The sequence below is a fragment of the Rufibacter immobilis genome, from assembly GCF_003721565.1.
GTDB lineage: Bacteria > Bacteroidota > Bacteroidia > Cytophagales > Hymenobacteraceae > Nibribacter > Nibribacter immobilis.
Window position 1 is genome coordinate 1 of the sequence record NZ_RJJE01000004.1, and the last position, 57,671, is coordinate 57,671.

The 57,671-nt window shown below is 47.3% G+C and carries 55 protein-coding genes and 1 pseudogene (1 of these 56 running past the window's edge); 42 read left to right on the forward strand and 14 right to left on the reverse strand.

From position 1 onward, the window contains the following. Positions 1-448: 448 nt before the first annotated feature. Positions 449-1,315, forward strand: coding sequence for a type IV toxin-antitoxin system AbiEi family antitoxin domain-containing protein (locus tag EFA69_RS06020; protein WP_123132208.1), 867 nt, complete (start codon positions 449-451; stop codon positions 1,313-1,315). On the opposite strand, the gene EFA69_RS06025 is transcribed toward EFA69_RS06020, so the two are convergent. Continuing rightward, on the reverse strand, positions 1,302-2,183 hold the full coding sequence (locus tag EFA69_RS06025; RefSeq protein WP_123132209.1) for a nucleotidyl transferase AbiEii/AbiGii toxin family protein: 882 nt from the start codon (positions 2,181-2,183) through the stop codon (positions 1,302-1,304). The genes EFA69_RS06020 and EFA69_RS06025 overlap by 14 nt on opposite strands. A 69-nt stretch (positions 2,184-2,252) precedes the next feature. Between EFA69_RS06025 and EFA69_RS20685 the strand changes: the two genes are divergently transcribed. Continuing rightward, positions 2,253-2,561, forward strand: coding sequence for a DUF6660 family protein (locus EFA69_RS20685; RefSeq protein ID WP_123132210.1), 309 nt, complete (start codon positions 2,253-2,255; stop codon positions 2,559-2,561). 141 nt (positions 2,562-2,702) lie between these two features. Then, positions 2,703-3,443 carry a cation transporter gene (locus EFA69_RS06035; protein WP_245964512.1) on the forward strand — a complete coding sequence of 247 codons (741 nt, stop codon included), beginning with the start codon at positions 2,703-2,705 and terminating at the stop codon, positions 3,441-3,443. A 72-nt stretch (positions 3,444-3,515) separates the two neighbouring features. On the opposite strand, the gene EFA69_RS06040 is transcribed toward EFA69_RS06035, so the two are convergent. The 6 genes from EFA69_RS06040 to EFA69_RS20690 all read right to left on the reverse strand — a co-directional run bounded on the left by EFA69_RS06040 (position 3,516) and on the right by EFA69_RS20690 (position 12,477). Next, complete coding sequence (locus EFA69_RS06040) at positions 3,516-5,531, reverse strand: heavy metal translocating P-type ATPase (protein WP_123132212.1); 2,016 nt, start codon at positions 5,529-5,531, stop codon at positions 3,516-3,518. A gap of 10 nt (positions 5,532-5,541) precedes the next feature. Continuing rightward, positions 5,542-5,916 carry a DUF3703 domain-containing protein gene (locus EFA69_RS06045; protein WP_123132273.1) on the reverse strand — a complete coding sequence of 125 codons (375 nt, stop codon included), beginning with the start codon at positions 5,914-5,916 and terminating at the stop codon, positions 5,542-5,544. Positions 5,917-5,974: 58 nt separating this feature from the next. Then, positions 5,975-6,391: a Fur family transcriptional regulator gene (locus EFA69_RS06050; RefSeq protein WP_123132213.1), complete on the reverse strand. Its 417-nt coding sequence runs from the start codon at positions 6,389-6,391 to the stop codon at positions 5,975-5,977. Between the two features lie 11 nt (positions 6,392-6,402). Beyond that, positions 6,403-7,605, reverse strand: coding sequence for an efflux RND transporter periplasmic adaptor subunit (locus EFA69_RS06055; RefSeq protein ID WP_183906704.1), 1,203 nt, complete (start codon positions 7,603-7,605; stop codon positions 6,403-6,405). A gap of 25 nt (positions 7,606-7,630) precedes the next feature. After that, on the reverse strand, positions 7,631-12,016 hold the full coding sequence (locus EFA69_RS06060) for a CusA/CzcA family heavy metal efflux RND transporter (protein WP_123132215.1): 4,386 nt from the start codon (positions 12,014-12,016) through the stop codon (positions 7,631-7,633). 146 nt (positions 12,017-12,162) lie between these two features. Further along, the gene (locus EFA69_RS20690; protein WP_394342819.1) at positions 12,163-12,477 is read right to left on the reverse strand and encodes a DUF6660 family protein; all 315 of its coding nucleotides are present in this window, start codon (positions 12,475-12,477) and stop codon (positions 12,163-12,165) included. Between the two features lie 268 nt (positions 12,478-12,745). Here EFA69_RS20690 and EFA69_RS06070 point away from each other — a divergent pair, with 268 nt between their 5' ends. From EFA69_RS06070 to EFA69_RS06120, 10 genes are all read left to right on the forward strand, one after another. Next, on the forward strand, positions 12,746-13,378 hold the full coding sequence (locus EFA69_RS06070; RefSeq protein WP_148041274.1) for a hypothetical protein: 633 nt from the start codon (positions 12,746-12,748) through the stop codon (positions 13,376-13,378). Positions 13,379-13,383: 5 nt separating this feature from the next. Next, positions 13,384-14,475, forward strand: coding sequence for a helix-turn-helix domain-containing protein (locus EFA69_RS06075; RefSeq protein WP_123132218.1), 1,092 nt, complete (start codon positions 13,384-13,386; stop codon positions 14,473-14,475). Between the two features lie 254 nt (positions 14,476-14,729). Then, positions 14,730-16,553, forward strand: coding sequence for a ThiF family adenylyltransferase (locus EFA69_RS06085; RefSeq protein WP_123132220.1), 1,824 nt, complete (start codon positions 14,730-14,732; stop codon positions 16,551-16,553). A gap of 4 nt (positions 16,554-16,557) precedes the next feature. Continuing rightward, a complete protein-coding gene (locus EFA69_RS06090; RefSeq protein ID WP_221175684.1) occupies positions 16,558-17,031 on the forward strand; it encodes a Mov34/MPN/PAD-1 family protein in 474 nt (157 codons plus the stop codon). A 152-nt stretch (positions 17,032-17,183) separates the two neighbouring features. Next, entirely contained in the window at positions 17,184-17,327 is a 144-nt protein-coding gene (locus tag EFA69_RS20235) for a hypothetical protein (protein ID WP_183906706.1), read from the forward strand. 125 nt (positions 17,328-17,452) lie between these two features. Further along, complete coding sequence (locus EFA69_RS20095; RefSeq protein WP_148041275.1) at positions 17,453-19,060, forward strand: coiled-coil domain-containing protein; 1,608 nt, start codon at positions 17,453-17,455, stop codon at positions 19,058-19,060. A 131-nt stretch (positions 19,061-19,191) separates the two neighbouring features. Beyond that, positions 19,192-19,683: a hypothetical protein gene (locus EFA69_RS06105; protein ID WP_123132224.1), complete on the forward strand. Its 492-nt coding sequence runs from the start codon at positions 19,192-19,194 to the stop codon at positions 19,681-19,683. A gap of 37 nt (positions 19,684-19,720) precedes the next feature. Continuing rightward, the gene (locus tag EFA69_RS06110; RefSeq protein WP_123132225.1) at positions 19,721-20,095 is read left to right on the forward strand and encodes a hypothetical protein; all 375 of its coding nucleotides are present in this window, start codon (positions 19,721-19,723) and stop codon (positions 20,093-20,095) included. A gap of 8 nt (positions 20,096-20,103) precedes the next feature. Beyond that, a complete protein-coding gene (locus EFA69_RS06115; protein WP_123132226.1) occupies positions 20,104-20,493 on the forward strand; it encodes a hypothetical protein in 390 nt (129 codons plus the stop codon). 220 nt (positions 20,494-20,713) lie between these two features. Then, positions 20,714-21,151, forward strand: a complete 438-nt coding sequence (locus EFA69_RS06120; protein WP_123132227.1) for a beta-barrel fold lipoprotein — start codon at positions 20,714-20,716, stop codon at positions 21,149-21,151. A 13-nt stretch (positions 21,152-21,164) separates the two neighbouring features. On the opposite strand, the gene EFA69_RS06125 is transcribed toward EFA69_RS06120, so the two are convergent. The 5 genes from EFA69_RS06125 to EFA69_RS06145 all read right to left on the reverse strand — a co-directional run bounded on the left by EFA69_RS06125 (position 21,165) and on the right by EFA69_RS06145 (position 26,979). Beyond that, positions 21,165-22,511 (reverse strand): Fic/DOC family protein, encoded by a 1,347-nt coding sequence (locus EFA69_RS06125; protein WP_123132228.1) that lies wholly within the window; start codon positions 22,509-22,511, stop codon positions 21,165-21,167. 17 nt (positions 22,512-22,528) lie between these two features. Next, positions 22,529-22,990, reverse strand: a complete 462-nt coding sequence (locus EFA69_RS06130; RefSeq protein WP_123132229.1) for a hypothetical protein — start codon at positions 22,988-22,990, stop codon at positions 22,529-22,531. An 82-nt stretch (positions 22,991-23,072) separates the two neighbouring features. Next, positions 23,073-25,253 carry a TraM recognition domain-containing protein gene (locus EFA69_RS06135; RefSeq protein WP_123132230.1) on the reverse strand — a complete coding sequence of 727 codons (2,181 nt, stop codon included), beginning with the start codon at positions 25,251-25,253 and terminating at the stop codon, positions 23,073-23,075. Positions 25,254-25,446: 193 nt separating this feature from the next. After that, the gene (locus EFA69_RS06140; protein ID WP_123132231.1) at positions 25,447-26,469 is read right to left on the reverse strand and encodes a DUF5712 family protein; all 1,023 of its coding nucleotides are present in this window, start codon (positions 26,467-26,469) and stop codon (positions 25,447-25,449) included. A 12-nt stretch (positions 26,470-26,481) separates the two neighbouring features. Next, on the reverse strand, positions 26,482-26,979 hold the full coding sequence (locus tag EFA69_RS06145; protein WP_123132232.1) for a BfmA/BtgA family mobilization protein: 498 nt from the start codon (positions 26,977-26,979) through the stop codon (positions 26,482-26,484). Between the two features lie 743 nt (positions 26,980-27,722). On the opposite strand from EFA69_RS06145, the gene EFA69_RS06150 reads away from it, so the two are divergent. The 4 genes from EFA69_RS06150 to EFA69_RS06165 all read left to right on the forward strand — a co-directional run bounded on the left by EFA69_RS06150 (position 27,723) and on the right by EFA69_RS06165 (position 31,889). After that, complete coding sequence (locus tag EFA69_RS06150) at positions 27,723-28,448, forward strand: ParA family protein (protein ID WP_123132233.1); 726 nt, start codon at positions 27,723-27,725, stop codon at positions 28,446-28,448. 4 nt (positions 28,449-28,452) lie between these two features. Continuing rightward, positions 28,453-29,016: a hypothetical protein gene (locus EFA69_RS06155; RefSeq protein WP_123132234.1), complete on the forward strand. Its 564-nt coding sequence runs from the start codon at positions 28,453-28,455 to the stop codon at positions 29,014-29,016. A gap of 616 nt (positions 29,017-29,632) precedes the next feature. Next, a complete protein-coding gene (locus EFA69_RS06160; protein ID WP_123132235.1) occupies positions 29,633-30,571 on the forward strand; it encodes a replication initiation protein in 939 nt (312 codons plus the stop codon). Positions 30,572-30,902: 331 nt separating this feature from the next. Then, the gene (locus EFA69_RS06165; protein WP_148041276.1) at positions 30,903-31,889 is read left to right on the forward strand and encodes a hypothetical protein; all 987 of its coding nucleotides are present in this window, start codon (positions 30,903-30,905) and stop codon (positions 31,887-31,889) included. 765 nt (positions 31,890-32,654) lie between these two features. On the opposite strand, the gene EFA69_RS06175 is transcribed toward EFA69_RS06165, so the two are convergent. Both EFA69_RS06175 and EFA69_RS06180 read right to left on the reverse strand, forming a co-directional pair. Then, on the reverse strand, positions 32,655-34,619 hold the full coding sequence (locus tag EFA69_RS06175) for a toprim domain-containing protein (protein ID WP_123132238.1): 1,965 nt from the start codon (positions 34,617-34,619) through the stop codon (positions 32,655-32,657). 85 nt (positions 34,620-34,704) lie between these two features. Further along, positions 34,705-35,082 (reverse strand): hypothetical protein, encoded by a 378-nt coding sequence (locus EFA69_RS06180; RefSeq protein ID WP_123132239.1) that lies wholly within the window; start codon positions 35,080-35,082, stop codon positions 34,705-34,707. A gap of 293 nt (positions 35,083-35,375) precedes the next feature. Between EFA69_RS06180 and EFA69_RS06185 the strand changes: the two genes are divergently transcribed. From EFA69_RS06185 to EFA69_RS06300, 25 genes and pseudogenes are all read left to right on the forward strand, one after another. Then, a complete protein-coding gene (locus EFA69_RS06185) occupies positions 35,376-36,062 on the forward strand; it encodes a hypothetical protein (protein ID WP_123132240.1) in 687 nt (228 codons plus the stop codon). Positions 36,063-36,221: 159 nt separating this feature from the next. After that, positions 36,222-36,626, forward strand: a complete 405-nt coding sequence (locus tag EFA69_RS06190; protein ID WP_123132241.1) for a hypothetical protein — start codon at positions 36,222-36,224, stop codon at positions 36,624-36,626. An 11-nt stretch (positions 36,627-36,637) separates the two neighbouring features. Continuing rightward, positions 36,638-36,967 carry a hypothetical protein gene (locus EFA69_RS06195; RefSeq protein WP_148041277.1) on the forward strand — a complete coding sequence of 110 codons (330 nt, stop codon included), beginning with the start codon at positions 36,638-36,640 and terminating at the stop codon, positions 36,965-36,967. Further along, positions 36,939-39,533, forward strand: a complete 2,595-nt coding sequence (locus EFA69_RS06200; protein ID WP_148041278.1) for a VirB4 family type IV secretion system protein — start codon at positions 36,939-36,941, stop codon at positions 39,531-39,533. Before EFA69_RS06195 ends, EFA69_RS06200 begins: the two co-directional genes overlap by 29 nt. A gap of 1 nt (position 39,534) precedes the next feature. Beyond that, positions 39,535-40,884 carry a hypothetical protein gene (locus EFA69_RS06205; RefSeq protein WP_123132244.1) on the forward strand — a complete coding sequence of 450 codons (1,350 nt, stop codon included), beginning with the start codon at positions 39,535-39,537 and terminating at the stop codon, positions 40,882-40,884. Between the two features lie 70 nt (positions 40,885-40,954). Then, positions 40,955-41,680 (forward strand): conjugal transfer protein TraK, encoded by a 726-nt coding sequence (locus EFA69_RS06210; RefSeq protein WP_148041279.1) that lies wholly within the window; start codon positions 40,955-40,957, stop codon positions 41,678-41,680. 21 nt (positions 41,681-41,701) lie between these two features. After that, positions 41,702-42,559 carry a DUF4138 domain-containing protein gene (locus EFA69_RS06215; RefSeq protein WP_123132246.1) on the forward strand — a complete coding sequence of 286 codons (858 nt, stop codon included), beginning with the start codon at positions 41,702-41,704 and terminating at the stop codon, positions 42,557-42,559. Between the two features lie 13 nt (positions 42,560-42,572). Then, complete coding sequence (gene traM / locus EFA69_RS06220) at positions 42,573-43,916, forward strand: conjugative transposon protein TraM (protein WP_123132247.1); 1,344 nt, start codon at positions 42,573-42,575, stop codon at positions 43,914-43,916. 30 nt (positions 43,917-43,946) lie between these two features. Continuing rightward, positions 43,947-44,831, forward strand: a complete 885-nt coding sequence (locus tag EFA69_RS06225; protein ID WP_123132248.1) for a hypothetical protein — start codon at positions 43,947-43,949, stop codon at positions 44,829-44,831. A gap of 3 nt (positions 44,832-44,834) precedes the next feature. Next, positions 44,835-45,371 (forward strand): hypothetical protein, encoded by a 537-nt coding sequence (locus EFA69_RS06230; protein WP_123132249.1) that lies wholly within the window; start codon positions 44,835-44,837, stop codon positions 45,369-45,371. Between the two features lie 216 nt (positions 45,372-45,587). Then, positions 45,588-45,809: a hypothetical protein gene (locus EFA69_RS06235; RefSeq protein WP_123132250.1), complete on the forward strand. Its 222-nt coding sequence runs from the start codon at positions 45,588-45,590 to the stop codon at positions 45,807-45,809. Between the two features lie 63 nt (positions 45,810-45,872). Continuing rightward, the gene (locus tag EFA69_RS06240; RefSeq protein ID WP_221175685.1) at positions 45,873-46,229 is read left to right on the forward strand and encodes a hypothetical protein; all 357 of its coding nucleotides are present in this window, start codon (positions 45,873-45,875) and stop codon (positions 46,227-46,229) included. Between the two features lie 14 nt (positions 46,230-46,243). Next, the gene (locus EFA69_RS06245) at positions 46,244-46,555 is read left to right on the forward strand and encodes a hypothetical protein (protein ID WP_123132252.1); all 312 of its coding nucleotides are present in this window, start codon (positions 46,244-46,246) and stop codon (positions 46,553-46,555) included. 4 nt (positions 46,556-46,559) lie between these two features. Next, positions 46,560-46,808, forward strand: coding sequence for a hypothetical protein (locus EFA69_RS06250; protein ID WP_123132253.1), 249 nt, complete (start codon positions 46,560-46,562; stop codon positions 46,806-46,808). Between the two features lie 348 nt (positions 46,809-47,156). Next, a complete protein-coding gene (locus EFA69_RS20100; protein ID WP_148041281.1) occupies positions 47,157-47,552 on the forward strand; it encodes a hypothetical protein in 396 nt (131 codons plus the stop codon). Between the two features lie 324 nt (positions 47,553-47,876). Further along, positions 47,877-48,155: a heavy metal-binding domain-containing protein gene (locus EFA69_RS06260; protein ID WP_190300525.1), complete on the forward strand. Its 279-nt coding sequence runs from the start codon at positions 47,877-47,879 to the stop codon at positions 48,153-48,155. Positions 48,156-48,268: 113 nt separating this feature from the next. Then, positions 48,269-49,546, forward strand: a complete 1,278-nt coding sequence (locus tag EFA69_RS20590) for an efflux RND transporter permease subunit (protein ID WP_123132255.1) — start codon at positions 48,269-48,271, stop codon at positions 49,544-49,546. Then, the gene (locus EFA69_RS20595; RefSeq protein WP_123132256.1) at positions 49,539-51,431 is read left to right on the forward strand and encodes an efflux RND transporter permease subunit; all 1,893 of its coding nucleotides are present in this window, start codon (positions 49,539-49,541) and stop codon (positions 51,429-51,431) included. Before EFA69_RS20590 ends, EFA69_RS20595 begins: the two co-directional genes overlap by 8 nt. Then, a complete protein-coding gene (locus tag EFA69_RS06275) occupies positions 51,415-52,680 on the forward strand; it encodes a TolC family protein (RefSeq protein ID WP_123132257.1) in 1,266 nt (421 codons plus the stop codon). Before EFA69_RS20595 ends, EFA69_RS06275 begins: the two co-directional genes overlap by 17 nt. Beyond that, a complete protein-coding gene (locus tag EFA69_RS06280; RefSeq protein ID WP_123132258.1) occupies positions 52,658-53,998 on the forward strand; it encodes an efflux RND transporter periplasmic adaptor subunit in 1,341 nt (446 codons plus the stop codon). The genes EFA69_RS06275 and EFA69_RS06280 overlap by 23 nt, the downstream gene beginning before the upstream one ends. 26 nt (positions 53,999-54,024) lie before the next feature. Then, a pseudogene (locus EFA69_RS20600) lies at positions 54,025-54,162 on the forward strand (heavy metal-binding domain-containing protein); the annotation flags it as partial. Positions 54,163-54,225: 63 nt separating this feature from the next. Then, positions 54,226-55,314 carry an efflux RND transporter periplasmic adaptor subunit gene (locus tag EFA69_RS06285; protein WP_183906708.1) on the forward strand — a complete coding sequence of 363 codons (1,089 nt, stop codon included), beginning with the start codon at positions 54,226-54,228 and terminating at the stop codon, positions 55,312-55,314. A 96-nt stretch (positions 55,315-55,410) separates the two neighbouring features. Then, positions 55,411-56,490 (forward strand): YncE family protein, encoded by a 1,080-nt coding sequence (locus EFA69_RS06290; RefSeq protein WP_123132260.1) that lies wholly within the window; start codon positions 55,411-55,413, stop codon positions 56,488-56,490. Positions 56,491-56,536: 46 nt separating this feature from the next. After that, complete coding sequence (locus tag EFA69_RS06295) at positions 56,537-57,226, forward strand: hypothetical protein (protein WP_148041282.1); 690 nt, start codon at positions 56,537-56,539, stop codon at positions 57,224-57,226. Positions 57,227-57,261: 35 nt separating this feature from the next. Continuing rightward, positions 57,262-57,671: the 5' portion of a DUF2911 domain-containing protein gene (locus tag EFA69_RS06300; protein WP_123132262.1), read on the forward strand. 220 nt of this gene lie beyond the right edge of the window; the window shows 410 of its 630 coding nt (coding positions 1-410); it begins with the start codon at positions 57,262-57,264; its stop codon lies beyond the right edge, outside the window.

The window sequence follows — 57,671 nt, forward strand, 5'->3', positions numbered from 1 at the left end:
AGTTCCCTCTTTCAATAATTGACAATCGGGATTATAGTATTCCAAGCTATTTTCTATCACCATGCCTTTTAATCATTATTGCTTTCCAAGCAAGAAGAGATTATCCCTACTGATTACCTATAGTATTTATGGTATCTTGACTTTACGGAATAACATCATTAACTTTGCGTAAAGTATATATACTTTACGCATGTGAGTATATATTGTTCCCTTTTTCCCCAACTGTCCATCCATTTTAGTTTATATCTCATATTTTTCACTTGCTTATATCAAATAAAACGTTTAACTTTGCGTATATAAAGTATATATACTTTATATACTCCGTGTCCTTATTGATTGCTTGTCCTTTCCTTCAACATTAGATGGGTACCTATTGCATGTATCCTTCTAAAGGATTAACTTTACGGAAAGTATATATACTTTCCGTCTGACAAACCTTAATCAAGCCATGCCAAGTAAGTCCCGCTTTGTTATTGCTGAAAGTAGTATCAAGTCTTTCTTCAAACAGAATCCACGCAAAGTCTTCTCCCGCGAGCAGCTCAGTGGAATCTTTGAGGAAAGGAAAGCGGCCTGGAACTTACCGGTGACCACCACTGACCTCAGGTTTATTGAGCAACTGCAGAAGAGGGGAATCCTAACCAAGATTGAAATCCTGTTTGACGGATACCTTAACAAGAAGGAGCGGTATATCACTGAGGATGCCAATGAGCTGGAGATAGCGGCCTCTTTGATTAATAGGTCATATCTATCCCATTACACGGCGATGTTTCTTAATGGGTTGACCACTCAGGTGCCTAAAATCATCTATGTTACTTTCGAGCAAAGCAAGAAGCCTGAGGGCAACCGTCAGCTGAAGCAGGAAGCCATTGATGCGGCATTCTCCAAGCCGCAACGCAAAGCGGTCACCGAAGCCGTGTACGGGGATTATTCTTTCCTCATTCTTAATGGCATGCACACCGGGAGAACCGGCATCCATACCGTAGGAAACGTACCAGTAACGAACTTAGAACGCACCCTGATTGACATCACCGTCCGTCCTGGCTACGCCGGAGGAGTTTATTCAGTACTCCAGGCCTACCAAAATGCCCTGTCCGAAATTTCCCTCAATAAGCTGGTTGCCACCTTAGATAACCTCGACTTTATTTATCCTTACCACCAAGCCGTTGGGTTTTACTTGGAACAGTCAGGTTATTCTGGGAAAAAGCTGGAGGAACTTCGTAGCCGGAAGAAAGAGTTCCGATTCTACCTTACCTACGAAATGGAGGAAAAGGATTTCTCGGAGGACTGGCAGCTGTATTACCCTAAGGGAATGTAATCCCTTGGAACGTGTTGACTACGTAGTCAAAGTAGAAATCGAAGCTCTCCAACTCCTCCGAACGGGCCACCGTATCTTTTACGCTTTCCCAGTTATCTTTATGGATGGCTTTGTGATTGGCTATCTCCTGTATAAAAGACAGAGGTACACGCTTGGCCTCGAAAATATTCGCAATCAGTTCTTTGTTTTCCTCGGTGGTCGCATCAATTTCATGCGATTCCATAATCAGGTGAATATCATAAAAGTCGCGTGCCCTGGCGCGGGCGGTACGCGATTTGATAATCTCAGAGTACTGCGGTAATTGCTGGCAAATGGCCCGTAGTTTCTCAAAGACAATCATTTCCGGCGTGTAGACATAAATCGTATAACCGTCCACCTTCGCCTGGGCTTTCTTCGCGACATACTCAAACTTACTGAATTCAAGCTCAAAAGTAGTGGAACGCCCCGCGTTCAAAGGAACAGCGATTCGACGCTGGTGCTCCAAATTGCCCTGGTGGGCGGCGTAGGTTTTCTGGTCCAGCACTTTAAAGGTAACCTGATAGCCTCCCCAGAAATCCGCTACTGCTTCCTTCACTACTTTAGGCCTGGGGAGAAAAGTATAGTCAAAGATGACCAATCCATTTTCTGCGAAGGTCTTCACCAGTGTCCTTTCTATCCGCCTGCTGATGGTTTCCTCCTCCTCTTCAAAATCACCGTGGTCAATGGAGAAGTCCAGGTCATAGGAAGTTCTGGAGATAGAACTGCTGTCATGATACACGATATCAATGGCATTACCGCCTTTTAGAACAATGCTTTCTATTAATTCATCGTCTGAAGCCAAGGCTATGATAGCCAAACGTTTGATTCTGTTGATTAACTCAATATTCATCAGCGAAATATATTTATGCCTAAAGTACGATATAATTACAAACTTTCTTTTAAGCCGTATATTTACATTATGAAATTCTCAGCAATCCTAATGACGATAATTGTTCTGCTGCTTACAGTTGCACCCTGCTGTATAGCTGACATTTTCGCTCAAAGGGAGACTGAAATCTTGTCAAGTAAAGACAAGGCTAAGGATATGGACAAAGAGATTTGTTCACCCTTCTTCAAATGTGCGAATTGTACCGGGTTTAGCATTCCCTCCTTATTGTTCTCATTTAAAATCATCAACAATCAAGCCCCAGGTAAATGCCATATCAAAAATCTTGATTTCTTACCTGACTTTCCAAATGCTATTTGGCAGCCTCCTAAATTAACCTAAGATACATATCACGTAAATTTTTCTGTGGGCCATGGCTATATCCGCTGCCGTGGTCTATACTTTACATGTATTTCTTATAGTCTTATGGTTAGAAAATCAGTATATCAAATAAAGAAAATGGACTGCCCCTCAGAGGAGCAAATGGTGCGCATGAAATTAGATGAGTTTGCTTCCATCCAACAATTGGATTTTGACCTCTCGAACCGGAAGTTAACCGTGTACCATACCGAAGAAACAAACTCCATAACCCAAGCAATCAACCAATTAAATTTAGATTCCAGGGAAGTTGAGACAGAAGAACTAAAGGAATTTACTTCTGAACAAAACGCCTCCCATGAAACTAAAATCCTATGGGCAGTACTGCTTATCAACCTTGTTCTTTTTGTAGTGGAAATGGTAACCGGCATCATTTCTAAATCAATGGGCCTAGTGGCGGATTCGCTTGATATGTTGGCTGATACCCTAGTATATGGTTTAAGTCTTTACGCTATCGGAAGGGCAGCCGCCAAGAAGAAAGCCGTTGCTAAGTTCAGTGGCTTTTTGCAATTGGGACTGGCTGTCTTAGGATTTATAGAGGTTATACGTCGGTTTATAGGAGGTGAAGCTTTGCCTGATTTTAAAATAATGATTGGAATCTCTTTGCTTGCTTTGCTAGGAAACACTGTATCCCTCTATCTATTAAACAAAACTAAAAGCCAAGAGGCACATATACAGGCAAGCTCCATTTTTACCTCCAATGATATTATTATTAATATTGGAGTTATCGCTGCTGCCCTTCTGGTGTATTTTACTGAATCCAGTAAACCTGATTTGATAATAGGGGCAATAGTTTTTGTTATTGTAACAAGGGGTGCTTTCCGAATATTAAAGCTCAGTAAGTAAAAGATTAAGCCTTATCAATTACATTATACAACAGCCTGACTTCCAATTGGGTTAGGCTGCTGTATAATCGGCTTAGAATTTCATCCGCTGAATCCGGATAGCGTTCAATATAGCTAGAAACGCTACCCCAACATCGGCAAATACAGCCTCCCACATGGAAGCTACTCCAAAGGCCCCAAATGCCAACACCAAAGCTTTCACCCCGAAAGCCAGTCCGATGTTCTGCCAGACAACCCGGTTTGTGCTCTTCCCAATATTAATAGCCGTAGCAATTTTAGAGGGTTGGTCGTTCTGAATTACTACATCTGCGGTTTCAATTGCTGCATCAGAACCAAGTCCCCCCATCGCCATACCCACATCGGCCAAAGCGATTACCGGCGCATCATTGATACCATCGCCCACGAAGGCTACATTTCTTCCTTCCTTCTTCAAGGACTCTACCTTGCTTACTTTATCTTCCGGTAACAGTCCCCCATAAGCCTGGTCAATGTTCAGGGCCAGGGCCACTTTCTGCACAATGGTATCCTTATCCCCGGAGAGCATCACTATGTTCCTGATGCCCAGCCCGTGCAGCTGCTCAATGGCCGCCTTGGCATCCTCTTTTATTTTATCCGCAATGGTGATGTAACCAGCATATCGGTTGTTGATAGCCACCAGCACGATACTCTCCACAATAGCATCAACTTCAGCAGGGTACCTTACGTTGAATTTCTTCAGCAACTTACCGTTCCCGACTAAGAGGGCTTTGCCGTCAACTGTCCCTTTTAGGCCGTGGCCGGAAATCTCTTCCACATCCGCTATACTTTTCTGCCGATAGCTGTTCCCGGCATGAGCCACGACGGCTAAAGCAATGGGGTGGGTAGATTTGCTTTCCAAAGCTGCTGTAAGGTCTAGGAACTCAGTTTTGTCCCATTCATTTACCTGTACCTCCTGCACCTGGAATACGCCTTCGGTCAGGGTGCCGGTCTTGTCCATCACCACCGTATCCACCTTGGTCATTAAATCAAGGTAATTGGAGCCTTTAAACAGAATACCGTTCTTGGAAGCAGCTCCGATACCTCCAAAATAACCCAGGGGAATAGAGATAACGAGCGCACATGGGCAGGAAATCACCAGAAAAATCAAAGCCCGGTAAAGCCAGTCATTGAACACGTAATCCGCCACAAAAAAGTACGGGACTATAGTAAGAGCAACAGCCATGAAAACCACCACCGGCGTATAGACTTTGGCAAAGCGGGTAATGAATTGCTGGGTTTTGGCTTTGCGACTACTGGCCTGTTCCACCAATTGCAAAATCTTGGAAAGAGCACTATTCTCGAAGGTAGAAGTCACCTTTAATTGGACAACCTGGTCCAGGTTAATCATGCCGGCCAGCACTTTCTCCCCTTTAGATTTGGTATCCGGTTTGGATTCCCCGGTAAGCGCTGCCGTGTTGAAAGTAGAGCGCTCGGTGAGCAATTCGCCATCCAAGGCTACTTTCTCGCCGGGTTTTATCTCTATGACATCACCGATTTTAACCTGCTGCGGATTAATGGGAGTAACCTGGCCCTGCTGCACCAAGCCAACTATTTCCGGCCGGTTATCTATTAGAGCCTTGATGGATTTACGGGACCTGGCCACGGCTGCTTCCTGGAAATGCTCCCCGATGACATAGAACAGCATCACCGCCACACCCTCGGCATATTCGCCGATATAAAACGCCCCCAGCGTAGCGATTCCCATCAGAAAGAACTCATTGAAAACTTCGCCTCTCCCGATGTTTCTGGCAGCATGTACAAGAACTTTGCCCCCTACCAATAAATACGCGATGCCATAGACTCCTATCCGGATATATTCGGTAAACCAAGCTACTTTGAAATAGTCCAAAGCTATTCCGGTTAAAAGCAGCACCAGACTGATAATGGTAGGGGCATAAGAAGCACCTTCGTGCTCTTCGTGCCCTCCCTGCTCACTGGCTTTGCCGGATGGTACCTCACAGCAGCCTTTCTCATCGGTTTTAGTAGGCCCCGGCTGTTCAGCGGTCCGGGGAGAGGTAATCTCCATTGGCTTTAATGGAGCGCTTAGGGTATTGTCTTCATTTTCTTCCATATCTCTGAGTTTAAAAGTTAGAGTTTGCCTGCCGTATGATAGCCTGCAAATCACTAGGCATGTGCATTGGTTTCAAGGCAGGCACATTAGCCCCTCCGGTGTTTCCGAGAGGCACTTTCCCAGTCCATGACTTTACGCCCCCAACCAGGAGCCGGGGAATCTGCCCTATTATCTCCTTCACATTCCGCGTTTGCATCCCAAACTGGAGCATTTTAAAATGCACAGCAGTATGCTCAGCGGGATAGGGCTGCCCCAGAATATGGGCACGTTCCAAGTGAGACCAGGCTTTTTGGAAGTCCCCCTTTCGCAAGTACCCTTGGTAGGCGTTTAACTCTTGCCGGTAAAAAGGTCGTAGCTTATCCGGCATGTTCCAGTTGAATTTCATAGTAACCTCCTGATTTATAACAAAGGTAAAGCCGAATGCCCTGCAACTGCATTGCACTTTAGCCGCGGCATGTATTGCAGGTTCCTTTCATGACCAGGTTGACTTCCCCGGCGCTGAATCCTTCCGGCAATGCGATGTCAGGAATACGGGACTTCGGCAGGCAGAACGTCTCGCGGCAGCGGGTACAGAAAAAATGTACGTGTAGGTCATGGTGTTCCTGCGGGGAGCAGCCGTCCGGGCAGAGGGCATACTTCACCGCTCCGCTGCCATCGTCTATGCTGTGCACTAGACCTTTCTCCTCAAACGTTTTCAGGGAGCGGTAAAGGGTTATCCGGTCTGCCCGGTGAAAATAAGTTTCCAGGTCGCTCAGGCTGACCGCAGCCGATTGTTTTAAAAGGTAGTCCAGCACCAGTAGCCGCATCGCGGTCGGGCGGATTCCCTTTTGATGCAAAGTTTTATCTAAGTCCTGTAGCATTTATCAAGAGATTAATGGCCTTCCTCTTCCTCGGAGTTCCGCATCTTGGCCAGCAGGGAATAGGCTCCTTTGGTCACAAAGTTTGCATTAGTGGTATCTATACCGGCAGGAAGTGCCACCTGCACGAAGTTCTCTGCCTCAGCGCCCTTTTCAACCGGAACCATGCGGAACTTCTTCATCACCGCTTCGCCTTCCTTCTCCTGACCGGTATAAAGGAAAATGAAGTTCTGCCCGTTATCCTGCACCACGGCTTCGCCCGGAAGCGACAGCACCTTTTGCCCATCCAGCGCTAACTGGGCTTGCACGTACATTCCGGGTACCAGGTCTTTGTCCTCCTCGTCCATGTGGGCATGTACCCGGACTGTTCGCTCCGGGCTAATTTCCTTTCCAATCAGGTAGATGGTGGCCTCGTGTTGCGCTACCGTCTCATTGGGAAGGGAATAACGTACCTTCTGCCCTTTTTTAAGGGAGGCTACATTCTTTTCAAATACCGTCAATTCCACATGCAGATGGTCGGTGTCCGCTATCCGAAACAGCACATCCGTAGGGTTCACGAACTGGCCTACATTGGCATTGATGTAGGTGACATACCCGTCTATGGGAGCATAAATGGGGAGAATGCGCCTGATTTTACCCTCCCGCAGGGAAGACGGGGCAATGCCTATAATCCTGAGCCGCTCGCCCAACGCCTCCACCTGGGACCTGGCGGCTCTGTACTCAGCCGAGGCTTTTTGGTAGGCTTTGGCGGAGGTAACCTGCTCCTGGGACAGTTCCTTCTGCCTTTGGTAGTCCTGCTCCAAAAAGGTGAGGCTGCTCTTTGCCTCCAGGTATTCCTGCTGCAACGTCACGAACTCCGGGTTTTCGATACTGGCGATTTGCTGCCCTTTCCGGACACGCATCCCCTCCAACAGCTCCGTGCTTTTCACATAACCGCCCAGAGGGGCACTCACGGAGGCCATGTTCTGCGGGGGCAGGTCAAGCTTTCCGGTTAAAGTCAGAATATTGCTCAGGTTGCGCATTTGGGGCTTTCCCAAGACGATACCCGCGACACGGTATTGTTCCTGGGTCAGCTCTGCTGCCTGCGGGTCCTCTCCGTGCTGTTCTTCGGCCTGTGCCTCCCCGGTTTTCTGTGCCGGTTCGGATTCGTTCCCGCAAGAGGAGAAAAGCAAAAGACCTAAGAGGGAAAGCAGGTATATACGGTTTATCCTTTTCATGGAATTTCGGTTAAGCCTAAAAAGGCTACTGTTTGTTTTCTGTGATGAATTGTAGTTGAATGACTGCCTGGTCATAGTTATAGAGCGTCTCCAGGTAATTAGTCCGGATACCCAAGGCTCGGTCCAGGTTTAGGAGGTAGTCCCGGTAGTTTATCTCACCGGCCCGGTAAGCCTTGGTGGCTTGGGCAATAATGAGTCGGGCTTGGGGCAGGGCAGTTTGCTCAAAATACCTGACGCTGGCCTGGAATTTAAGGGCCTGCTGTTGGGCTTCCTCCACTTGGGCCTCCAATTCGTTCCGGAGGTGTTGCAGGTTCTGTTGAGCAATCTGGGTCTGTACTTTTGCCGCCTCGATACGTTTTCTCTGCGGCTTTGCCCACAGCGGAATACTCACCCCCACCATCACTTCATGGGGCGCTTCCATGTCCGCTACAATCCCGTCCCCATGGTTGCCGCCTAAAGTTCGGTTGGTATAACCCAGCCTCAGGTCCGGCAGTAGTTTTGCCCGTTCCAGACCGGTCTCTGCCTCCCGCACCGCTACCTGTTGCCGGGCCAGCTGTAACGCTGGATTCTGTTCCACTAGCTGGAGGGTGGCATCTGGTAAAGGCAGCCGGTGAAGTGTTGTGTCAGCCGGGGCCACTAAGCTGTCTGTTACCAGCAAAGCCTGTAGCCGGGCCTGAAATACCGACTGGTCAGCTTTTGCCTGAAACACATTATTCCCTACTTCCGCCAGCTGGGTTTCGGCGGTCACTTTTTCCAGCAGGTTGGTTTCCCCGGTTCTGAGCCGTACCTGGGCGGCGCGGAGAAACTGGGAATACAGGCTATCCTGGTAGGCGAGCAATTGCAACTGGGAAAGCGTGTACACCAACCCGTAGTAATTTAACCTTACCTCGCGAACGATTTCCCGCTGGCGTTGGGACAGGTTTATCTTGCTTACCTCTACCAGTTCTTCCGCCAGTTTCGCCTGCTTGGTAAAAACAGTCGGGAAAGGCAGGGACTGCGTCACGGATACCTCATGGTCATACTGCCCGGATTCCAGCTTCCCGGTGGAAAATTGCAACTGGGTTTTCTCCACCTCATAAGCGGAGCCTTGGAGGCTCTGGCTGCGTCTGATACCCAGCCTCACCGCCTCCACCGATGGGTTCTTTTCCAGTGCCCGGCTCACCGCCTCCTCCAGGGAATAAACTTTAGCTGGCTGCTGCTGGGCCTGTGCGGGGGAGGTACCCACCGCACAGGCAGCTATGCTAAGGATAAATACGGTCAGGGCTGCCGATAGCCCACCACCTTCACGGCTATTCTCCTTCTTTTTCATGATGTAACTTTCAATCAGAATATAAAGGACGGGCAATACCACTAAAGTGAGTAGAGTGGAGGTCACCAGCCCGCCAATCACAACCGTAGCCAATGGCTTCTGGACCTCGGCCCCTGCTGAATTGGAGAGGGCCATGGGAAGAAACCCTAGGGAGGCTACGGTGGCCGTCATCAGCACCGGACGCAAACGCACGGCGGTGCCGTTCAGAACTACCTGTTTCAGGTCCTGTATTCCCTCTTCCTTCCGTTGCCGGTTGAACTCGGCAATCAGCACGATGCCGTTCAGCACGGCTACGCCGAACAGGGCGATAAACCCGACCCCGGCTGAGATGCTGAAGGGCATTCCCCTAAGCCACAACGCGAGCACTCCGCCGATGGCAGACAGCGGGATGGCCGTGAAGATGAGCATTGAATGCCTGACGGAGCCGAAAGTGAAATAGAGCAACAGAAAAATAAGGGCCAGGGCAGCCGGAACGGCCACTGAGAGCCGTTTGTTGGCTTCCTGCAGGTTCTCAAACTGTCCCCCGTAGGTCATGAAATAGCCGGTGGGAAGCTGTACCTGTCGGTCTATTTTCTGCTGTACTTCCTTTACCACGCTGGCAATGTCCCGGCCCCGCACGTTAAAACCCACGATAATGCGCCGTTGGGCGTCTTCGCGCTGAATCTGGTTTGGGCCTTGCCTGTACTCTATGTCGGCGAGCTGCTCCAGCGGGACCTGCACGCCGTTGGGGGCCGTGACATACAGCTGCCGAACGCTGGAAATGTCTTTTCTTTGCTCTTGAGCCAAACGCACCACCAACTCAAAGCGGCGGTCTCCCTCATACACCATCCCCGCACTTTGCCCCGCGAACGCGGCGTTGAGGGCTTGGTTCACCGTCTCCACGTCCAGCCCGAACTTGGCAATCTGGCTGCGGTTAATATCCACCACAATCTGCGGCAGGCCGGAAACTTGCTCCAGGTACAGGTCCTCGGCCCCCTCCACGGTAGCCACTACCATGCCCACCTCCTTTGAAAGCCGCGTCAGCTGCTCCAGGTCCTCCCCGAATATCTTGATGCCCACATCCTGGCGTACCCCGGAGATTAATTCATTGGACCGAAGCTGGATGGGCTGCGAAACCCCGAAGGTAACCCCGGGGATAGTTTCCAGGGCTTCCGTCATTTTTTCGGCCAACTCCTCCCGCGTGTCGGCACTGGTCCATTCGCCTTTGTCCTTTAGGAGAATGGTGACATCGGCGGATTCCATGGGCATCGGGTCGGTGGGAATCTCGGCTGCCCCGATTTTGCTGATGACCTCCTCCACCTCCGGAAACCGCTCCTGGAGAATCTTTGAGGCGAGGGACACTTTCTCTATGGTTTCCGAAAGGGAGCTACCGGTCAGAAGCCTGGTCTCCAGGGCAAAATCGCCCTCTTCCAGGGTGGGGATGAACTCACTGCCCATGCGGGAGAAAATCACCAGGCTAAGACTGAAAAACACCACGGCAGCGATGATAACCACCGCTTTCAGCCTCAAAGCGCCCTTTATGAGCGGGCTGTACATCCGCTGGAAGAAGTCCATCATCCGGTCAGAGATATTCCGTCTGTGGACCGTGTTCTTGCTCAGCAGCAGGGCGGACATCATTGGTACGTAGGTGAGCGAGAGCAGGAAAGCACCCAGGATGGCGAAAGAAACGGTCAAGGCCATCGGGCGGAACATCTTGCCCTCTATGCCCACCAAAACGAGAATGGGCAGGTACACAATCAAGATGATGATTTCCCCGAAGGCGGCGGAGGTCCTGATTTTGCGGGCTGAGTCGTACACCTCTTCGTTCATCTGCGCTTGGGTCAGGCGGCCACCGCCCCGCAATACCAGATGGTGCATGGTCGCCTCCACTATGATGACCGCTCCGTCCACGATAAGGCCGAAGTCGATGGCCCCCAGACTCATCAGGTTGCCGGACACGCCAAAGAGGTTCATCATGATGATGGCGAAGAGCATGGCCAGCGGAATGACGGAGGCCACCACCAACCCTGCCCGGAGATTGCCCAGGAAAAGCACCAGCACGAAAATGACAATCAGCGCACCTTCTATCAGGTTGGTAGTGACGGTGTCCATGGCCCGGCCTATCAAATCGCTCCGGTCCAGGAAAACTTCTATTTCCACGCCCTCAGGCAGCGATTGCCGTATTTGGTCCATTCGCGATTTCACCCGCTCCACTACCTGGTTGGTGTTCTCTCCTTTGAGCAGCATCACGATACCGCCTACCGCTTCCCCTTTTATGTTGGTGAGCGCACCGTAACGGTTAGCGCTCCCGAACCGGACCTCGGCAATATCGTCGATGAGCACCGGCGTGCCGTTGGAGGTGCTGCTGACCACTACTTTCTTTATCTCATCCAGGCTTTCAATCAGGCCCTCGCTCCGGACAAAGTAGGCATTCGGCTTTTTATCGATGTAAGCCCCCCCGGTGTTTCCGTTGTTTCGCTCCAGGGCTTCCAGCACATCCGTAATGCTCAGGCTGTGGGCTTTCAACCTGTCCGGGTCAAGGGCCACCTCGTACTGCTTCAAAAACCCGCCGAAGCTGTTCACCTCCGCCACGCCGGGCGTACCGAGCAGTTGCCGCCGCACTATCCAATCCTGAATGGAGCGCAGCTCCATGGCGGAATATTTTTTCTCGTAGCCAGGCTTCGGGTGCACCACGTACTGGTAGATTTCCCCCAGTCCGGTGGAGATGGGGGACATTTCGGGCCGCCCCACCCCTGGCGGGATTTGGCTGCTGGCCTCCGCCAGCCGCTCGCTTACCTGCTGGCGCGCCCAGTAGATATCAACATTCTCTTTGAAAACGATAGTCACCACCGAGAGACCGAAACGGGAGATGGAGCGGACCTCATCTACTTCGGAAATGGTGGCCATGGTCTGTTCCACTGGGTAACTGATAAGCCGCTCTACCTCCTGGGCCGCAAGTGAGGGGCTGGTGGTGATAACCTGTACTTGGTTATTGGTAATGTCAGGCACGGCATCAATAGGAAGCCGCGTAAGGGAATAGACACCCCAGATAACAAGCCCTAAGGTGAAAATTCCAATAATTAGCTTGTTGTAAATTGAAAAATGGATAATGCGGTCAAGCATAATGATATTCTTTAATCAAAATTTTGGAATTCTCCTGCCAACCGGAACTGATACCCATAAACAGGCATTAAGCTGAATATCGGCATAGACAAAGCCGTAAAGCTTCCTTAGCGGAACTTCACAGGGCAGGCAAAAACAAATTTGATTTAAAGCTTTGGCGGTTGCCAAATAGAAAAAGAAAGGGTGGGAACAACAGCTACCCGATAAACTGGTACCGGGATGTTTACCTTAACGGCTAAGGGGCTTGCTTTCTGTGTGACAGCCTGCAACGCGAAACCGGCACAGCAACTGCAGATACACAGCGGGGAACATAAATCCGCAGCCGGGGAGTGGTCTTCCGAATCAGTGTCTTGGTTGATGCTGGTTTGCGCAGGCGTATCTCCCCTTGGTGCTGCATCGGCACAGGGGATACATGACATTACTGTCATGAATACGCTCAGAAGTATAGCAAACCATTTCATCCGCCACAAAATTAATAAAAAATGAATGCAATTAGATTGCAAATTTTAATTATGAACGGATTAAATCCTATTTTAAGGTATATAGAAGAAGATGGAAAATGTTCTGGTAGTTAGATGAGGGCAGTTGGGAAAAAAAGTACTTTTTCATTTCACTCCCTATAGCATTGCATTTTTAAAAGGAATATTTTTAACAAACAATAAAAAATTCTGGAATATTTTTATTTGTTTTTACAAAAAGTCTTTATCTTTGTTTCAAAGATTGAAGACTATGAAGAAACTTTTACCCCAGGAAGAAGCAACTGAGTACCTGTTACCCTACTTTCAGCAATTTGTTTCCATTATAGAAAATGCGATGGCTGATGTGAAACGGTTGGAGGCAACTCACTCAGAGATTCGGGAAAAATACACAAGGTGGTCACCATTGGCTAAATCAGTAATGGCCAACAATTTTATGTGTATCTATGCTGAGGAAGCATTTTCGGGTAACCCGGAAGTAATCATCAATCCTTTGCGCAATGACCCTTTCGGCATTTTGCTAAAGGGTAAACTGTTCATCCGGTTCAACAAGCTTAACGCGGATTTATCACCCAGTACCAATAATGCGACAAAGCGGACAGAAGACTTGAATTACCAGAACAGTTTTGAGGGATTTGAGAATATTCCCTGCATTTATGCGGGGTACACCTCAAATAGGGAAGCCATCGACAGTATTGGTACCATCAATCTGGTTTACCGGCCCTTCAATACCGTTATATGGAAAATTGATTTACGGACACGGTTAGGACAGGAGCAACCGGAAATCCCATTCTATACCGAGACCGGCGCAACAGTAGTCCCTATTGCAGAAAGAAGGGTGACCATAAAGAATAAACCACAGGCAGATAAGACAATAGAAGGATAGTTTAAATGATGGAAACGAATATGCTTTTCCTTGGTAAGGTGAACCCCAACATGGTCATTTTAGCTCGTGAATCGCGTGGGGTCACCCAAAAGGAGCTGGCTGAGAAAATGTGCATCAAACAGGGAACCCTGTCTAAGATTGAAAATGGGCTTCAAAATGTATCAGAAGAACTTCTGGATATATTAAGTGCTGAATTGGCTTATCCGGTGAGTTTCTTCTTCCAGCAGAACCAGCTGTATAACCCGAACCTGGTACATTATCGGAAACGAACAGTATTTACAAAGAAGGACCTGGCCAAGGCTGATGCCACTATGAATATCAGCAAAATCAACCTGGAGAAATTACTGAACTCAGTTGATATACCTGATTTGCAATTGCCAAAGTGGGAAGTAGATGAGCATGGCTCTCCGGAAAAGTGCGCCGCTTACTTACGAGAATACTGGCGTTTACCAAAAGGGAGGATAGAGAATATAACGAAGCTGGTGGAAGATAAAGGAATTCTGGTGGTACCAATCGATTTTGATTCACCAAAGATGGACGGGCTGAACATCTTTACCGACACTAACCACCCTATCATATTTTACAATCGCAATATACCTACTGACCGGCAGCGCTTGACTATTGCCCATGAATTAGGCCATATTCTACTGCACTTAGGGCAACCCATTGCGGAAAACCGAGACGTGGAAGCAGAAGCATATGCTTTTGCGGCTGAATTCCTGATGCCGGCAGCGGAAATCAAATCACATTTGGGAAAGGTGGATATTGCCAGGTTGGCAGATTTGAAAAGATACTGGAAAGTATCTATGGCAGCACTGATTATCCGGGCGAAAACACTGCGCCTGATTACTGATAATCAGTACCGATATCTTTGGCAGCAAATGAGTGCCTTGGGGTATCGGACAAAAGAACCCAAAGAACTGGATGCCGCACCGGAGCCACCTATCCTGTTGAAAGAATTGGTTGATGCCCATTTAAATGACTTAGGGTATTCAGAAGAAGAGCTGGCGCAGCTACTGTCATTACAATTGGAAGATTTTAAGAGCCGGTACCAAGATAACGAAGTGGTAAGACCAAAGCTGAAAATAACTCGCTAATACGAATAGTGTATTGAACCTAGGATTTTTTCCTTTTTACTAATTATAACAATTTAATTTAGATTTTATGGCACAACAAGACAACCCTGGGAAAGGCCCGGGAACACCAGGCAATCCAAACCCACCGGGAAACCCAACTCCCCCTGGAAATCCCACAGGACCGGGAAGACCTCCAGGCAAACCGGACCCAGGCCCGAAAAACCCACCTAAACCCCCTGGGGACAGACCTGTAGGATAACCTTTTAGTTCTTGCAATGAATCATTTGCCTTGGTATAAAGCCAATCCCTATTTTCTCCAAAGAGAAATAGATGCCCTGACTGCTGCAGGCGTTGCCTTTGAGATAGATGCAACCGCAGACAGTCAGGGTATTATGAAGATTAACCTAGTCATTGAAAACACCAATTCTAATTTTGACTTGGCAGGCATGCCTGGGCCAATAAGTTTGGAAGCCAACTTCCCAGATAATTATCCCTATTTCAGGCCTGAGGTCCATGCCCTCAATATCAATCTGCCCCGGCATTTTAACCCGTTTGGCAAGAACTTATGCTTAATACCACGCCCCACAGAGAACTGGGACCTGGACTGGACTTTGGTGTCCTTTCTGCAATCGCAACTCCCAAAGGTATTAGTGAAAGGGGCTATTACAGACCCTGAGCTAATTTTGGCGGACCCAGACGAGCAGGCTGAACCGGTAAGTGAATATTACAACGCGTTGAATAACCCTGTCATTTTTGACGGGACAGCCTTTGATGCAATACCCACTATGGAGGCGGGAATTGCCCAGATTGGGAAAATACGCGTAGGACTCCCGGAAAAAGCAACTTTGCCAACCAGAATGGCTGTGTTGGAAGCCTTTGCGATGGATGGGCAGTCTATAAGTCAGTTGCCAGGTTCATTCAACAAACTGTTCCCAGCAAAGTTTGAGGGGGTCTTAGTGCGTTTATCAGAACGCCCACCCCATGGCAACGGACCGGATGATTTAAAATGGCTCAATAGCTTGATAGCCAAACAAACCAACATTGCTACTTTAAACCGTAAGCCCTTGCTTCTGAAGGACGGAACCAAGATTACAGGAATAATAGGCCTTAACTTCCCAGAGGAGGTAGGGCCTGGGGTAATGGGTTTGGGCTGGTTGTTTCTGGTTACAGGAACCGTTAACGAACAAGTTGCAATTGGGAAAAAGAAGCCGCAAACGGTAACTAAGAATTTCGCCTATTATGCGAAGGCCATACGGGTTGGGGAATCCGATTTGCAAATCAGGGCCCCAAAGTTAGTAGGGCTGAAGCAACACAAAATTGCAGTTGTGGGACTTGGAGCGTTAGGGGGACCAGCTGCCATAGAATTTGCCCGTAACCAGATGGGGGAACTAAGGCTCATGGATTATGATATAGTAGAGCCTGCTCCCACTGTGCGGTGGCCATTAGGACTAGCTTCAGCGGGACTATTGAAAACCGAGGCATTAGAGACATTTATTGCCGAAAACTACCCCCAGACCAAGGTAAAAGCATTTCACCATCGCGTTGGTGGTGTTCGGCCTTTTGCACCAAATATCAAGGAAGGATTACCAACAGAGCAACAGACCATGGAAGAGCTGTTGGGTGGGGTTTCCCTTTTATTTGACGCATCCGCAGAATCTGGGGTTAGCCATTTCCTTTCTGAAGAAGCAAAAAGAAGGAAAATACCTTATATCTGTATCCACGCAACACCTGGCGCATGGGGCGGTCTGGTGATGCGGGTAGTGCCTGGCAAGACTGAAGGCTGCTGGATGTGTTTCAAACACGCCCAGAATACTGGCCTTATACCAGTTCCTGTAAAGGATGATGCAGGTGAGATACAGGCCGCTGGCTGCGGCAACCAAACCTTCACGGGGGCGAGCTTTGATTTGCAGAATGTGACTTTGGCTGGTGTTAGGCTGGCCATATCAACCATTCTTTCTGACACACCTGGAGGCTACCCGGACTTTAGCTGGGATGTGGGTGTCGTCAAGCTTATGGATGACCAAAACCCTATTGCCCCTATTTGGGAAACCTTTCCTTTGAAACGTCACCCCGAATGCCCTTATTGCTCCGGTGAATAGCCCCTTGCAAACAGTTTGGCTAAAGGAGTCAGCGTATAATGCTATCCTGATTGAAACCATTAAGAAAATGCCTTTAGAAACAGGGGGCATATTAATGGGCTATTGGGGAAATAATAATGAAGCCGTAGTAACTGCCGTTATAGGGCCTGGCTCCAAGGCGATTCATTTGAAGCGGTCGTTTATTCCGGACAATGAATACCACCTTGAAGAAATCAGTTCGCACTATGCTGATTCAGGACAAACCGAAACCTATCTGGGGGATTGGCATACTCACCCGAAAGCAAATGCATACTTAAGCGGCCGGGACGAGGAGACGCTGATTGCAATTGCTAATCACAAGGAGGCCCGGCTCCCAAACCCCTTGATGATGATTTTAGGGACCAAGCCGTTTGGTCTAAAAGTGTGGACCCATTCCTATGTAAAGCATTTTTTCTATACTAAACGAGTGATTTCTGAATGTAAAATAAAATTATATTAATAGGAATTCTGTAGAGTAACAGGACAGCAATTCATCTGCCAAGACCTCAAAGGCTTATATCTATTTTTAGTCTGTTTTCTGGAAAACAGACTAAAAATAGATATAATAACTGCACCAATGCATTTATTTTAAATTCAAGTGCATTGAAAGAAATGAAAAATAATTTAATAATAGAAGAACATCCTTTTGGTTATTACCTTCCTCAAAACGCCGAAAAATTGTTAATCGGAAGCTTTCCTTGCTACAACGGTGAAGACTATGGAGATTGGTTTTATAGCGGAAGCGGCAAAAGCTAGCGTAACAGATTTAGGGAAATTATCAAACCGCCTCTCTACTAAAATTTACATCCTGCCAAGACAACTTATAAAAATATTTTCATTTTGTACTTTTTAGCTAAGCTGGAAAAGTAGTATCTTTTAGCATGGAAGTGGAAAAAGACGAAGGTAACGTTTATGCCTACAATGTTGAGGATAAGATTATCCATATCTCCGAGGCACGCAGCGGTAAGAAAGGATATTTCTGCCTGGGCTGCAGAAGGGAAATGCAAGCCGTTAAATTCAAGATTGAGAATTATCAGTCTTACTTCCGGCATGACCCCAAAGGGGTAGAGCCAAACAGAAAGTGTACTTACTCAGATGAAACCCACCGGCATAAACTAGCCAAAGATATTCTCCAGCAAATCAAGAGGATTAAAGTACCGCCGGTTTACAAATACCCCCCAAAGGGGCATGACGGACTAGCTAACTTACTACAGGAGGACCAATTCATTGAAGCACACACGGTAGAGAATGAAACCTGCTTCTATGAAAATGAAAACGGAGAGATTAAGTGGGGAAAGAAAAAGGACGTAGATGAGCGCTTTCTACTTATTCAACCGGACGTTACTTTTTTCAATAAAGACTACCAACCTATTCTTTTCATTGAATTAGTGGCCACCCACAGCTTGACGTTGGAGAAAAGGGTAAAAATAAGGCGGCTAGGGATTGATACTGTGCTAGTCCGCATACCCAAAGACTCTCCACAGGAAATAGAGGACACCTTTTACAAATCAGAAAAAACAAAGTGGGTATATAACCATGAGCAAGAACGCGCTGACTACATACCAGTTCCCAACCCAGATGCAGTGGGAGTACCACCAGTTGATGAACTCCAAAGAAAGCTTTTTGAAGAATCTTTCGAGTGCCGAGCAGCGCAAATTAGAAGCTTTGTACGTGGAATTAACAAATGCCTGGCAGCGAAACCATACCGAGACATTGAATCAAGCTTTAGAGACGAAATATCAAGAGTTGAGGGAAATACAGCAGATAATCAAGAGCGACTGCGCAGACTTCAGGAAAAGCACCGAGGAGAGCTTGTCGGCAAATATTCAGAAGAAGAAGCAAAAATTGAATACCAACATGAGCAGCTTAGCCGAGAGGAAGAAGAATTTCGAGCAATCGCAGCTGCAGCGGAATCTGATTTTAAGCGAAAAGCAGCAGACCTTGACGCAGAAACGGCAGACCTTAGCAGAAAATCAGGACTTCTTGAACTTAGAATCTCAGAGGAAATCACAAGCCTTGGACGAAGTAGAGGAGAAATTGAACGAGAAGAAGCAGCTATTGACCGAGACCTTAGAGCTGAAGAACGAAGAATTGAGCAAATTCATAAAGATACAAACGACTTACCAAGCCGATTTGCAGGACTTGAAGCAGCAGCTAAACGCCAGTTTGCAGCTGCTTCAGACCGAGAAAGAGCAGAAATTAGCGGAGTACAAGAATCTGGAAAGCAACTACCAGCAAGATTTGAAAAAGATAGAACAAAACTTGAAAGCGGATTTGTCGAATTACGAGGAGAAGTTACTGCAAAAATTGAAACAAGAGATACTACAGGAGATTCAGAACTGTCCCGAAGAGTTAAAAGAATACTTCTTGCGGGAGGAACACTCGCAAATTTCCATGAAGGAATCCTTGCTTTCAAAAGAAACAAAAGAGCGCTGGAATGCCTTAACTCGGGGGCTTTCAAGAATTGGATTAGACAAGAAGGGAGTTGACCCGGCAAAATTCATTGAGTTAATGGAGCAGCACACGCTTTTAAACTCAAACTAATCACTTAATACCCTTACAATTGTAAAAAATCACCCTATCTACTAAAACTGGTTGAAGTGGATGTTATAAATGAATTATGAGGATAAACCTGTCAGAAGACGAAAGAAGCTTTTTAGCATTACTAAAACACTTCAAAGTAACGGCTTCCACTCCTGTAATGGAACCTAGTATCATCCACACGAAAGATAGGTTCCTTTCACCACTGGCAAGCAGCAATGTATATAGTATTATTGAGTCCCTGATAGATAAAGATATTATTAGGATTCAAAATAACGGGAAGTTTAATTCCTATTACCTTACTGAAGAGGGAGCCAGCCAGGTCTATGGCACATTTGATTTAGAGCAGGGGGTGTCACAATTCATGCAAATATTCCAACATTTTAGAGTGCAAAGTGGACATGTTTTAGTGCTTGGGAGCATTATGGCCACTCGTGACCAGTTTCTCTCTCCAGTTTACAATGAACGCATAGAGGAAATCATTGAAAAGGCTGTAGGTGACGATTTAATAAAGATGGAAGATAATTTTTATCGACTAACCGCCAAGGGGGAAAAATACCTATATCGCTAATGCCTTATCTCAGAACTTCAACCTGATTTACATTTAAATGATTAAAATAAAACACCCGGACAAGGATTGCAATAGTAGCCAAGAAGCACTTTTAGCTAGCTGTCCCGCTGACCAGCGCCGATTCAATGAACTGCTTTTCACAATAGGAAACATTACTTACCGGTACCATCAGGCCGCCAAAGACTTCTCCCCCAGTCTCCAGGACTATCATGAATGGTTGGAAGGATTACCCGAAACCGTCAGAAAAGGAATGCAGGAGAAAGGCTTTGAAAGGTGCAAAAGTGTTCTCTCTTTTACACGGTATGTGAATGAAAAAAACGATATAGGGTTAGAAGAATATATTCGGCAACAGATGGATGCGGAGGATTTAGCAGAATATCAAGGGTTCTTAACAATTGGAAAAGAACAGTAACCAATAGTATGCAGGAGCTCCAGGACACCCCAAATTTAAGCTTATTAAAAGCACTCCAACAGATAATATCTGGCCTAGCTGACCCCACAAAGCACTATATGGTCAATGCTAATTATTACGAACACCTCCCTTCAGGAGCGGCGACTTCTGAACGATGGTATATTGCATGTATCTATTTCCATCAGGAAGCAGCTTGGAATGTCGAATTAACAGTTGATGGGCTAGCGTGTGATGTACTCCTGAACCGAAATCAGCCCGAAGAGAAATTCCGCATTAAAATTCCCTACGAGGAAATTTGGGAGGTTCTGGAAAGAAATGACAGTAGCCACGTCTTCACAACTGAAGGGCGTATTTTCTACAACGCCCAGGCAATGAAAAGGCTGTCTCCTTCCATCTAGATAATATCTAGACTCCTTCTTGTATAACATATAGCTCCTTCTCTGCTCCCCTATCAATTGACACAACTTCGGTTATCAAAAAAGGAGGAAAAGAATAGCAGCATCTTTAACAACTGAATAGCAAGTTTTCCTAAACTTGCTGCCAATTCTTTATCCGCATAAAGGCATTAGACGTATAAGTTCTAAATAACTTTTGTCTAACTTTATAAAGCGCTATGTGATGAGGAAGTATTATTACCTCCTGGTGCTTATCCTCTTATTTTCCTGTAGTGAGGATAAAGACATAAACCCAGACGGCGACACCTATAAAGTGGTGATTGAGCAGGCTGGGGATTATACTAATTACAATAAATCATTAATAGCCGTTACTCCTGATGTGGATGGCCAGACGTTGAAATTCAACAGCGTTGAGAAAAATCAAACAACGGATAACTATTTAGATAATAGTGATTTATCAAGCCCCATAATCACATTGGTTTCTCAGAACCTCTCCAGAGAAATAGAATTCAATTTTATCATTAGCCCTATCCCAGTGGCTACTGCTGGGCCGATGACAGTCAAATTTACTTTTTATAAAGACGGGAAATCAATCGGTGAAAAATCATTTTCCTACCTTGATGATTTTGATGTGAAACAGGAAAACCTAAAATTTAAATAACCTACCCGACCATTTATCGCTCCACCCCTCCCTTATCCTGGTGTAGCTCTTTGGTAGCAGTGCCGTGCCTCTGGGCCCTCTCGGGCTTTTCCAAGATACTGATGGCATTTTTTATATCACTTACAGCGCCTCCTTCTGTTAAGCCTGGAATTGTAGCCGAAGCGCCAAGCGCGTTATGGACGTGAGATTTGTTCACCCCTCCGACATAAGGTACTTTGGAAACGAATTTCGCCACGTCTTGCAACCTCTCCCCTTCCGTCTCTTTCCCATGGGCTTTCAACTCCAAGCTTATGATGGCCGAAGCTTTAATAAAAAGCTCTTTTGCTTCCGTGTGGTTCTTTGGCTGGCCACTCTGGAGTTGTTGCGCTGACGAAGGTGCCTTTAAAACAGGAATCTCCTTTCCAGCGGATACATATTTCACTTGGTCGATTGCTTTTGTAAATCGCTCGGCATCCTGATAGAGGTAATGCTCAGGTTTCGCCCCTCCCTCTAAAATAGACTTGCCAATAGTACGTAAACCCTTCTCATAGTTTTTCAGGCTCTTAGGTTCTTCCACAATGCTTTTTACTTGCTGCTTCACCACGATATCCCACCGGTCAGCTATCCGGTTGCCGGTCACCTCAAGCTCCCGCAATGCTTCGATACGCTTCATGGCTGCCGAGGACTCCGGAGTTCTTGCAGCTCCTTCTGTCCTGGCTTTCTCGGCTTCAATACCAGGCAACGGGGTGGTGATTTCTTGTAGAAACTCTTTTAGCGGAGCTAAGTTTTTATGTGCTTCCTGAAGAGCGTAAGGTTTGACAATTGCAAACTTTCTGGCTTCATTATACTTAGCGGGCTCTGCCCGGTTAAAGTCAATGTCATATCCGGCTTCTTTTCCTAACTGAGTAAGAGCGGCTTGCAGGGTTCTACCGTTACCCTCCCGAAAGGGATGAACGTGATTGTACTGGTCTAAATAATAGGAAGCACGCTCTATGAATTTTTCTTGGCCTAACCCTTTCAAGTTATTTTCCTGCTGGAGTTGCTGGCTGATGGCTTCCAAACGCTGTTCTATCTCCTTGAAAGGGGCATACCTCATTTCCTGAGGCACTAGGTTGACCACAGTATCCTTTATGCCTTGGAAGCCTCCCCTGTTCGCTCTGGTCTCACCGGCCCATGGATAGACCTTTTGAAAAAGCTCCTTATGGATTTTTTGCAAATGCTCCTGGTCGAACTTACCGGGAATGCCTCCCTCCTCTTTCAGGATGGCCGCACCGAAACCGGCAAACTTATTCTCCAGACGCGCCAGGGCTTCCCTGTTCCGAATACCCTTATGGTTAAGTAGAACCCCGTTCTCGTCGCTGAATCCGTCATGCTTCGCCATGGTTGCAATTGTAAAAGTTAACCATTCTTCTCCCCTTCTGCCCTATCATTGAAAAGGTCGGGTAAGGTTGCCATGGAATTCTCTTTGAATGATTCCTTCCTATTGAAAGTCTGGTCAACAGACATTTTTGCGTTCCAATACTCTTCGTCGGAATCAGGCAAATCTGAAACAGAATTGGCCGCTTCCTCGGGAACGGCCAATGTCATGCTTGCTGGTTCTGGTTCCGGGCTTGGCGAATCCAGTCCGTGGTACTTCGTCAACTCATCCAATGCTTGTCGCAGGGTCCACTCTCCGTCTACATACTTCTGCATAAATTCCAAGGCTTCCCCATCGGGCATCGGCCCATTGCTCATAACAAGAGCAAAGCCATGATTTGCGATGCTTTCACGTTCCGCTCTCTTTGCCAGTTCCTCAATGCTCAACCCTGCGGGGGCAGGCTTGAAAAAAGTGCCTCCAGGTTTCCAATTGCTATTTTCCATACTTTGTTTTTCACCCAATCTTCTATACAATATACGCAAAAATGGCCGAAAAAGCCAGTATAAACAGAGCGTAGTAGCGCTGCTACTCCTCTCCGGGAGCCAGCGTGTTAGGATACATTTCCACTGTTTCTTTTACCTCGTCGCGCACTTTTTGGTAGTTCGCCTGGACTATTATTCTTTGCGCTTCCTGAGAATCGGTTTCACCCTCGTCTGTAAAAAACGCAAATGGTTCGAGTTCATGTATTTCCGTTGGTGCATCGCTGCGGTCTATCCGCCCTTGGAAAAAGGTAGATTCTGTTTCAACAGTCTGACCGATGAATTCTCCCTGCTCTAACCCAACGGCATCTTGAATACGGACCAAACTCCGTTCCTGAAGGCTTACGCTTTGGTTCTGGCTCCGGTTCCGGTGTCCGGCACCGCCGGTGCTGCTGCCACTGCTCGTTGATACCATTGACTTATCTTCCCGGCCAACGATTTTAGAAATGAGTTCAGCAGTCTCCATGTTGTTCACTTTCCCGATAAACCAATTATTGAGGTTACTAATCATTACCTGCATTTTATCCCGTCCGTAGGAATCAACCATCTGGCTCACATCCTGACTCATGTAAATAGTAGCTATTTTATTACTTCTGGCTGTCGCGGGGATTACCTCCAGGCCAGGCACATAGATAGTCGCTGCCTCATCTAGGAAAACATAGCTTGGGTGCTTCCGCTGCTGATTCATCAGTTTGAGCGCCACGGTCATGATACAGCTGATAACCGGTGAAAAGGTATCTTTCAGGGTGGGGTCATTGCCGATACACAATAACTTTGGACAGTTAGGGTCATTCAGGTTTAACGAGAACCCCTCTCCCCTACTTTCATCTGGGGTAAGCACCCAAACGATTTCCGGGCTGTTTATGCGGCTCAGGATAATCTGTAAGGTGGCCACGACCCCGGCAATTTGTTTCTCGGCCTTCTGTTCTACTGCGGTGATGAGGCTTCGGACCATATCTCCGCACTCTATGTCTGTATCCAGCATTGATAAAACGTGCCTGAAATCCTTATACAGGGCCGTTGCAACTACATGGGGGATGGTGCAGTATGCTGGGAAGTTCTTGCGGTAAAACCAAATGATGCCCGTTAAATAAGCAATCGCGGACGTACTGAAAAACTCCCCTGAATTCTTAATGGTATTTGTATTCAGGTTATTGATGATTGCCCGGCTGTATTCTTCGGCAAAGGCAACTACGGGCATTTCCTCGGGCCTTAAGGGGTTAAGTCGCTCCGTGCGGGATAAATCCCGGAAATTGATGACATGAAATTGTACACTGGGCTCAGGCTCGCCTTTGGCTTCCGCTTGTTCGGCAGCAAGGGTTAAGGCACGCTGTGCGACTTCAGTTAGTACAGGGAATTTAAAATCGTAAATCAAACCTGCCCAGTTTTTACTGGCAAATTGCTCTATCACCGGTTCCCCAATACTGTAGGACTTGCCAGCCCCCGCACCTCCTAACACCAGATTCCCCCGAAAAGCGTTTGGAACGTTTATAAAACCTCCGTCCTGGGTGGGCAAGCTGAAACCATTTTCTGAATTAAGCTTTTTACGTTCAGTGGTTAGTCCGAATTCTGGCCGTTTGCTGCGGGCAATAACCAAACCGGCGACGAAGGTGCTGAGAATTCCTAACAAGCTGGCCATGGGGTAGCCGTACAGAATAAAATCCGAGGGAAACTTCGCAATTGTTAAAAGCACATAGCCACTTATCAGGAAAAATCCACCGCAAAGCAGGAAAATAACCTTTCTGCTTTTTCCAGGTATCGGTTTAAGTTTGGGCTGCCCTAATTTCCTTTCCGGGGCCTTCTGAATGAAGAGAAATGCAAGCGAAGCAACCAGTAGGGAAAGTCGGAAGTAAACACCGGCCTTTTTGTATATGCTGTCTGCTTTCAAGAGAGACTTTTGCTTAATGCCACTTCCGGCACTCCCCAATCCATCCGCTGCCCCCTCTACGGCCCTGATGCTGTCCCTACTCGCCACCCCATTGACTGATTCAGTATTTTTACTTACCCCTGTCCTCATACGGTCGGCTTGCTGCCGCCTCAGCTCAATCTGCCGGGCAATTCTCTTTTGCTGTGGCGTAAGCTCGGGATTTGCTTTCATCCAGGCACGTGCCTGGCGTATTTCTGCTTGATGGAGTAATACATAATAATCCCCAAAAGCTATTGCTAAAAGTACTAATCCAATAACCAAAGCTAGGTTTTGATTCTTACCCGGTGTAGGTACCTGCATAATTATCTCTTCTTAAAATAAAATATGGCTCCCATTGCCTTACCAAGGAAGTCTAGCACAAAGCTGCGCCTGCTCCGGAAATGTATCTTTTAAAATGGCCTCACAATTTACTTGGCATCCCCTACCCCTTGTCCCGGTAGACTTGAGTGCTTAAATATTTTCACAATTGCAAAATGAAAAAGACATAGCGGCCCTAGTCAATTTCCATTTCTCCATTCCTACGGCTTTTCCGCTCTCCTATTTCTTCTGTTTTAATATCCTTTCCTGTACCTGAGTTTACCGCGCGCTGGAAGGCGTGCAGCAAATTTCTGACCGGTGCCTTGCTTGGTATGGGTTGCTCCCTTCCCGTCTGCAGTAGATAGTACGCATTATCAATCGGCTTTCCCTGTTGCGCCTTCGTTTCAATCCGTTTTAAGGAGCGGTAAAAAGTCTTGTCAAAATTTCTGCTAACGGCGATTTCCTTTACGCGTTCGCCATCAAGCCTCTGGCTTTTGGGCACATTTCTATTAACATCTTCTACCCGCTCCCCTATACGTATGGACCTGGTTGCATCCCGGCTTGCATCGCGTTGCTTGACCTTTATTTTCTCCTTCTCTTTTGCGGTATATCTGAATTGATGCTCAAACTGCTGCCCTGACTTCCGCTGCCAGTCTATCAGGTCAAACCTGCTCTTGCGTCCATTGGGGTTCAAGGTTATCTTTTGGTTCCTGTCCCGCGCACTGACAATTATATGCACATGCGTCTGCAAGCCTGGACGCTTATCGCCCACCTTTGCCTCTCCAGCTAATACCTCATTATCTGTTCCCCGGTAGCTCCGGTCTTGGTGGATAGTAGCAGCCCATACCAGGTCTTTGGAGGCAAGGCGCTGGTCCCCTTTTAGGTTAAAATTTTGGGCGTATAGTTCCATGACCTGTCGGGTATAGGCTTTCAATAGTTGTTCATCATTTTTGATGTGCGCGAGCTCATCTGCACTGGGACTTATGATAAGGGAATAGAATTTAGAATCTTTCGCAGTAAGTCCTTTCACATTGGAGTCAATATCCTGTTGTACCCGCTCAGGCTTTAAACCATCGCTGTCCTGATTAAAAAAAACCCCTAAATCCTCTCCCTCCCTCTTTGCCTCATGAACCAAATAGTTGAGCGTTTGCAGACTGCTGCCATTATTGTCATAGGCTGCTAGACCGTGTGATTTTGGGTTTATCAGTTTTATATACATGCCATTCTCCTCTTAGGCATCTGCTTTCGGATGCTCCAGTTTCTTCTTTTTACCAGGCGCAATCTCTTTCGCTGAATCAAATATTAGCTTAAGTTGATTGGTGATAGCACCTTCGTTCTGTTCTCTCAAGGCTTTGAGTTTACTTTTTCCGTTTCTCAACTCCTCGTCTTTACACGTACTCAACACAATTTCTTCCATGCGTAACACACGGTCAATCGTCACCCTTGAACGTATCAACTCTTCCAACATCACTGATAGTAATCCTCGTTCTTGCTCTTGCATATAACCAAATATCCGGTCGCCTAAACGTTTAATATCCTGCATTATCAAAGCACCTTCTCTTGCCTCAATTTCAACTGGATTCAATCCTCTTGTACCGAAATAGTTTACGGCCGCATCTAGGTAATCAATCGCAGACAAGCCCAGGCGTTTAGCTTCTTTGGCTAATAAATGATGTGTCACTGCATTAAGGCGTGCACTGGTAGTGCTTGTTTTTTCGAGTTTGCTCATACTATTTAAAATCCCAATTTCTCTACTATATATCTACAAAATATTACTGACTATTAAGTACTTAAGTTACATTATCTACATTTTTAGCTATGCTTAAAACTAAGTCTTTATAAATCAATGCCTTAGTATTGCATTTATAATGCTCTTCTTGCTAAAACTAAAAGAAAAAAACTACCACGCATTAAACTTAGGTTCTTAATGTATAGTTGTTTAGTGAGGTAAACTTGGAAGTGATGGTTCCCAAAGATTAATGTATTGCAGGTCTTACCACTACTCAATAAAATAATTTTATAATGTTATAAGGTTATATAAATATAAACTCTATGAAATCAACAATCTTTAGTGAATACGTTATAACAATATAAGTTTATATTGTTATAACGTATTCACTAAAGATTGACTACACATTACTATTGTTATAATATTATCGTATTATTATATTATACAACTATATTATTATAAAGGTATAGTCGTATAGTAATTCAAACCTATATAATTATAATATTATAAAATTATTGTTGTATGCTCCAATATTATTATAAATTTATAGTCATACCGTTTTACACTTTTATAATAATATACTTTTATAGTATTCTAAATTTATTCTCTTATAAGGCTATAGAAAACCAAATCAATAATATTATAAATCTATTTAAATATAAAATTGCGCAATGATAAAGTTATAAACCTATATTATTATAACTTTGTAAAAAGAAGCTAAGTGATTTAGAAAAAAGTTAGTTATGAAAATTATAAGTTTTGCGACCCAAAAAGGAGGGTCAGGTAAATCCACGTTGACCCTTGTCCTGGCAGCAGCGTTGGCAATAGACTACAAACTTAAAGTGGCGGTTCTGGACTGTGACTACCAGCAAAGCATCGTGAAAACCCGTGTCCAGATAGATGAGGAAAGTTTGCAATTGCTAAAAGAGTCTAACCCGGATGCTACATATCCCTTCGATATTTTCTCAATTGACTTAAATGGAATTTTTGATTTTGTGGATAACCCGGAAAATGATTACGATTTAGTATTCATTGATGTGCCAGGCCGGGCCGATGGCGATGATGTTTTTAATGCGCTTACTGCCTGTGATGCGGTCATAGTTCCACTAGTTGCTGATTATCTGGATAGAGCAAGTACGGCTGAATTCATGCATATCCTGCAAACGATTAAAACAGAGGCGGATAAGGCAGAAATACCCTTTGAGTATTTCGGTATTTCCACTAAGCGCTCAAACAATAAGGAGGAACAGGAAATGGATGATTATGTGGATGCCCTGGGATTAGCTCGTTTTAAATCCTCTCTTAGCTACCGGGCAGCTTACAAACGCGCATCCACTCTGTATAGCCTGACAACACCCGCTTATTTGCGCTATGTAGGTGGAGATAAAAATGTCTCAGAAGAAATACATGCTGTCTGCAATGAATTAATTGAACGGATGGAATTACCCATAAAATCTGTAACAGAATAGGAAAATGGCTGAACAAGAAAATAACGGCAATAGCCAAAGCGAGAAAAAAGAGATTAAAAAGCAAGGTGCGCCAAAATTCGGGAAAGCACGTATCGTGGTTCCCCAAGCTTCACGTGAAGCAGCCCGTTCAAACATGGCTGGTGAAGCGATGGTAAAAAGCATAAAGACGGAAACGGCTCCAGTTGCTAAACCGGATACACCAGCATCGGAAATTACCCCATTAGTTGATATGGGTTCCAAGGGTGAGAGTAGGGGGGAAGAGCGGGCTGAGAATAATTTAGCCCATGAGCCAGTGGATGCCGGGAAGTCTGCCTCTCCCGCTCCGGAAGGAAAGAAAGCTCGTGCCGCTGCAAGGAAAACGGCCCCAAGTGCTGATAATCAGCCGGAGGAAACCAAGAATGTCAGGCTGTTGAGTTCTCTTTGGTTAGATGCAAAATTCAACCTGGTTCAGTTAAATGGAAGTGGTGGCCCATCAAATCTGACAGATTATGCTGAAGAAGCATTCAGATTGTATGAAAAGCACCTTCTTAAAACAGGTAAGATTAACAGAACTCGGACGGATAAGTAGTTTTGCGATTGTAAACACTTGCAAAATCTTTACTTTTATCCAATTTATACACTAATTTTATAACTTAATTAAGTTAAAGCTAGGTTTCATCAGTCAAAAGCTAGGTTCTATCAGTAAAACCTGGTTTATCACTGCCTAATACTATTCATTTTAGCATGTAGTATTAAAAAGGACTCGCCTACTGATGAAACCTAGCTTTTAATAATCTTATTTATATTTATTATTGATAAAATGCAACTCGCGCGCGCAAAGCTCCTACTTTTTTGGATTTTTTTGTTGTTTTTTCTTTCATTTTTTCCCGTCTGCCCCAAAACCAAACCTCTAAAAGCCTAACTTTTTAACTACAAGTTTGTAGTATTTATATTATTTGTTTAGTATTTGCAGGAGTCATAAGATATTGGCTTACTGGCTATTAAGCGCTCTTTAAGCTAGGTTTTATCCGTTTAAAGCAAGGTTTCATCAGTCAAAAGCTAGGTTTAATACGTGAAAAGCTAGGTTTGATATGTGGAAAAGCAAGGTTTCATCAGTCAAAAGCTAGTAAAGTTTTTGGTACTTGTTTTTTCTTTTAAATTTTCTATATTTGGCAGAAAGTTGTGCAATTACTAGTTGGTGGACAATGGCAAAAGGGATAACGGCAAAAGAACCGCATAAATTAGAAATAAGGCAGCATAACGCCATTACAACGGCACGTTATGAGATGTCAGCTATTGAGATGGATATTTCGTTTTTCCTTCTTTCCAAACTGCGTGCCGATGATAAACCTGGTACAAAATACCAAATTTCTGTGAGGGAATTGCAGGAAGTGACTGGAAGGCAATGGCACCATGGCCAATTTTTGGAGGCGACTTCTGCGCTCAGGAGCCGGGAATATGTCTTTGAGGATAATAAGACTGTTTTACAGGTGGGGTTACTGGCTTCTGCCTTACACAGAAAAGGGGAGGGATTGATTGAACTTGAAATTTCTGAGAACATAAGGCCATACCTCATAGATTTAAAGAACAACTTCACCAGCTTTCAGCTCCAGGCGGCCTTTATGCTGCCCAGTAAGTGGGCTAAACGCATCTATCAGATTGCAAGCCAATGGAAAGACATCGGAGAAACGAAGATATACTCTATTGATGATTTAAAGGTAATCCTGCATCTAAAAGACCCTAAGAATAAGGAAAAGGAGCAATATTCATCCATCTCCTTATTCAAAAAGAACGTTCTGGATATTGCTGTGGAACAAATCAATAAATTCACCGACCTTAGAATAAGCTATGTATTGACTAAAAGAGGCCGGGTTTTCACACACATCCGTTTCTACGTAAACAAACAAACGATTCAGCAATTACCGTTAGCTTTCGAGTTGCCAACCGATGATGTAAGAAAGCAGAACGCCCGGACTATCCTGGACGATTTAAATATCATCGAAGAGAAGCTGGTTAATAGAATCTTGTACGACGAGAATTTATTGAACAAGCTTTTCCAGTTCAACTATAAATTGAAAACTGACAAAATTAAAGCCACTTCCAATCCAGGAGGACTATTCCTTAAAATTGCCGGTCTGGTCTAAAAGCTAGGTTTCATCAGTCAAAAAAAATACGGATTGGTAAATTAGCAATAGCCAGGGAGGAGGATTTACGAAGTCATAGAAATTACAATGTTGAACATCCCGCCCTCCGGGCGGTCAATTTCAGTTGCTTTTTGCAATTGCAAACTGCAAGGGTCAAAAATGAGGAATCTTTCCTCACAAAATAAACATAGGAGTTATTAAATATAAAAAGTAGGCCAAAAGAGGTGTGATTTTTTATTATTTTATGTATCTATTAATATACATTAACGTATAATATAATATACATACAATAACAATTGCAAATAATCATTAACCTTTAACCCTAGGAACCATGTCAACTCAAAGCACAAACCTCGATAAAGCCACTGCATGGGACAATATCTGTTTTCCGGTAAAAGAAGAAAAATTGCAAAGCCTTTTGCCTGACAACTACAATCTGCTGCCGTCTGACAGGCAACGAGCTATCGTCGGTACCATGCCGGACGGTACACAGCATATCTTTGCCCTGCAAAGCGATGAATACACGTTGATTCCTAATCAGCTACTGCGCTCGGTGGTGGACAGCGTGGCAAAAGATTACACGATTGATGCCCGTTATTCAACCCGTGGGGATTTCAGCATTAATGTTATCCTTCCCGATAGCTTGAAGGTGGGCAACGAGCGGATATATAAAAACCTGATTATAAACAATTCATATACTGGCAAAAGCCCCTTCAATATCCAAGGTTCGTCCATTGAATCAACAAACGAAGAAAAAGTAAAGGTTTCCTATTATCGCCAAATCTGTTCCAACGGCCTGATGGGCTGGGCAGATGAATTTATGTCCTATGAAGAATATTTTAACTGGCTGGCCAATGGTCAACCTAAGAAATACCTGGATGCTTTAAAGGAAAAGGTAGAGCACGTAAACATTGAGAGGATTAAAAAAGAGGAAAGAATCCTGGCGGAAACATTCCACCACAAAGGGCTGAACCTGGAAATATTCAGGGAACATTTAACTAAAATTCTCCGGAACTTCATTGCGCAGAAAGATTCAGTTACCGGCACGGTATACAATAAACTGGTAGGGGTGGCCATGCCTTCCGATGCCGACGTTCAAAAAGTTATTACGGAAGCCGGTTTACCAAAGAAGCTGGCCGCCCTGGCCGTGGAGCGGTTAAGGTTTGAGGAAAAAGAATTGGAAACCGAAGCCAATCTGTGGTTGGTTTATAATGCTGCGAACTTTGCCCTTTTTAACGGAAAATCTGCCTTGACCATTAACGAACGCTTCAAAGCTGACCAGAAGGCGTTTAATAACATTGCGGCAATGGCTATGTAACTAAGAATTTTTTCGCAGAAATAGGTGAGGCTAAGAAATCCTCACCTATTTTTTTGCCTAATTGGAAAGGGCGCTTTTGCATTCGCAAATTTTTTCAAACCTTTTTCCCCCGACCGCCCAATTCTTTGCAAATGGTGGGTTCGCTTTTTCTGCGAACGCTCCATTTGCTTTTTTCTTCCTTTCCCGAAGTGGGGGAGGGGCGCGTGGTATGCGGCGGGATGCGGGTCCATGGAGTAAAACGGAATGGTTCCGCATTCCGCCGCATACGGCGTACCCGGCTTCCTAAATAGCCCCCTTCCGGCCTTAGCCGGTGTACCATCCGTATGGTGGGTTCGCCTTTTTTGCGAACCGGCCATACTCCATTTCCGAGGCTCCTGAATATAGGGTAGGGGAGTATGGTATAAGTTAGGGCTGGAGGTGAAGGGCAACTGAGCCAGCAGCCCTAACTTATACCATACTCCCCGGTTCTCCAGAAAAACCCGCGTTAGGGATACCGGCCACTTGTCCGCATAAAACTGGATTTTCAGCCAGTTTTATAGGTGGCCGCCGTAGGGGAGTAGCCCGGCCGCCAGGCAACGCCCAAGCTATTGATTAATCTTTTACTCATGCTGCCACGACTGGCAAATTTTTTAAAGGGCGGTAGGGGAAAAGGTAATTATGGAATTTTATCCTCTATCTTGATAAACCTAAATAAAAAGCCACTTTTAATTTGAATAACATGGTCTTGCCTTATTTGATACGGCTTAATAAATCTAACCAGGTTTACTACCTCGTTATTTCTTGCTGAGAGAGCCTATGGTTCTCAACTTTTCCCGCTATCTCCCGTCTTTCGGCACGGTCTGAATGATGCTCAACCACATCATTCCCTTTTTGGTTACCTATTGCGTCCAGAGTCTTGGATATCCTGCCTATTTCCGGGTCATCCGTCCGGTAGGCAACTTTCATTTCTGAGTGCCTTAAACCGTTAGTGGATGTACTTTGAATATCGCCCACTTTTGCTCCACTCCGTTCCACCGTATCTTTCACAGCTTCTGCCTGGCCTCTCGCACCCGTCCCCTTATATCTTTCCTCCACTTTAATAATTAACTCCTTTTCAGAACCCTGCCCATCCAGTTGCTCCGTGGCCGGTTGCCGCTGGCCAGCATCATTTTTGGCAGAGACCGCACTTGATGTTGCCAGAGTTGCTTTATCCTGATGGCCTTCTTTATGCTGCCGTCTCTCCACGGTGTCGTTAGGATGCTGCACTTGCAAGAGGTGCTGGGCTTGTTCCAGGCGTTGGGCTTCCGCTCGGAGCTGTTCTTTCTGTAGCCGCTGCGCTTCACGCTCCCGCTCATCTTGCGTGGCCTGTGCCTGGATTTGTGAAGTGCTTAATCCCTGGCTGACTAACTCCAAATCACGGCTATAATCTTTTGCGATTGGATATTCCACCCGGATGAAATTTACCGGGTGCCGTTCCTGCTCAGGGCGCAACTGCTCCCGTTGCCGGTAGAGTTCCTGGCTGATTACTTCCAATTGGGCGGTATCGGCCTTGGCTACGCTAAGTTTTATAACCGTGTCCTTGTCGGTAGAGCGTTGCACCTTCATTTCAATACTCGGCTCTTCCTGTACCGAATTGATACGCTCCACCTGACCAGTTAAATATTTTACGCGCTCGGCCCCCTCCTGGCTGTTTTCATGATGGTACTCCACCCGCAAATTGGCATGGTACCTCCCGGCGGTTGCGTGCCATTGCACCGGGCGGCTGGCCTCACTGTAAGCCTCCTGGTTGGCCAATTCCTTAAATGGCCGGGCAGGCTGTAAATCATTCAGGTAATTAATATTGAACCTTCTTCCTCCCGCATCCCTATCATCGGCCAGTATTAACTCCTGGGGGTTTTGCTTATCTATGACCCGTTGGATTAATGCCGTCTGCCTTTCGGTTACAGTTCCAGCAGTGGCAATGTACATGGTGTTCTTACCGTCATTCTTTAGTTGGTGATAACTCATGGAATCAATGGCGCTTTCATTCAAAACCAGCCTTTCAATAGAAGTTCCTTTGCCTTGGGTGGGGTGGGAAACCCAAATACCGTCCTTGGGCAGCTCCAGTAGATTTTTATAGCCGGTGTTCTTCTGCTCCACACTGGCCAGTCCATGCTCATTGTAAAGGGGAAAGGCAGTATTCCGGAACCCATGTTCGTTTTTCTCAGTGGTGAATATACGCCCTTGAAAGGCTGGGCTGTCAATAGTTTCATCTGAGAGAGAGCGGCTATAGAGGTAAGCCCGGTCAGTTAACTCTCTTTTTACGCCTAATACCTCCGAAATCAGTCTGGTTCTTTTTTCTTCTTCTGTTTCCGTTTCAGTGGCTGTTTCACCATGCTCTTTAGGTTTCCCTACCGGCAATCCGTCCAGTCGAGCTGGGGCCTCCGCAAAGGTTCTTTGTGGCTCTGGGTACTCATTCAGGTACTCGCGTAGGTGTTGCCGTACTTCCCCCAGGTTTTTATTCTCCCTGGTTTTTACGAAATCAATGATGGTCCCTTTATCGCGGTCATCACCTGGATTGAAATATACCTGCTTTTCGTCCTTCCTGGTAACGATAATATGCTCCCCGCCGTTTTCCAAGTGCTGCCAATCCTCGCGTTTTCCCTGCGCCGTTATCTGATAGCCTTGCTTTTGGGCATATTCCACTAAGTCTATCCTTTCCTTAAACCGTTCTAGTTCCTGCGGGTCATTCTCCACAAATTTTCGTTCCATGCTTGTTTGAGCTTTTGATAATCCATAAAATACAAATAGCGGGTAAACCCGCTACATTTTCCAATATGAATACCCTTCCCAGGCTTTAGTGGGGTGGGGACTTAGCCAAGCTATCAATATAGGCAAGCTGCTCTTTAAACTTCCCTAGTTCCTCCTTGCCTGGAAAGAGAAAAAGATAACGGTCTTCTTCACCGGTGGATAATGGGTTCCGGGAAGCAGTAGTTTCAAATGACAGAGCGGCCAAAATTCTTTGTAAAAGAAGGTGTTCCTTCCTTTTCAGGGTACTGTTCTTAAGATTTACGACGGTGGTATAGGGAAATAAATATTGCTTACAGAAAGCCTTTACCTGGCCGTGCCCTAATAGTTTTAACCGGTATTGAATATAGCGTAGCACATCTGCATATAACACAAATAGGCTAGGGTCCGGAAATCCTAAAGGTTGAACGGAGGCGGTTGTAGGCATCGTTAAGAACTTTTTCCAATTGTTAACCTACAGACCTTATTCGGCTGCATCAATTAGCAATTGCATTCTATGAATATTTGCCTACAATATATAATTATATTTTTTAAAAACTAAATAATTGCCTCAAAATCACGCCCTTATAATTAAACTAAACTATTGAATAACTATAGACCAATTAACGTATAACATTTTCGATGGTTTCCTACCTTATATAATAAAAATTATAACTTCTTACTAACTTTTGAATACTATCTGTATAACTCCCGAATTATTTTCCCGTTAAAGGGAGAAATATGCCGCAGGGAACCTACATTATTGGTTTAGTGCTAATTCCAATTTCCCTATTGGTGGCCTTGCTCTGGTGGCGATTTTATGGGCCCGGCAAAGATGCACAGAAGGCAAAAGGGAAATCAAAATCAGGAAATTATAGGTCACTGAGAACTTATAAATACGAAATCCGGGATTTTGTAACAACGTTTGATGAATACCTTGAAGATGGCCCCGAATCTACGGGCACCTTACTGGAAGATTTATTTAGTGAGGAAGAACAGCTAGACGATATAAGCACGGCGGGAACGCCTATTGATTACGAAGATAGCCGTGATACAATTTACGCCGATTCCGGAAATAGTCCGAACGCGACCACGGCACATACTGACTCTGTTACGGCTGGCGATAAGGAGGACCCCTCAGTGCCTGGTGTTAGGAATACCATTACCCCAGACGTATTTCCGGAGATTGGGCAAGACGATAGTCCTGCCCAATCTCTTTACTACAACCCCCTTACAGCACCAGCACCAACTGACAACGATAAAAAGAACAGGGAAGCCGAAATCGCCTTGAAAAGGCGGAGGAGGGCGGAATTGAAAAACAACACATCTGCTGCTCAATCCGGCTTCAACGCATTGTTTTCACCGGATTCACCTGTTAAAAATGCAGTAGCCAGAAAAACTGCTGACAGTGAAAAAATTGACAACTAGAGTCTTTTAGCGATGGCCTTAGAACTCACACTTCCAATTACTTATTCAGAAAGTCTCCCTTTCGCCCGCTTTGGTATTCCAAAGTTTATGGAAACGGCTTACCCAGGGATTAAGCACCCCTTTTCTATATCAAATTAACTAAAACTAACTACTGAAAAAATGTTTACTGAAACCTACAAAAGGAGTGCTGGCCTAGTGGCGCAAATCTCTAGTTCGATTCATTCGCTTCTGCTTACTGGCCGCCAATATGAGGCCTCTCCATGGGAGAAAAGGATGATGGCCACTGCTATGGGCCTAGCCCTGACGAACGGGGCAATGGCCCAGGGCGGCACCGCAGCTGCATTAGAAGGGGTTCAGGAAACCATCATCACCATTGTCCAGGTTATTTTCTCCATTATTCTGGTGATTGGATTAATCCGGGTCGTGATGAAATTCGTCAACGGGGCACCGGATGCACTTTCCTCCTTAGGATGGCTGGTCGGTGGGGTAATTCTTTGGTTTGGCTTCCAATTCTTCAAAGACGACTTGGTAGGAACAGTAGGCGGTGAAGGAGGCGTACGTTAACCACCAGCTATATGCGCTCTTACAAAAGTATTGAAAAACCGGCTCAGGTTCTTGGAATGAACATCATGGACTTGGGCTTGGTGGTCGGCCTGTTCATCGGCTCGGTGCTACTGCTGGGGTTTCTGAACATGATGGTGCAAATCCCGCGCCTAGTCTATTTGGCGGTTTTCCTATTGGAAGTAGGATTAATTCTGGTGATGCGTTTTTTAACGAAGACCCATCCTCCCGGCTTCCTGATAGGTTGGCTTTCTTTTCAATTCGTGCAACCCCGGCGCATCGCCGTAGGCATTGTCCCCCCAGTGAAGAAAAAAGATGAAAAATCAAAAAACGGTTCCATTTAATAACGTAATGCCGGTCCATTCCTTTGAGGATAATAAAGTTATCTTCAAAGATGGGCGGGTAGCGGTAGGGTTCGTGGTCGAACCGGCTGAAATGGAAGCCTGGACCCAACAGGACTTTATCTCATTTAACAATGCTTTGTTGGGGGTATTACGGCCTTTGCCAATCAATACGATTGTCCAGAAAACGGATATTTACTACGACCGCCCTTATCGGGAAGACAGGAAAGAACAGACCTATTTCGAAGGGAGGATGAATAAGCATTTCTTTGAACGGTTGGTTCTTTTCCAAAAATCCTACCTATTCCTGAGCTTTGCCCCGGCGGAGGTGAAACCGATAAAAACCAATGCCCTCAATGCCTTAGTTTCCCGCATGGGGGAAACCCTGATTAAAAACCCGTTTGAGAACCTGCTCCATACTCTGGAAATCGCCGAGGCCGTTGCCCAGGAGTTTTCCACTGCGTTATCGGGAACGGGGGAGGTAGAGATTATGCGCATGGGCTCGGAGGAAATCAGCGACCTCTACCATCAATATTTTAACCTCAATTTTGACTTTGTGCCCCGGCGGCAGGAGCGTGAAATTCTGAACGAGTCAGGGACGCTGGCTGTGGGAGAGAACAAAGTGAACGTCATCTCCATGATAGGGCAGGGAAGTGAGCAACACCCTGCCGTCCGTAACAGCTATGGGGTAACTGCCCCGATGCTCTACCCGCTTACCAACGCACTACAGTTCCCGCATATCCTGACACAGGCCTTTGTCGTGCAGGATACCAGGGCCGCACTTTCCACCTTGGACACAGACCGGAAACTGAATAATTCGTTGTCGAGGCTCGCCACGCAGGACAACCAGCTGCGGGCAATTGAAATAGAGGAATTTACCGCCGAGGTAAGGGCAGAGAACAAGCAGATTATCGGCTTGCACCTGTCTGTACTGCTGTGGGAAACAAATGACAACACCCGGAAAGAAAACATTGAGAAAACGATGGCCGCCTTCCGATACATATTCGGAACGGAAAGCGTGGTGGAATCGCACCTGTCCTTACCTCTGTATTTCGGCCTGTTACCGGGAAATACCTATCAGGTACCGGACAGGTGGCTGACCACTACTTCCGACCGCGGTGTATGCTACATGCAGTGGACGGCAACCTATAAAAATGACAACGTAGGGGAATATTTCTGCGACCGCAACCGAAACCTGTTGCAGGTAAACTTATTCAATACCGACCTGGACAATCAGAATGCCATTGTCATTGGGCCCTCCGGTTCCGGTAAAAGCTATACGTTCGGCTACATTGTCGTGCAGCGCCATGAGCGCAAGGCGCGGCAAATCCTGATTGATATCGGCGGTACTTACCGTAACGTGGTGCAGTCGCTGAACGGGGTGGATTTCGAGAACACGTACTTTGAATATGACCCGGAGAACCCGATAGAATTCAACCCGTTCCTGGTCCCCCGCTCCCCCGATGGAAGGAAGTGGGTCTATAATGACGAAAAGATAAATTTCCATTTGGCCCTACTGGCGGTTCTGTGGAAAGGCGGGGCGGACAGTGCGCCGCTCAACAAGTCCGAAAGGGCGATTCTAAGCCGCTTTCTGATTCAATACTACACGTACCTGAATGAGGAAGGAAATGCTGGGCAAACCGACGAGGAAATGCCTGGTATGGCAAGCTTTGTGCGCTTTGTACGCAGGTTTGACAGGGATATGCAGGCTACCCCTGCCACAGCGGACGGTAGGGAGGAAATGCGCAGCCAGTACAAAAAGGACATGAATTACTTCGATATTCACCAATTCTTCCTAGTGTTGGCGCAATTCACTGAAGGAGGCCGCTACGAGAAAGTTCTGAATGCCCAGCAGGACGTGGAGCTGTCAGAGCACCGGCTTATTTGCTTTGACCTGGCTAAAGTCAAAGCGGACCCGGATTTATATCCGGTCGTAGCCATGCTCATTACCGAGCTCTCTCTGGACCTGTTCCGCAAATTCCCGGACGACATCAAATACATTGCCCTGGACGAAGCCTGGGCAATGCTTTCCGGCGGCGTGATGGAAGACTTCATTGTTTCCATGTACCGCACCATCCGGAAAACCAACGGCTCGATTACCATTATCACGCAAGGGATTCAGGAAATCGTTGAAAGCAGAATAGGCTATGCGCTAATTAATAACAGCTCCACCAAAATTATCCTGCGGCACTCGAATCCGGACTCCCTGGCGAAACTGCAAACCCCGCTGGGCTTCACCAACCACGAAATGGATTTAATTAAATCCGTCCGTTCTACAGCCGATTTCAGGGAGTTCTTTATCAAGCAAGGCACCAAGGGGAAAGTATATATTCTGGAGGCTGCCTCGGAACTGGGTGCCATCCTAAGTTCCAAACCCGTGGAGCGTAATCACTTGAATCGCTTGGTGAAACGGTACCAGCAACAGCACAGGCGGTTTGCAATTGATAAAAACGGCAAGGTGAAAATGGAAAATGGCTACCCTGTTTTTGAGACCTTCACTGAACAGCGATTGGATTATGCGGTGGAGCAATTCACCGAAGATAAGAGAGCGGGCTTATTAGGTAAATGATATGGAAGCAGCATTACTCTTTGTAGCCCACGGAATTGATGACAGTTTCCTAAGGGCCTGCGACCGTTCACTTGAAACTGTCCTGGATGTGTGCCGGTTCATTACGCCTACGTTTATGAGCATTGCCCTGATAATCTCCATTGGACGGGGATACCTATCTGGGAATGGCTTGCAGATTGACTTTTCACCCATTATCAAGGCATTGGCCTTATTCCTGGTGCTTTTCTTTTACCAGGACCTGATGAATGTCCTGGGGGCTGGCATCAAAGGCGTAACGCAGCTATTCGATGGTTCGGGCAATGTAGGCGAAGCCCTACAGAAGCTTACAACCCCACCAGGTATCGCCGCCGCCGCGCAATCGGATAATGTGGCGCAGGCAGACGTGGTAGAGCAGGGCGGGGCCTGGTATTCTAAAATCTATAACAGCATCGCCAACTTCTCCCTTATGAACCTGATTACCCAGTTCTTTACTACGACTACGGTAATGCTGGTAAGGCAAATAGTGCTGTTTATCCGGCAATTCGTGTTAGGCTTTCTGTATGTAATCGGCCCCATTGCCATCTGCCTTTCCGTTATCCCCGCTTTTTCCGGGCTGGCTGGGAAATGGATGCAAAACTTCATCGCGGTACAGTTCTGGGCCTTGACCATGAATTTACTTGATTTGATTTATTCCAATTTTGCCGACCAGAATACTGCCGTGGGAGGTGTCTTTGGCGGTTTGGTCACGCCGGGGCAGAGTTTCAATGACGTGCAATTCCTGCTGATGTCGGTCGCTTTCATCATTCTTTACTGTATGGTGCCTACCCTTACGAGCTATTTTATCGGCTCCACCGCAGTACAGGGTTTTATGAGCGCGGCGGTAGGCGTTGCTGCCGGTGCGGCCAGCACGGCAGCGGGAGTCGTCGCACCCCCTGCTGCAGGTGGCGGGGTCTCCGGCGTGCTTGGCAGGGCAATGGGATTCAGTAATTCTGGAGGCGGTGGCGGTAGTTCGGACAGTGGAAGCTTTAGAGGAGAGAACGGGTCTGGGTCTATTTTCTCCGGTGCGGCCCCGGCCATGGCCACTGGAGGCGGTGCTGCCACATCCGTTCGCTACAACGGCGGCATGGCGGCGGCGGCCCCAGCCATGGCATCGGGCGGATACGCTGGCGGCGCTGATACCCGAGGCACTGCATATGATTCCGGCTCTAGTACCGATAGCACAGTGCCTTATGATGATAATGATGACGGTGCTTCTGCCCTCCCTTCCATGGGTTCATCGGGATTTATGCGCAACTCCATCAGGAGAAGGAGGGAAAACCGCAAACCCCCTGCCTGGGAAGAGGATGATTTAGATGACATATTCAATGATTAAAGATTGATTCAGGAATTTAAAGCTAGAATGGATGAGTAATATAAAAGATTTAAACACCTCTTTTAAAACCATGAGAACCATTTCACTGGCCTGTATTATTGGGTTCGTGGTAGTAGCGGTAAGCGCAGGATATGGGTTCTATAAGGTCACGCAGGATGCGGGGCGACGGGTGTATGTAGTGACCAATTCGGGCTCGGCAGCGGCTCTGGCAGTTCAGGAGGATACCCATACGCCGTTTGAAGCCCGGAACATGGTGAAAGGGTTTATGAAAACTATGTTTGGCCATGACCAATACACGTTCAAGCAGAACCTGGATGCCGCTTTGCCTTTGATTGAAGGTTCCGGTGGCCGCAGGATATTCGAGAACTTCAACCGGGGGCAGGTGTTGCAAAATTATCAAAGATACTCTGCACGCTCGGTCCTGGACGTGGACAGCATCTATCTGGACATGAAAACCCGGCCCTATTCCGGCAGAGTCTACACCAAACAGCGCATTTTCATCGGAGACCAACAACGGCAGAGTCTGCCGATGGCGGCCAAATTCAACCTCGTGGAGACTGACCGCTCTGATGAGAACCCTTATGGGCTGCTGATTACCAACTTTGACTACATTGCCTATAACCCACCGGTCTCGCGGGAAGAAAAAGAATTTCTGCAGCAACAGGAAGCCGAACGGCAAAGAAGGCTACGGGATGCCGCCGCAGGGGCAGGCGTAGCACCCCCTCCCGGTTATTCTACGCCGGCTCCGGCGGACGGTTCTCCGGCTGCCCCTGGAGCTGTACCGCCCAGTCAATAAACCTCAATAAAATGTAGTGTTATGAAAAATATATTCTTTGGTTTTGTTCTTCTTTTGTCCCTGGCGGCAGTTTCGGCCAGTGCACAAAAAGTAACCCCGCTTTCGGATATAGCCGTGTCTGATTCCTCTACCACCTATATGGTCTTCAATGGCCCGGTTTCCTTGGTGGATGTGGGAATGGCCGGGAATTACCTGGTGAAGATTGAGGCAAACGCGGTCTTTGTCCGGGCCAAGAAAAAGAACACCGTGCCTACCCCTATCCTGATTCGTTACGGCTCCGAATACTGGATGGGACGGCTGGTGTACGCCTCTGGTCCGGTGATGCAGTTGTATGATTTCAAAGACGGTACACCCAGCTTAAATAACGGAACGGGTTCTGCCTACTTGGGAAGCTCACCGGAGAATGGGCTGGCAATGGATAAATCAGCGGAAAAGAAAGAAGTGATAGAAAGCAACTTGGTCAAGCTGCGCAAAGCCAAGGAAGAGAACCAATCGGTGGCAGTATTGGAAAATGACCTGGTGCTGTCGCTGGCCAACATCCGCAACGACAAGGACTTCACGTATTTGCGCTTTAAGGTTATCAATAAAACGAATATCGACTACAACGTGGATTTTATCGATTTCCAGCTGGTGGAGAATTCCAAGAAGAAATTCCTGGGTAGGAAAAAAAATGAAGCCAGACGGCCCCTGGCTCCGTCCGGCGGGGAGTCAAACCAGAATATCACCGGGCGGTCCACTGGATACCTTACCTATGCTATCCCACTTTACGCAGCCACAGAAAACGGTTACCTGGAAGTGACGCTGCGGGAACATAACGGGGCACGGGTGCTGGTACTCCCTATCCCTTCCAAAGTAATAAACAGGGCTTCCACCATTTAAGGATAATGTAAGAATGGAAAAGGTAAACGAGCATAGCCCGGAAAATGAATTCAGGCAGTCAGCAACTGCCACCGGTACCGTGCCAGTGAAACGCACGCCACTGGAAACCTTGAAAGAGCATTGGTTCAAGTTCCTGCTGGGCTTGGTGGTGCTGATTTTCGCAGGGCTGTTCCTCTGGCTTAAATCGGCGCAGAACGCGGCTGAGCAAAATACAGTACCGGTGGCGGCGGCCTCCGAGAACATTGAGCAAGCTATCCCGGAGGTGGTAACGGATAACCTGGAAAATAAAACGCCTTCCGCTATTTTAGAGGAACAGCGCAAAGCCGAACAGGAGGCACAGTATGCGCAGGCTGCTCCGACGGAAGAAGAGGTAGTCAATGCGTTTGTGGTAGACACGGCCGGTCAGGCGGCACGGATGAGATATAATCTGCAATTGCAACAGCAGGCAAAGCTGGCCGTCCAGGAGGTCGATACCGTGGAAACCACAGTCCAAGACCAATCCACCGGCCAATACCGCACGCAACAAATCATCGTACCGCGTAACCCCAATCGCCGGAGCGGGGCCCGCCCAACCGCCAACAACGTTGTGGCACCTGCTTACGATGCGGACGGAACCCCCTTTGAGACAAACCCGGAAGTCTTGCGGATGCTGGCCGCCTCTTCCCCGCAGACCCGTCAGATATATGAGCAGACGACCGGAAAGCGTTACCGGGAACCTGGTGCAGCCAACGTCGCCAGAGGGACGCAGGCAGCCATGCCTGGGGCCGACGGCTTCAACACCTATAAAGTGACAAATGCCCGGTTCAGTCCAGGGGATACGAATAACCAACAGGGAAGCCTTACCCCTGATGTCTTTTATAAATGCGTGATTTCCGGGGAGCAAAAAGTAAGAACCGGTTCCGTGGTGATTATGCGCCTGCTGGAGGATGCCGTGGTATCTGGTGTAACCTTCCCGAAGAACATGGTCTTTGCCGGTATCGCCAAGGTTGAATCCAACCGGGTGACGGTACAGATTGAGCGCCTAGGCCCTACCAGGGTGAAAGCTGATATTTTCGATTTCAATTACATGCCGGGTATCATGATAGACCCGGAAAAGAAAATAGCCAAGGATACGAACCAGGGACTGTACGATGCCCAGCTGCAGGCAAGCCAGGAGTTGAGCACAGCCATTGACCGTTCGGCCTCGGCGGCCAATTCAGTGGTAGGGGTGGCAGGCCGGGTTGCGGCCAACGTGGTCTCAAAACCCAGGTCCCGCCAACGGCTGAGGGATGTACTGCTGCCAGACGGGTACCCGATATTGATTACTTCCGCTGCGGCGGGGCAAATGGCTCCCGCTGCCAGCGCCGGGGCAAATTGATTTATTGAGTTCAATTTTAAAAGGTGATGTATGAAAAGAGTGGTTATTACGGTATTGGCGGCAGGGCTGCTGATATTCCGTCCCAGCAATACGGATGCGCAATTTGTGGTAAACGACCCTATCCACATGGGAGTACATATCAGTGACTTTGCCAAACGCTTGGCGCAATGGGCGGAAACGGTGCAAAATTACCAGGTGATAAAAGATGCGAAAACCATTGCCGGGGTGACCAAGGATATCGCCGGGGAAGTAAAGGATTTAACCTCCGAGGGCTTGGCCTTGCAGCGGCAGATTCAGGAGGACTTGCGGAAAGTAAACAGCATCGTGGATTTGCGCATCTCTAACCCGGCAGAGTTGTTTGCCCGTGCCTTGGCCATGTCCGGAGGCAATTCAGGTACACACTACATGCCTCACTTCTCGAAAGCGCAACGGCTGCGGGTAGCTTTGCAGAACAGCAATCCGGAAGAAGACATCAAAACAATCTTTTCAGTGTTTTCCCGGACTTCGGGGGATTCTGACAACAATGACCGCATGAGCTCGGCTGAGTATGTGGAGCGCCGGGAAGAGTCTGCGGTTTCGGCCTACGCCTATGAGGAAATGAACCAGAAAAAGAAAATTCAGACCGCCCTTAATTATTACAAGATTGCCGATGAAATGACCGAGCAAAGCATTGAGATGAACGCCACCCTGAAGAACCCTGGTCGGTATTCCATGACCGAGGGAGAGCGCATGGCCATGATTAACTCCTCTAATGAAAATATGGTTCGGGCCATGCAACTGAGACAGGAGGCAGATAGGCTGATTGCGGAAAGTTCGCAGAAAGGGCCCGCGCATATTGCCGCTGAAATGGTCTATACCGACTTGATTGCGCAAAAGCAGTTGATTGATTTGGAAAGAAGAACTAAGAGTTATTAAAAGATGAAAAAGGCGCTGCTCTCCCTGCTGTTATTTATCGGCCTCGGCACATTGTCCCCTGCATTGGCACAACGGCACGTCAAACATATTTCTGCCTGGGGGGTGCATTATGGCCGCACCGAAATGGGAGAGTTTTACGAAGGCAGCTATACAAACTACCTGACCAATAAATTGAGCGTGCGGGTCAGCGGTTTACGGGAGTTCGGCGACCTGGAGGTAGGGGAATACTCTGCCTTCAGTGGCCGGGGTTTCTTGGCACCGCAGTTATTCCAGATTGGTGAATTCGCCTATTTCCACCTGCTCCTGGGAGGTGCCGCATCCTACGAAAGGACGGGGGAAGATTCCGACGGGGAAGGGAATAATTTGGACAGACGTGAACGTTTTACCTACGGGCCTCAAGCTGGCGCCGAAGTGGACTTCTTCTTTGGCAATCGAATTTCGTTGGTTGCAACCGGAATAAAGGGGAAGATGTTTAACAAGACCCATTTGGACGAGTGGCCAGGCTTTATCAGTCTTGGCCTTAGATACCACTTCAGATAATTTCCTATATCTAAAAAGTCCCTGCCAATGGTAGGGACTTTTTTTAGGTGCTTATCATAAGGTGTATATTATTTAAATCAAAAATGTACCGTATCATATACGTTGTTCGTATAACTAGAAGCAGTAACTACAATCAAAAGCTGCAAACAAATGGAGTGAGTTTGTAGAAGTAGCATACTGCTATCTTAAACCAATGTCTTTAAATGTTTGCCACGTATGAAAATATCGGATGAGCCGGTTAAGTTATTTTTAGAATTGCAAAAAAAACTCCCTGCAATATTATCCTCTTTCGGGATAAAGCAAGTGTATGTGTATAAAGGAATAGGAATGCCGCGCCCTACCTGGGAGGTGAAGAAGAGAAACCAAACCTTCACCATTTCAGAAATGCAGGACATCTGTGACTTGATTAATACTGGTAAAACCAAGGGAGCAAAATAAAAGTACAATCGTGGAAGTCAAAAATTGATTTTATAATTTCAAAAATGTATGGTTATGGGTAGTATGTTTCTGCAGATAGATACCCCTAACATGATGTTCAGGGATTTATTGGAGCCTATAGCTGGTCCACTGACAATACTAGTAGTGGTGGGGGTAGCTGTCTATGCGTTCATAAGGAGAAGGAGCTATAACCGAAAACTTTATAACGCCATTACCCGGCCTACGGTGGTATACCAGCAAGGTGCGGTCCCTGCCCCAACTGTTCCTGTAGATGGTTCGCCTGCTTTATCTACTGAAGAATTTTCTAGGCTACCCTGGAAGGAAAGAGAAGCCCTATACAGAAATAGAATCATAGAGCTAAGGGATACTAACCGGAGGCTGAGGGCCAAAATGAAAGAGGCAGGATTACCGACGGATTAATTTACAATTGCAAAATGAAACCTTTGGATATTGAGGGGCTGGCAAGGCAGTCTGATTTCGATTACAGTTTCAACGGAGATATACTAACCATCCGGGACCTGGATAAAGGCAATAAATCGGTAACCAATAACATTGATAATATCCTAGCCTATATCAACCAATTCATCCCCGTATCTGATTACCTGGTTATGTATTTGGATTCCTCTGGAATTTGGGATGGCGTGGCCGTTCAGGAAATTTCGGGTAATTTCTCCTGCCGGTTCTTCCCCTTGAATGAAAAGGATTATGATAAAGCAGTAGCTAAAATGCACTTTTTGCAATTGTAAGGCCATGACCTTGTATCAGTTTAATTCTTTAGACCAAAACGACAAGGCCAACACAGTTTGGGAATCAGGGAAATTTATTAAAACTGTAGTCCATTGCGGAGTTTACAAAGCTCTCTATGCCATGGGTGATTTCTTTGCAGAAATACACTTTTCCCCGGAAGACGGCATCAAGGATGTGCAGGGGTTCAAAAGCAAAACCCGTTTATTACCTTATAAAAATATAGGATTGTCCCTGTTGACTGTTTTAAACTAGTTTAGCCTAAAATCAACCGGCCCTCCTAGAAAAGAAAGAAAGCACATAATCATTAGGATGGTAGGAGAAACAGAATACCTGAAATTGGCTCAACCACAACCGACTTATTTTAAAGCACATAGTATCAACTTAAATCAAGAATCATTTGTATTTATTATTTCGGATTACATTTCCAAGTCGTTGCAAGCATTCCTCTTAAAGTTTTAACCGATTTATATAACTCTTATCAAAAATTATATAACATCATTATACAAAACTGTTTATACTTTTGCAAGATTGGAACTAGTATGTCGGCAACTCTCTTTGATTGTTACCGTTTGATACTTAGACAAATAGATAGCATCTTAAATGAAGGCACTGCAAAAATTTATTCAACTTAGCTTAATAGCAGCCATTTTACTGGCTTCTTTTGGCTTCCGTGTGAATATTTCGCATTGCTCTGGCAAAGAAGATAGCTCTATCAGTCTTTTTTCATCCCACACCTGTTGCTGTGGGAAAGCCGCAAAAACCCCAAAGAAGTCCTGTAATGACATGTCTTGTGTCATGCAAAGGGGAGTAGCCACGCAGACAAATTTCAACTCCGCGACCCAGCAGGTAGCAAAGATTGTGAAAGAACCGGTACTGTCCCCAAACTTTACCGAAACAATCCGTCCTGCCATTCTTGAAGCTGAACCTCACTTTACATTGCCACCTCCGTTCTCCGGCAGGTTCATCGGCATTTTAAATCAGACGTTTATTATTTGAGTACCCAATCTTTAGAAGTGGCCAACTACCCTTCCTTCGGCCTTCTTCTATCCTGTAAATTCATAACAGCTTTGTGCAACTAGGCTATTGGTCCAAAAGACTAATATGACTGCTTGCATTTCAACCTTGCTTTAGCCTCATGCTTTAGGCAAATCCGCATTCGCTGATTCCTGAATTTATAGCCTCTACTTACCCATTTCCCTTTACAGTTAAACTGTCACTCGGAGCATCTGAGATGGCCAATCCTTCATTGATTGGCTTTTGGGTGCTTATGTGTCTGGAAGACTGATTGTATGTATTTCAAATTTATAACCCTACCTAATTATGAAATCTTTAAAAGTAACAATGGTTGCGGTCTGCCTCGGCTTGACTTTATTCTCAGCCTGTAACAGCTCTGGAACAGAACAAAAAGCAACAGAAGGAACAACTTCTGAGGCCCAGGTAGCCGGAGTAACCTACACTTGCCCCATGCACCCAGAGGTGGTGAGTGACGTGAAGGGCAAATGCCCTAAGTGTGGCATGTTCCTAGAGGAAGTTAAACCAGGCGAAAAACTGGATTCTGCCGCCGCAGCCCAACAGCACCACGAAGGAGAGCAGCACTAGTCTCTGCTTAATATCTTACAGTCAAGACCAATTGCTACCGTCGTTTTGGGGTTGTTTTAAGTAAAGCAGCCCCAAAACACTAAGCCATCAATGCCATATATCTTACCCCTTTTATGATTGGCAAATTAATTTCTTTTTCGCTCCGTAACCGGATGATTGTCTTGCTCATAGCCGCAGGCATGTTTGGTTGGGGGCTTTATTCCGTCACCACCAGCAAGGTGGACGCTATCCCTGATTTGTCAGAGAACCAGGTGATTGTATTCACAGAATGGATGGGTCGCAGCCCTCAGATTATTGAGGACCAGGTGACCTATCCCTTGGTGACCAACCTGCAGGGCATGCCGCAGGTGAAATATGTGCGCGGCGTCTCCATGTTTGGGATGAGTTTCATCTACATCATCTTTGATGACAAAACTGACATCTACTGGGCGCGGGAACGGGTGCTGGAACGCCTGAACTATGCCAACCGCCTTTTGCCCGAAGGGGCCATTCCCACCTTGGGTCCAGACGGCACCGGCGTGGGCCATATCCTTTGGTACACCCTAGATGCCCAAGGCATGGACCTGGGAGAGCAAAGGGCGGTCCAGGATTGGTACGTGAAGTTCGCCTTACAGAATGTGCCGGGCGTGAGTGAAATCGCCTCTTTCGGGGGCTTCCAAAAACAGTACCAAATTACCGTTGACCCTAACAAACTCACTTATTACAACCTGTCGGTGCCGCAGGTGATGGCCGCCGTGAGGGCCAACAACAATGAGAGCGGGGGGCGTAAATTTGAGATGAGCGATATAGGCTACATCATCAAAACCACGGGCTATCTGCAGTCCCTTGAAGAAATTGAAAGCATTCCCATCACTACCCAAAACACTATTCCGGTAAGTGTACGGGACATAGCCACCGTGCAGATGACAGGCGAAAGCCGTCTGGGCATATTTGATTTAAATGGCGAAGGAGAGGCCGTGGGCGGTATTGTGGTCATGCGCTACGGTGAGAACGCGGAGGAAGTCATCAGAAACGTCAAAGCCAAAATGGAGGAAGTTTCCACAGGGCTTCCCAAGGGTGTGAAGTTTAACATTGTCTATGACCGGAGTGGGCTGATAAATGAATCAGTGGACTCCATTAAAACTACATTAATAGAAGAAATGCTGGTGGCCTCGGCCATTGTGTTCCTCTTCCTCTTCCACTGGCGCAGCGCGCTCATCATTATCATTCAGCTGCCGCTTGCCATAGCCATAGGATTCATCTTGTTGAACCTCTTTGGAATTACCTCCAATATCATGTCTCTTACCGGTATTGCCCTGTCTATCGGGGTGATTGTGGACGATGCCATTGTGATGGTGGAGAATGCTTACCGACATCTGGCAGATGCCCAACAAATTGAGGAAAATGAATAAGGAAACACGACTTTCGATTATAGAAAAAGCCTCCAAGCAGGTAGGGCCCAGCGTGTTCTGGAGCACCATCATCATCATTACCTCCTTCTTGCCGGTGTTCCTTCTGACCGGGCAGGAAGGGCGTCTTTTCAGTCCCCTGGCGTGGACCAAGACTTTTATACTCATAGTAGATGCCTTTGTGGCCATCACGGTAACTCCTGTGCTGCTTTCTCTCTTGCTCAAGGGGAAGTTCAAGCCGGAGAGTGCCAACCCTATCAATCGGGGACTAGAGCGTGTGTACTCACCAATCCTTCGCTGGTGCCTGAAGTGGCGGAAAACTACCATTGGCATTAATGTGATGGCCTTGCTTGTCAGCATCCCTATGCTGATGAGCCTGGGGTCTGAGTTCATGCCGCCACTGGACGAGAGTTCCATTCTGTTCATGCCGGTGACTTTGCCAGATATTTCCAATGCAGAGGCCAAGCGCATTTTGCAAGTGCAGGACAAGATAATCAAGTCGGTGCCGGAGGTGGAGCAGGTACTTGGCAAGGCCGGAAGGGCCAGCACGGCTACGGACAACTCGCCCATCAGCATGATTGAAACCATCATTCAGTTGAAACCTCAGTCCGAATGGCGGGACGGCATGACCAAAGCCAAAATCATAGCCGAGTTGGACCAGAAACTGCAGATACCGGGTGTCATCAACGGTTGGACCCAACCCATCATCAACCGCATCAATATGCTGGCAACCGGCATCAGGACAGACGTGGGCGTGAAGGTCTATGGCCAGAGCCTGGATTCCATTGCAGTAGTCTCTGAGAAGGTAAGAAACGCCCTGCAAGGGGTGGAAGGCGTGAAGGACCTGTACATAGAGCCGGTGACCGGTGGCAGGTATCTTGAGATTCAGACAAGGCGAGAGGATTTAGGCCGCTACGGTCTTTCTGTCAATGATGTAAACAGTATAGTGGAGTCTGCTTTGGGCGGCGCAAGTATTGGCAATACCATAGAAGGCAGACAGCGTTTTTCCATTAACGTGCGTCTGGCACAGGAATACCGCAACAGCATAGACCGCATTCGCCGCATTCCCATCCAGTCTGGTACGGCCGGCACTGTGCCTCTCTCTGCGGTGGCTGATGTGAACTTCGTAGACGGTCCGCCCATGATTGCCTCAGAGAACGCACAGCTGCGTGGGGCCGTCCTATTCAATGTGCGTGACCGAGACTTGGGTAGCACCGTGCAGGAGGCAATTAAGACCATTAACCAGGAGGTGACGGGCATCCCAAACGGTTACCATCTGGAGTGGAGCGGTCAGTGGGAAAACCAGATACGGGCCAACCAGACCTTGAAAATCATCATTCCATTAGTCATCCTAATCATCTTCCTGATTCTGTATTTCTCCTTCAAGTCTTTCAAAGAGGCTTTGCTCAACTTGGTCACCATCCCTTTCGCCTTGGTGGGTGGGGTGTTCATTGTGTACTTCTACGGCATCAATCTGTCGGTAGCGGTGGCGGTGGGCTTCATTGCCCTGTTTGGGATGGCGGTAGAAACGGGTATGTTGATGGTTGTGTACTTGAACGAAGCCATGAACGAATTAGTGGCCAAGAAGGGCAACTCCAGCGAGACTATCACCAAGCAGGATATAAGGGAATATGTGTTCCAAGGAGCGGCCAAGCGTTTGCGGCCCAAGATTATGACGGTTTCGGTGTCGCTGTTCGGCTTGATTCCCATTCTGTGGGCCACCGGGGTAGGCACCGATGTGATGCTACCCATAGTATTGCCTCTCATCGGTGGGGTATTCACTTCCTCCATCCACATCCTGCTGGTAACCCCCGTGGTGTTTGAAATGACTAAAGAGTATGAACTCCGGAAACACGGCAAAATCGAGATTTATGACGTCAAACATTAAAGTATACATAACGGTGCTGCTGCTGCTGCTGGGAACTGTAGCCCATGCACAATCGCCTGTGATGCCACTGGATTCTGTGCTAAACCGGATTTTAAAGGACAATCCTATGCTCCAGGAATTTGAATACAGGGCGAAAGCGCAGAATGCCATGGCCAAGGGAGCAAGAAGCCAAATGGCGCCCATGGTGGGGGCTGGGGTTTTCATGTACCCCTATCCAGGCCAGATGAACATGGAGGGACAGGAAATGGGGGGACAGGATGATGCCATGTACATGACTTCAGTGGAGCAGGACATCACCAACCCGGCTAAATTGAAGGCCCGCGAAAAGTACCAACTCTCCAAGGCCGCCATTGAGGAGGCGGGGCGGGGCATGACGTTCAACCAGTTGCGTGCGCAGGCTAAGACCGCTTATTACCAATGGGTAGTCCTGGAGAAGAAAAAGTCAGTGCTGTTGGAGAGCCAGCGCATCATGCAGTTCATGCTCAAGCTGAGCAAGGTCCGCTATCCCTATAACCAGAGTTCTTTGGGCAGCATCTATAAAGCCGAGGGCCGTCTGGGCGAGGTGGAGAACATGTTGACCATGACCGACAGCGAAATTGAGATGAAGAACATCCAGCTGAACATGCTGATGAACCTTCCTCCGGAGAACAGGTTTTCAGTGGATACCACCGTGCAGGCAACAGTCTTGGCGGTACTGCCAGACACTAGTTCCCTAAGTGCCGCCCGCAGTGACATCCGTCAGATAGACCGCACCATTGAGTCCATGCAGCTCAACCTGCGGCTGGAGAACCTGCAGCGCAAACCAGATTTCGGGATACGGTTTGAGAACATGATGCCCCGTGACAGGATGATGCCCCAGTCGTTCACCCTGATGGGCATGGTCTCTATTCCCATTGCGCCTTGGTCCTCTAAAATGTACAAGGCCAATGCCACAGCCATGAACCTGGAGATACAGGGTATGCGGAAAGGCCGGGAGAATCTCTTGAACGAAGCCCGAAATATGGTGGCGAGCATGGCCTTGGAACTGCAGGCAAAACGTACCCAGGTCCAGAACTACGAGAAAAAAATCATTCCGGCCCTGCGCCGCAACTATGAAACCACGCTCCTAGGCTATGAGCAGAACACAGGGCAATTGCCACAGGTGATTGATGCCTGGGAAGCCCTGAACATGGCCCAGATGGAATACCTCAACAACTTGGAGCAACTCTACCTAATAGGTGTGAACTATGAGAAAGAACTGGAAAAATAAGCTGATTGGGTTCCTGATTTTGTTGCTGCCTTTCTCTTTGACTGCCTGTAAGGATAAAGCAGAAGGCGAAGCGGCCCACGCCATGGAATATACCTGTCCCATGCACCCGCAGATAGTCCAGGACAAGCCCGGTTCCTGCCCTATCTGCGGGATGGACCTGGTGGCTAAACAGTCGGCGAGTGCGCCCGCGGCAGCCGTGTCAACGGACTTGAATTATCTGTTGCAGCCGGCCAATGAGATAGTCGTGTCCTCCATCCGAACTACCCAGCCCATGCAGAAGCAGGTGGAGAATGAAGTCACCCTATCTGGGGTAGTGACCTATGACACCCGGAGGCAGTACGTGATTCCGGCCCGCTTTGGCGGACGCATTGAAAAACTATACGTGCAGTTCAACTACCAACCGGTACGCAAAGGCCAAAAGCTGTATGACATCTACAGCCCCGAATTGGTAACTGCTCAGAAAGAGTTGCTCTATCTGCTTAAGAATGACCCAGGCAATACAGCCCTTATCTCAGGTGCGCGCCAGAAGCTACGCCTACTGGGTGCCACCGAGGGACAAATTAACCAAGTGGCCCGCTCAGGAAAGGAATCTTATACCTTCTCAGTCTACAGCCCTTATAATGGTTATGTCTTGGACCCTGCCGTAACGGTAGCCCCTACAGCATCCCCAGTACCTGCTACCGCTTCCTCGGGTTCCGGGGATGGTATGGGTGGCATGGGGGGCGGAAGCGCCAGTGGTACCGTAGCTAGTGGACCTGCATCGCCTATCACCAACAGCCAGGGTTTTGCTGTCAGAGAAGGGATGTATGTGACCACAGGGCAATCGCTACTCAAAGTGATTGACGCTTCCCAGGTATGGGCGGAGTTCAACGTGGCCAGCAATGTGGCAAGCCAACTGAAAAGAGGAACTCCCCTTTCTATTTCCTTTAACCAGTTGCCAGACGAAACCATTCAGTCTTCGGTGCATTTGGTAGAACCGGTATATGCCGCAGGTGAAAACTTCGCTCAGGTGAGAGCCTTGCTTCCAGCGCGTGGCAACCCCATTTTAATTGGGCAAGTCATCACCGGGAGAACCACCTACAGCACCGGCTTCTCCTTGTGGGTACCTAAAGAGGCCGTGCTTGATTTAGGGACCCAATCGGTGGCCTTCCTGAAAGTGAACGGGGTGTTCAAGCCAACCAGCGTGCGGGTTGGGCAACGGGCCGATGGACAGGCAGAGATTGTGTCAGGTCTGAAAGCCGAGGATGTGATTGCCGCCAATGCCCAGTTCCTGGTTGACAGTGAGAGTTTTATAAGGGTAGCCGACACGAATAGATGAGACATATAAAAAGTTTAATAATGGTCATGATTGCAGCTTTCCTTCTGGTAGCCTGCACGAAGACAGACGAACACGCCCACGTAGAGGGGGACGCAAGTTATACCTGCCCCATGCACCCTCAGATTGTTGAAGGAGAGCCAGGCTCTTGCCCTATTTGCGGTATGGACCTGGTTTTGGTCCAAAAGCAGAAAAAGGAGCAGAAAACAGCCAGTGCCTACACTTGTCCCATGCACCCACAAATCGTGCAGGACAAGCCTGGTTCATGCCCCATCTGTGGCATGGACCTAGTACCTGTTAAGAAACAGGAAACTGGCACTACAGAGGCCAGCATAATGCTGAGTGACAACCAAATCCAATTGGGTAATATTACCACCAAGGCTATTCAGGAGGGAAAGGTGGGCAGCAGTACCATACTGACTGGGAGGCTGGTAGTAGACCAGACGCAGGCAGACCTCATCAGCAGCCGGGCCCCGGGCCGCATAGAAAGGCTGTATGTGAAAGAAACTGGCCAACCCATCAGGAAAGGGCAACCCCTTTATGACCTGTACAGCGAAAGCCTACTCACCTTGGAGCAAGAGTACCTGCTGGCCTTGGACCAGGTGAAAGCGTTCCCTGGCGAGAGGCAATTCGCCTCTATTCTGGACGCCGCTAAAAGAAAACTGATACTGACAGGCCTTACCAATGCCCAGGTCAACCGGCTTGCCCGTACCCGCCGTCTGGACGCTCGCATCACTTTTGTGGCACCTGGTTCAGGCACGGTCACTGAGATTTCGGCCGCTGAAGGGACTTATGTTTCCGAAGGAAGCCCGCTGTACCGGATAAGCCGCTTCAATTCCATTTGGGTGGAGGCCGAACTGTACGCGCAGGAAGCCAACCAATTGAAGGTGGGTACCCTAGTGGAAGTTAGTGTGCCGGGAAGCGCTTCGCCTATCAAAACTAAAATCTCCTTCATCAATCCAGAGTTCCGGCAGAACAGTCAGGTGGTGATAGCCCGGGCCTCTGTACCCAACCCCCAGGGAAGGTTGATACCCGGAACCCAAGCGACTATAAACTTATCAGCGCCAGTTCGGCAGGCTCTGACCCTCCCACTGGATGCTGTTATCCGGGATTCGAAAGGAGCGCATGTCTGGGTGAAGACCGGGGAGAACACCTTCAGCCCTAGGATGGTGAAACTAGGGGAGGAAAGCGAAAACCAAGTAGCTATTACCAGTGGCCTGCAACCCAATGATACCGTGGTAGTAACCGGGGCTTATTTGCTGTATAGTGAGTATGTTTTAAAGCAAGGCTCAGACCCAATGGCGGGGCATGGACATTAATTGCTTAATGGTTCCTGAATGAAAAGCCGTTTTTAGCCAGTTTTCCAGAAATGAAGCTAAAACAGATAGCAACAGACACATTAATAAACTATTACCATGAAGAAATTCAATAGCTATTCACTTGTTCTATTCCTCGCCTGCCTTATGGTGTTCACAGGCTGTAACTTCCATACGGAGGCAGACATGGACGACATGGAGGAGGACATGGATGACATGGACCTGAACATAGACTACCCGGCTGCTTTTGTGGTGAACGGAGAATCCAATGACGTGGACGTCATCAACCTGAATGACCTTACGCACAAGGACCATCTTACCTTGAACGGGGCCATGTTTCCGCACCACATCAACATGAGCCCAGATAAAACCAGATTGGCGGTGGCTATCACCAGCACCGACCTGAGCGGAGGCCATGAGGGCGGAGGTATGGACGGAATGAGTGGCTTGAAAGTGATAGTACTCAGCAGCTACACTGGCAAGATTGAGAAGGAGATTATCCTGCCGAAAATGCCCCATAACGCCGCCTTCAATGCAGAAGGCTCTGAGCTGTGGGTCTCACAGGAAGATGACCACCAGAGCCAGGTGCTGGTATACAATGTGGGAAGCTGGACATTGAAAAACACCATTCCGGTAGGCAAAGGATTGTCTGAGGTCACTTTCTCAGCAGATGGTACCAGAGTGTTCGCCGCCAATACCATGGATGCCACGGTCTCTGTCATTCACCCCGACACTAAATCTATTCTGGCTACCATACCCGTAGGGAAAGACCCTGTTGGTGCATGGCCCGCCACCAATGGTTACATGTATGCAGACAATGAAGCTGACCAGACTGTTTCAGAAATACAGGTAAGCACTGCTTCAGTGACGGCAACCATTCCACTGGGCTTCAAGCCTGGCTACGTCGCCTACCATGCTGGCCAGCAGGAACTTTGGGTAAGCGATGCCACCAACGGAAAGGTAGTCTACTACACAAAGGTGAACGGCCTTTGGACCAGACAAGGAGACATCTCTACCGGTGCCGATGCCCATGCTATTGCCTTTTCCAAAGACGGGGCCACCGCCTATGTCACCAACCAGGGAGCGGGAACGGTGTCAATTATCCAAGTCGCGGGCCATAAAGTGACGGGCTCCATAGCAGTAGGGAAAAAGCCCAATGGCTTGGTACTAAGACAATAAATAATAATCCACTTTCAGAAACTAAACCCAACCTTAATCTTCCCAAATGAAACCATCAAAACTTCTTATCTGCCTTTTGGGCTTTTTCCTTTTGACCAATTTTTTGTTTCCAAATGAAACGCAGGCGCACGGGAAAGAGAAACATGGCAAGAAGGCAGAGTCTGCCAAAGTAGATACTCTTAAAGAGGCACGTGCCACTGTCCATGATACGCTCACTTCAGGTAAAGTGTCTCCGGAAGAGCATGCAGACCACATGGCCAATCCCGCAAAGGTGCATGCGTCCCTGTCTGATTTTCCACACATTCACCCTTTGATTGTCCACTTCCCCATCATGTTGCTTATGATTGCGGCGGCCATGCAATTTGTGAATATCCTGTTCCAGAAAAAAGAATTGAACTGGGCGGTGACCATTATGGTCCTGTTGGGCTTCATCACGGCCTATGCCTCCTCTTACTGGTCGCATCCGCACACTTCGGGGCTTTCCGCCCATGCTGAGCTCGTTTTGGGGCAGCACGACAAATACGCGGAATACACCATATACCTTTCTGGGTTAGGACTGCTCGCCCAAATTTTGAGCGTGCTGGTGTTTAAGGGGAAACGCTGGAGCATCGCGGTGGCAGCCGTCATTCTGATTGGCGCTGGTTATGCGGTTAGTATGGCTGGACATTACGGTGCCCAGCTTGTTCACATCGAGGGCGTGGGGCCGCAAGGAAAATATCTGGAGCAACACCACTAATTATAATTTTCAAATAAGTCATCTAATTAGCAATTATGGCAAAGAAATTCACCTCCTGCTTTTTACTCACCTCCCTCAGCTTTTTCCTGATGTTCTGTAATCAGAGTCCCAGTTCAGAGCGAGTACAAGAAAGAGACAGCCTAACAACCTCAACCGCCCCTCAGTCGAAAACAGAGGATGCTGTTACCATAGCTGAACAATCGGAGCCTGACACACTCAAAGGGAGTTTGAAGGCAGTGGCTCTGGGGAAAATAGGCTCAGTTAACCTCCAGATAAACTATCATTCGCCTGCAGTCCGGAATCGGGTTGTATGGGGTGGGTTGGTGCCTTATGACCAGGTTTGGGTGACGGGAGCCCATTCCGCTACTAGTTTACAGACGGATGGCCCTATCATCCTAGGAGGCAAAAAAATACCTGCTGGTCAATATGCCTTGTTTACCTTACC

Excerpts from the sequence above, each read along its gene's own strand:
- EFA69_RS06020 (WP_123132208.1), top strand. The coding sequence starts at position 449 with ATGCCAAGTAAGTCCCGCTTTGTTATTGCTGAAAGTAGTATCAAGTCT.
- EFA69_RS06025 (WP_123132209.1), bottom strand. The coding sequence starts at position 2,183 with ATGAATATTGAGTTAATCAACAGAATCAAACGTTTGGCTATCATAGCC.
- EFA69_RS20685 (WP_123132210.1), top strand. The coding sequence starts at position 2,253 with ATGAAATTCTCAGCAATCCTAATGACGATAATTGTTCTGCTGCTTACA.
- EFA69_RS06035 (WP_245964512.1), top strand. The coding sequence starts at position 2,703 with ATGGTGCGCATGAAATTAGATGAGTTTGCTTCCATCCAACAATTGGAT.
- EFA69_RS06040 (WP_123132212.1), bottom strand. The coding sequence starts at position 5,531 with ATGGAAGAAAATGAAGACAATACCCTAAGCGCTCCATTAAAGCCAATG.
- EFA69_RS06045 (WP_123132273.1), bottom strand. The coding sequence starts at position 5,916 with ATGAAATTCAACTGGAACATGCCGGATAAGCTACGACCTTTTTACCGG.
- EFA69_RS06050 (WP_123132213.1), bottom strand. The coding sequence starts at position 6,391 with ATGCTACAGGACTTAGATAAAACTTTGCATCAAAAGGGAATCCGCCCG.
- EFA69_RS06055 (WP_183906704.1), bottom strand. The coding sequence starts at position 7,605 with ATGAAAAGGATAAACCGTATATACCTGCTTTCCCTCTTAGGTCTTTTG.
- EFA69_RS06060 (WP_123132215.1), bottom strand. The coding sequence starts at position 12,016 with ATGCTTGACCGCATTATCCATTTTTCAATTTACAACAAGCTAATTATT.
- EFA69_RS20690 (WP_394342819.1), bottom strand. The coding sequence starts at position 12,477 with ATGAAATGGTTTGCTATACTTCTGAGCGTATTCATGACAGTAATGTCA.
- EFA69_RS06070 (WP_148041274.1), top strand. The coding sequence starts at position 12,746 with ATGAAGAAACTTTTACCCCAGGAAGAAGCAACTGAGTACCTGTTACCC.
- EFA69_RS06075 (WP_123132218.1), top strand. The coding sequence starts at position 13,384 with ATGATGGAAACGAATATGCTTTTCCTTGGTAAGGTGAACCCCAACATG.
- EFA69_RS06085 (WP_123132220.1), top strand. The coding sequence starts at position 14,730 with ATGAATCATTTGCCTTGGTATAAAGCCAATCCCTATTTTCTCCAAAGA.
- EFA69_RS20235 (WP_183906706.1), top strand. The coding sequence starts at position 17,184 with ATGAAAAATAATTTAATAATAGAAGAACATCCTTTTGGTTATTACCTT.
- EFA69_RS20095 (WP_148041275.1), top strand. The coding sequence starts at position 17,453 with ATGGAAGTGGAAAAAGACGAAGGTAACGTTTATGCCTACAATGTTGAG.
- EFA69_RS06105 (WP_123132224.1), top strand. The coding sequence starts at position 19,192 with ATGAGGATAAACCTGTCAGAAGACGAAAGAAGCTTTTTAGCATTACTA.
- EFA69_RS06110 (WP_123132225.1), top strand. The coding sequence starts at position 19,721 with ATGATTAAAATAAAACACCCGGACAAGGATTGCAATAGTAGCCAAGAA.
- EFA69_RS06115 (WP_123132226.1), top strand. The coding sequence starts at position 20,104 with ATGCAGGAGCTCCAGGACACCCCAAATTTAAGCTTATTAAAAGCACTC.
- EFA69_RS06120 (WP_123132227.1), top strand. The coding sequence starts at position 20,714 with ATGAGGAAGTATTATTACCTCCTGGTGCTTATCCTCTTATTTTCCTGT.
- EFA69_RS06125 (WP_123132228.1), bottom strand. The coding sequence starts at position 22,511 with ATGGCGAAGCATGACGGATTCAGCGACGAGAACGGGGTTCTACTTAAC.
- EFA69_RS06130 (WP_123132229.1), bottom strand. The coding sequence starts at position 22,990 with ATGGAAAATAGCAATTGGAAACCTGGAGGCACTTTTTTCAAGCCTGCC.
- EFA69_RS06135 (WP_123132230.1), bottom strand. The coding sequence starts at position 25,253 with ATGCAGGTACCTACACCGGGTAAGAATCAAAACCTAGCTTTGGTTATT.
- EFA69_RS06140 (WP_123132231.1), bottom strand. The coding sequence starts at position 26,469 with ATGTATATAAAACTGATAAACCCAAAATCACACGGTCTAGCAGCCTAT.
- EFA69_RS06145 (WP_123132232.1), bottom strand. The coding sequence starts at position 26,979 with ATGAGCAAACTCGAAAAAACAAGCACTACCAGTGCACGCCTTAATGCA.
- EFA69_RS06150 (WP_123132233.1), top strand. The coding sequence starts at position 27,723 with ATGAAAATTATAAGTTTTGCGACCCAAAAAGGAGGGTCAGGTAAATCC.
- EFA69_RS06155 (WP_123132234.1), top strand. The coding sequence starts at position 28,453 with ATGGCTGAACAAGAAAATAACGGCAATAGCCAAAGCGAGAAAAAAGAG.
- EFA69_RS06160 (WP_123132235.1), top strand. The coding sequence starts at position 29,633 with ATGGCAAAAGGGATAACGGCAAAAGAACCGCATAAATTAGAAATAAGG.
- EFA69_RS06165 (WP_148041276.1), top strand. The coding sequence starts at position 30,903 with ATGTCAACTCAAAGCACAAACCTCGATAAAGCCACTGCATGGGACAAT.
- EFA69_RS06175 (WP_123132238.1), bottom strand. The coding sequence starts at position 34,619 with ATGGAACGAAAATTTGTGGAGAATGACCCGCAGGAACTAGAACGGTTT.
- EFA69_RS06180 (WP_123132239.1), bottom strand. The coding sequence starts at position 35,082 with ATGCCTACAACCGCCTCCGTTCAACCTTTAGGATTTCCGGACCCTAGC.
- EFA69_RS06185 (WP_123132240.1), top strand. The coding sequence starts at position 35,376 with ATGCCGCAGGGAACCTACATTATTGGTTTAGTGCTAATTCCAATTTCC.
- EFA69_RS06190 (WP_123132241.1), top strand. The coding sequence starts at position 36,222 with ATGTTTACTGAAACCTACAAAAGGAGTGCTGGCCTAGTGGCGCAAATC.
- EFA69_RS06195 (WP_148041277.1), top strand. The coding sequence starts at position 36,638 with ATGCGCTCTTACAAAAGTATTGAAAAACCGGCTCAGGTTCTTGGAATG.
- EFA69_RS06200 (WP_148041278.1), top strand. The coding sequence starts at position 36,939 with ATGAAAAATCAAAAAACGGTTCCATTTAATAACGTAATGCCGGTCCAT.
- EFA69_RS06205 (WP_123132244.1), top strand. The coding sequence starts at position 39,535 with ATGGAAGCAGCATTACTCTTTGTAGCCCACGGAATTGATGACAGTTTC.
- EFA69_RS06210 (WP_148041279.1), top strand. The coding sequence starts at position 40,955 with ATGAGAACCATTTCACTGGCCTGTATTATTGGGTTCGTGGTAGTAGCG.
- EFA69_RS06215 (WP_123132246.1), top strand. The coding sequence starts at position 41,702 with ATGAAAAATATATTCTTTGGTTTTGTTCTTCTTTTGTCCCTGGCGGCA.
- traM (WP_123132247.1), top strand. The coding sequence starts at position 42,573 with ATGGAAAAGGTAAACGAGCATAGCCCGGAAAATGAATTCAGGCAGTCA.
- EFA69_RS06225 (WP_123132248.1), top strand. The coding sequence starts at position 43,947 with ATGAAAAGAGTGGTTATTACGGTATTGGCGGCAGGGCTGCTGATATTC.
- EFA69_RS06230 (WP_123132249.1), top strand. The coding sequence starts at position 44,835 with ATGAAAAAGGCGCTGCTCTCCCTGCTGTTATTTATCGGCCTCGGCACA.
- EFA69_RS06235 (WP_123132250.1), top strand. The coding sequence starts at position 45,588 with ATGAAAATATCGGATGAGCCGGTTAAGTTATTTTTAGAATTGCAAAAA.
- EFA69_RS06240 (WP_221175685.1), top strand. The coding sequence starts at position 45,873 with ATGTTTCTGCAGATAGATACCCCTAACATGATGTTCAGGGATTTATTG.
- EFA69_RS06245 (WP_123132252.1), top strand. The coding sequence starts at position 46,244 with ATGAAACCTTTGGATATTGAGGGGCTGGCAAGGCAGTCTGATTTCGAT.
- EFA69_RS06250 (WP_123132253.1), top strand. The coding sequence starts at position 46,560 with ATGACCTTGTATCAGTTTAATTCTTTAGACCAAAACGACAAGGCCAAC.
- EFA69_RS20100 (WP_148041281.1), top strand. The coding sequence starts at position 47,157 with ATGAAGGCACTGCAAAAATTTATTCAACTTAGCTTAATAGCAGCCATT.
- EFA69_RS06260 (WP_190300525.1), top strand. The coding sequence starts at position 47,877 with ATGAAATCTTTAAAAGTAACAATGGTTGCGGTCTGCCTCGGCTTGACT.
- EFA69_RS20590 (WP_123132255.1), top strand. The coding sequence starts at position 48,269 with ATGATTGGCAAATTAATTTCTTTTTCGCTCCGTAACCGGATGATTGTC.
- EFA69_RS20595 (WP_123132256.1), top strand. The coding sequence starts at position 49,539 with ATGAATAAGGAAACACGACTTTCGATTATAGAAAAAGCCTCCAAGCAG.
- EFA69_RS06275 (WP_123132257.1), top strand. The coding sequence starts at position 51,415 with ATGACGTCAAACATTAAAGTATACATAACGGTGCTGCTGCTGCTGCTG.
- EFA69_RS06280 (WP_123132258.1), top strand. The coding sequence starts at position 52,658 with ATGAGAAAGAACTGGAAAAATAAGCTGATTGGGTTCCTGATTTTGTTG.
- EFA69_RS06285 (WP_183906708.1), top strand. The coding sequence starts at position 54,226 with ATGCACCCACAAATCGTGCAGGACAAGCCTGGTTCATGCCCCATCTGT.
- EFA69_RS06290 (WP_123132260.1), top strand. The coding sequence starts at position 55,411 with ATGAAGAAATTCAATAGCTATTCACTTGTTCTATTCCTCGCCTGCCTT.
- EFA69_RS06295 (WP_148041282.1), top strand. The coding sequence starts at position 56,537 with ATGAAACCATCAAAACTTCTTATCTGCCTTTTGGGCTTTTTCCTTTTG.